General features: G+C 50.0%; 63 protein-coding genes and 1 other RNA gene (2 of these 64 only partly in view). 49 read left to right on the forward strand and 15 right to left on the reverse strand.

All coding sequences use genetic code 11. The features are described from left to right. The 10 genes from glyS to IEX98_RS03360 all read left to right on the forward strand — a co-directional run. Nucleotides 1–1326 carry the 3' portion of a glycine--tRNA ligase subunit beta gene (gene glyS / locus IEX98_RS03315; protein ID WP_188887495.1) on the forward strand. 756 nt of this gene lie to the left of the window's left edge, so 1326 of the gene's 2082 nt are visible here — the last part of the coding sequence; its start codon lies off the left edge, out of view; its stop codon occupies nt 1324–1326. Between the two features lie 90 nt (nt 1327–1416). Then, nucleotides 1417–2232: a pyruvate, water dikinase regulatory protein gene (locus IEX98_RS03320; RefSeq protein WP_188887496.1), complete on the forward strand. Its 816-nt coding sequence runs from the start codon at nt 1417–1419 to the stop codon at nt 2230–2232. Between the two features lie 76 nt (nt 2233–2308). Continuing rightward, complete coding sequence (locus tag IEX98_RS03325; RefSeq protein WP_188887497.1) at nt 2309–2779, forward strand: YaiI/YqxD family protein; 471 nt, start codon at nt 2309–2311, stop codon at nt 2777–2779. Nucleotides 2780–2815: 36 nt separating this feature from the next. Continuing rightward, the gene (dnaG, locus tag IEX98_RS03330) at nt 2816–4669 is read left to right on the forward strand and encodes a DNA primase (RefSeq protein ID WP_188887498.1); all 1854 of its coding nucleotides are present in this window, start codon (nt 2816–2818) and stop codon (nt 4667–4669) included. Between the two features lie 18 nt (nt 4670–4687). Continuing rightward, nucleotides 4688–5821, forward strand: coding sequence for an RNA polymerase sigma factor RpoD (gene rpoD, locus IEX98_RS03335; protein ID WP_188887499.1), 1134 nt, complete (start codon nt 4688–4690; stop codon nt 5819–5821). A gap of 75 nt (nt 5822–5896) precedes the next feature. Beyond that, entirely contained in the window at nt 5897–6754 is an 858-nt protein-coding gene (locus tag IEX98_RS03340) for a hypothetical protein (RefSeq protein WP_188887500.1), read from the forward strand. Next, complete coding sequence (locus IEX98_RS03345) at nt 6754–7554, forward strand: tRNA (adenine(22)-N(1))-methyltransferase (protein WP_188887501.1); 801 nt, start codon at nt 6754–6756, stop codon at nt 7552–7554. Before IEX98_RS03340 ends, IEX98_RS03345 begins: the two co-directional genes overlap by 1 nt. Continuing rightward, entirely contained in the window at nt 7521–8642 is a 1122-nt protein-coding gene (locus tag IEX98_RS03350; RefSeq protein ID WP_188887502.1) for a Nif3-like dinuclear metal center hexameric protein, read from the forward strand. The genes IEX98_RS03345 and IEX98_RS03350 overlap by 34 nt, the downstream gene beginning before the upstream one ends. A gap of 73 nt (nt 8643–8715) precedes the next feature. Beyond that, nucleotides 8716–9121, forward strand: an RNA gene (gene rnpB / locus IEX98_RS03355) — RNase P RNA component class A. A gap of 140 nt (nt 9122–9261) precedes the next feature. Then, a complete protein-coding gene (locus IEX98_RS03360; RefSeq protein WP_188887503.1) occupies nt 9262–9816 on the forward strand; it encodes a hypothetical protein in 555 nt (184 codons plus the stop codon). Between the two features lie 537 nt (nt 9817–10353). On the opposite strand, the gene IEX98_RS03365 is transcribed toward IEX98_RS03360, so the two are convergent. Then, nucleotides 10354–12183, reverse strand: a complete 1830-nt coding sequence (locus IEX98_RS03365; RefSeq protein ID WP_188887504.1) for a S8 family peptidase — start codon at nt 12181–12183, stop codon at nt 10354–10356. Nucleotides 12184–12367: 184 nt separating this feature from the next. Here IEX98_RS03365 and IEX98_RS03370 point away from each other — a divergent pair, with 184 nt between their 5' ends. Genes IEX98_RS03370 through IEX98_RS03380 form a run of 3 tightly spaced genes read left to right on the forward strand, consistent with a single transcriptional unit; the run spans nt 12368 to nt 13580 of the window. Further along, the gene (locus tag IEX98_RS03370) at nt 12368–12868 is read left to right on the forward strand and encodes a YpuI family protein (protein WP_188887505.1); all 501 of its coding nucleotides are present in this window, start codon (nt 12368–12370) and stop codon (nt 12866–12868) included. Between the two features lie 55 nt (nt 12869–12923). Then, on the forward strand, nt 12924–13130 hold the full coding sequence (locus tag IEX98_RS03375; protein WP_188887506.1) for a DUF1540 domain-containing protein: 207 nt from the start codon (nt 12924–12926) through the stop codon (nt 13128–13130). A gap of 6 nt (nt 13131–13136) precedes the next feature. Next, entirely contained in the window at nt 13137–13580 is a 444-nt protein-coding gene (locus tag IEX98_RS03380) for a hypothetical protein (protein ID WP_188887507.1), read from the forward strand. A 7-nt stretch (nt 13581–13587) separates the two neighbouring features. Here the strand turns inward: IEX98_RS03380 and IEX98_RS03385 are convergent, their stop codons facing one another. Together IEX98_RS03385 and IEX98_RS03390 are read right to left on the reverse strand one after the other, a co-directional pair. Next, nucleotides 13588–13959, reverse strand: a complete 372-nt coding sequence (locus IEX98_RS03385) for a hypothetical protein (protein ID WP_188887508.1) — start codon at nt 13957–13959, stop codon at nt 13588–13590. 297 nt (nt 13960–14256) lie between these two features. After that, entirely contained in the window at nt 14257–14886 is a 630-nt protein-coding gene (locus IEX98_RS03390; protein ID WP_188887509.1) for a GTP pyrophosphokinase, read from the reverse strand. 174 nt (nt 14887–15060) lie between these two features. Here IEX98_RS03390 and IEX98_RS03395 point away from each other — a divergent pair, with 174 nt between their 5' ends. Both IEX98_RS03395 and IEX98_RS03400 read left to right on the forward strand, forming a co-directional pair. Further along, entirely contained in the window at nt 15061–15861 is an 801-nt protein-coding gene (locus IEX98_RS03395) for an ABC transporter ATP-binding protein (RefSeq protein WP_188887510.1), read from the forward strand. After that, the gene (locus IEX98_RS03400; protein WP_188887511.1) at nt 15846–18161 is read left to right on the forward strand and encodes a poly(ethylene terephthalate) hydrolase family protein; all 2316 of its coding nucleotides are present in this window, start codon (nt 15846–15848) and stop codon (nt 18159–18161) included. Before IEX98_RS03395 ends, IEX98_RS03400 begins: the two co-directional genes overlap by 16 nt. A gap of 60 nt (nt 18162–18221) precedes the next feature. Here IEX98_RS03400 and IEX98_RS03405 read toward each other — a convergent pair whose 3' ends face one another. Next, a complete protein-coding gene (locus IEX98_RS03405) occupies nt 18222–18917 on the reverse strand; it encodes a queuosine precursor transporter (RefSeq protein ID WP_188887512.1) in 696 nt (231 codons plus the stop codon). 206 nt (nt 18918–19123) lie between these two features. On the opposite strand from IEX98_RS03405, the gene helD reads away from it, so the two are divergent. Next, the gene (helD, locus tag IEX98_RS03410) at nt 19124–21487 is read left to right on the forward strand and encodes an RNA polymerase recycling motor HelD (protein WP_188887513.1); all 2364 of its coding nucleotides are present in this window, start codon (nt 19124–19126) and stop codon (nt 21485–21487) included. A 37-nt stretch (nt 21488–21524) separates the two neighbouring features. On the opposite strand, the gene IEX98_RS03415 is transcribed toward helD, so the two are convergent. After that, a complete protein-coding gene (locus tag IEX98_RS03415; protein ID WP_188887514.1) occupies nt 21525–22421 on the reverse strand; it encodes a helix-turn-helix domain-containing protein in 897 nt (298 codons plus the stop codon). A 666-nt stretch (nt 22422–23087) separates the two neighbouring features. Here IEX98_RS03415 and glgB point away from each other — a divergent pair. Genes glgB through IEX98_RS03440 form a run of 5 tightly spaced genes read left to right on the forward strand, consistent with a single transcriptional unit; the run spans nt 23088 to nt 30766 of the window. Further along, the gene (glgB, locus tag IEX98_RS03420) at nt 23088–24995 is read left to right on the forward strand and encodes a 1,4-alpha-glucan branching protein GlgB (RefSeq protein ID WP_229691948.1); all 1908 of its coding nucleotides are present in this window, start codon (nt 23088–23090) and stop codon (nt 24993–24995) included. 16 nt (nt 24996–25011) lie between these two features. Continuing rightward, nucleotides 25012–26178, forward strand: coding sequence for a glucose-1-phosphate adenylyltransferase (locus tag IEX98_RS03425; protein WP_188887515.1), 1167 nt, complete (start codon nt 25012–25014; stop codon nt 26176–26178). Next, the gene (gene glgD / locus IEX98_RS03430) at nt 26175–27287 is read left to right on the forward strand and encodes a glucose-1-phosphate adenylyltransferase subunit GlgD (RefSeq protein ID WP_188887516.1); all 1113 of its coding nucleotides are present in this window, start codon (nt 26175–26177) and stop codon (nt 27285–27287) included. Before IEX98_RS03425 ends, glgD begins: the two co-directional genes overlap by 4 nt. Before the next feature lie 57 nt (nt 27288–27344). Beyond that, entirely contained in the window at nt 27345–28808 is a 1464-nt protein-coding gene (glgA, locus tag IEX98_RS03435; protein ID WP_188887517.1) for a glycogen synthase GlgA, read from the forward strand. After that, nucleotides 28790–30766 carry a glycoside hydrolase family 15 protein gene (locus tag IEX98_RS03440; RefSeq protein WP_188887518.1) on the forward strand — a complete coding sequence of 659 codons (1977 nt, stop codon included), beginning with the start codon at nt 28790–28792 and terminating at the stop codon, nt 30764–30766. Before glgA ends, IEX98_RS03440 begins: the two co-directional genes overlap by 19 nt. Before the next feature lie 91 nt (nt 30767–30857). Here the strand turns inward: IEX98_RS03440 and IEX98_RS03445 are convergent, their stop codons facing one another. The 6 genes from IEX98_RS03445 to IEX98_RS03470 form a co-directional block, all read right to left on the reverse strand. Further along, nucleotides 30858–30947 (reverse strand): YjcZ family sporulation protein, encoded by a 90-nt coding sequence (locus IEX98_RS03445; protein WP_374705318.1) that lies wholly within the window; start codon nt 30945–30947, stop codon nt 30858–30860. 167 nt (nt 30948–31114) lie between these two features. After that, nucleotides 31115–31495 carry a spore germination protein GerPE gene (locus IEX98_RS03450; protein WP_188887520.1) on the reverse strand — a complete coding sequence of 127 codons (381 nt, stop codon included), beginning with the start codon at nt 31493–31495 and terminating at the stop codon, nt 31115–31117. Nucleotides 31496–31530: 35 nt separating this feature from the next. After that, on the reverse strand, nt 31531–31767 hold the full coding sequence (locus tag IEX98_RS03455) for a hypothetical protein (protein WP_308421734.1): 237 nt from the start codon (nt 31765–31767) through the stop codon (nt 31531–31533). Nucleotides 31768–31781: 14 nt separating this feature from the next. Then, nucleotides 31782–32459 carry a spore germination protein GerPC gene (gene gerPC / locus IEX98_RS03460; RefSeq protein WP_188887521.1) on the reverse strand — a complete coding sequence of 226 codons (678 nt, stop codon included), beginning with the start codon at nt 32457–32459 and terminating at the stop codon, nt 31782–31784. A gap of 17 nt (nt 32460–32476) precedes the next feature. Further along, entirely contained in the window at nt 32477–32680 is a 204-nt protein-coding gene (locus IEX98_RS03465) for a spore germination protein GerPB (RefSeq protein WP_188887522.1), read from the reverse strand. Continuing rightward, nucleotides 32677–32916: a spore germination protein gene (locus IEX98_RS03470; RefSeq protein WP_042162723.1), complete on the reverse strand. Its 240-nt coding sequence runs from the start codon at nt 32914–32916 to the stop codon at nt 32677–32679. Before IEX98_RS03470 ends, IEX98_RS03465 begins: the two co-directional genes overlap by 4 nt. 136 nt (nt 32917–33052) lie before the next feature. On the opposite strand from IEX98_RS03470, the gene IEX98_RS03475 reads away from it, so the two are divergent. The 10 genes from IEX98_RS03475 (at nt 33053) to IEX98_RS03520 (ending at nt 40937) form a co-directional block, all read left to right on the forward strand. After that, entirely contained in the window at nt 33053–33481 is a 429-nt protein-coding gene (locus tag IEX98_RS03475; RefSeq protein ID WP_188887523.1) for an Hsp20/alpha crystallin family protein, read from the forward strand. A gap of 148 nt (nt 33482–33629) precedes the next feature. Then, nucleotides 33630–33830, forward strand: a complete 201-nt coding sequence (locus IEX98_RS03480) for a hypothetical protein (protein ID WP_188887524.1) — start codon at nt 33630–33632, stop codon at nt 33828–33830. Nucleotides 33831–33862: 32 nt separating this feature from the next. Next, nucleotides 33863–34087 (forward strand): hypothetical protein, encoded by a 225-nt coding sequence (locus IEX98_RS03485; RefSeq protein ID WP_188887525.1) that lies wholly within the window; start codon nt 33863–33865, stop codon nt 34085–34087. Between the two features lie 116 nt (nt 34088–34203). After that, nucleotides 34204–34641, forward strand: coding sequence for a Fur family transcriptional regulator (locus IEX98_RS03490; protein WP_188887526.1), 438 nt, complete (start codon nt 34204–34206; stop codon nt 34639–34641). After that, nucleotides 34641–34910 (forward strand): membrane protein insertion efficiency factor YidD, encoded by a 270-nt coding sequence (gene yidD, locus IEX98_RS03495; RefSeq protein WP_188887527.1) that lies wholly within the window; start codon nt 34641–34643, stop codon nt 34908–34910. Before IEX98_RS03490 ends, yidD begins: the two co-directional genes overlap by 1 nt. 395 nt (nt 34911–35305) lie before the next feature. Next, nucleotides 35306–37309, forward strand: coding sequence for a methionine--tRNA ligase (gene metG / locus IEX98_RS03500; protein WP_188887528.1), 2004 nt, complete (start codon nt 35306–35308; stop codon nt 37307–37309). A gap of 229 nt (nt 37310–37538) precedes the next feature. Beyond that, nucleotides 37539–38522 carry a metal ABC transporter substrate-binding protein gene (locus IEX98_RS03505; protein ID WP_188887529.1) on the forward strand — a complete coding sequence of 328 codons (984 nt, stop codon included), beginning with the start codon at nt 37539–37541 and terminating at the stop codon, nt 38520–38522. Nucleotides 38523–38589: 67 nt separating this feature from the next. Further along, nucleotides 38590–39405 (forward strand): metal ABC transporter ATP-binding protein, encoded by an 816-nt coding sequence (locus IEX98_RS03510; RefSeq protein WP_188887530.1) that lies wholly within the window; start codon nt 38590–38592, stop codon nt 39403–39405. Further along, nucleotides 39389–40198, forward strand: coding sequence for a metal ABC transporter permease (locus IEX98_RS03515; protein WP_188887953.1), 810 nt, complete (start codon nt 39389–39391; stop codon nt 40196–40198). The genes IEX98_RS03510 and IEX98_RS03515 overlap by 17 nt, the downstream gene beginning before the upstream one ends. Before the next feature lie 22 nt (nt 40199–40220). Next, nucleotides 40221–40937 (forward strand): cytochrome c biogenesis CcdA family protein, encoded by a 717-nt coding sequence (locus tag IEX98_RS03520; protein WP_188887531.1) that lies wholly within the window; start codon nt 40221–40223, stop codon nt 40935–40937. Between the two features lie 10 nt (nt 40938–40947). Here the strand turns inward: IEX98_RS03520 and splB are convergent, their stop codons facing one another. After that, complete coding sequence (gene splB / locus IEX98_RS03525) at nt 40948–42018, reverse strand: spore photoproduct lyase (protein ID WP_188887532.1); 1071 nt, start codon at nt 42016–42018, stop codon at nt 40948–40950. A 211-nt stretch (nt 42019–42229) separates the two neighbouring features. Between splB and mntR the strand changes: the two genes are divergently transcribed. Continuing rightward, nucleotides 42230–42655 (forward strand): transcriptional regulator MntR, encoded by a 426-nt coding sequence (gene mntR, locus IEX98_RS03530; protein WP_042162713.1) that lies wholly within the window; start codon nt 42230–42232, stop codon nt 42653–42655. Between the two features lie 72 nt (nt 42656–42727). Here mntR and IEX98_RS03535 read toward each other — a convergent pair whose 3' ends face one another. Both IEX98_RS03535 and IEX98_RS03540 read right to left on the reverse strand, forming a co-directional pair. After that, the gene (locus tag IEX98_RS03535; protein WP_188887533.1) at nt 42728–43030 is read right to left on the reverse strand and encodes a hypothetical protein; all 303 of its coding nucleotides are present in this window, start codon (nt 43028–43030) and stop codon (nt 42728–42730) included. 20 nt (nt 43031–43050) lie between these two features. Further along, nucleotides 43051–44022: a DUF1385 domain-containing protein gene (locus IEX98_RS03540; protein WP_188887534.1), complete on the reverse strand. Its 972-nt coding sequence runs from the start codon at nt 44020–44022 to the stop codon at nt 43051–43053. Nucleotides 44023–44241: 219 nt separating this feature from the next. On the opposite strand from IEX98_RS03540, the gene IEX98_RS03545 reads away from it, so the two are divergent. From IEX98_RS03545 to IEX98_RS03565, 5 genes are all read left to right on the forward strand, one after another. Beyond that, on the forward strand, nt 44242–44763 hold the full coding sequence (locus IEX98_RS03545) for a YqhR family membrane protein (protein WP_229691949.1): 522 nt from the start codon (nt 44242–44244) through the stop codon (nt 44761–44763). A 92-nt stretch (nt 44764–44855) separates the two neighbouring features. After that, complete coding sequence (gene aroQ, locus IEX98_RS03550; RefSeq protein WP_188887535.1) at nt 44856–45308, forward strand: type II 3-dehydroquinate dehydratase; 453 nt, start codon at nt 44856–44858, stop codon at nt 45306–45308. An 18-nt stretch (nt 45309–45326) separates the two neighbouring features. Beyond that, complete coding sequence (locus IEX98_RS03555) at nt 45327–46400, forward strand: M24 family metallopeptidase (RefSeq protein ID WP_188887536.1); 1074 nt, start codon at nt 45327–45329, stop codon at nt 46398–46400. A gap of 36 nt (nt 46401–46436) precedes the next feature. Beyond that, the gene (efp, locus tag IEX98_RS03560; protein ID WP_188887537.1) at nt 46437–46994 is read left to right on the forward strand and encodes an elongation factor P; all 558 of its coding nucleotides are present in this window, start codon (nt 46437–46439) and stop codon (nt 46992–46994) included. A 130-nt stretch (nt 46995–47124) separates the two neighbouring features. After that, entirely contained in the window at nt 47125–48378 is a 1254-nt protein-coding gene (locus IEX98_RS03565) for an aspartate kinase (protein WP_188887538.1), read from the forward strand. 97 nt (nt 48379–48475) lie between these two features. Here IEX98_RS03565 and IEX98_RS03570 read toward each other — a convergent pair whose 3' ends face one another. After that, nucleotides 48476–49222, reverse strand: coding sequence for a 2-phosphosulfolactate phosphatase (locus IEX98_RS03570; protein WP_229691950.1), 747 nt, complete (start codon nt 49220–49222; stop codon nt 48476–48478). Between the two features lie 136 nt (nt 49223–49358). Here IEX98_RS03570 and IEX98_RS03575 point away from each other — a divergent pair, with 136 nt between their 5' ends. The 12 genes from IEX98_RS03575 to accC form a co-directional block, all read left to right on the forward strand. Next, entirely contained in the window at nt 49359–49625 is a 267-nt protein-coding gene (locus tag IEX98_RS03575; protein ID WP_188887539.1) for a YqhV family protein, read from the forward strand. A 93-nt stretch (nt 49626–49718) separates the two neighbouring features. Further along, nucleotides 49719–50795, forward strand: a complete 1077-nt coding sequence (gene spoIIIAA / locus IEX98_RS03580; protein ID WP_188887540.1) for a stage III sporulation protein AA — start codon at nt 49719–49721, stop codon at nt 50793–50795. Next, nucleotides 50792–51310 (forward strand): stage III sporulation protein SpoIIIAB, encoded by a 519-nt coding sequence (spoIIIAB, locus tag IEX98_RS03585; RefSeq protein ID WP_188887541.1) that lies wholly within the window; start codon nt 50792–50794, stop codon nt 51308–51310. The genes spoIIIAA and spoIIIAB overlap by 4 nt, the downstream gene beginning before the upstream one ends. A gap of 15 nt (nt 51311–51325) precedes the next feature. Further along, nucleotides 51326–51529 (forward strand): stage III sporulation protein AC, encoded by a 204-nt coding sequence (spoIIIAC, locus tag IEX98_RS03590; protein WP_188527867.1) that lies wholly within the window; start codon nt 51326–51328, stop codon nt 51527–51529. 32 nt (nt 51530–51561) lie between these two features. After that, on the forward strand, nt 51562–51957 hold the full coding sequence (gene spoIIIAD / locus IEX98_RS03595; protein WP_042162728.1) for a stage III sporulation protein AD: 396 nt from the start codon (nt 51562–51564) through the stop codon (nt 51955–51957). A gap of 7 nt (nt 51958–51964) precedes the next feature. Continuing rightward, entirely contained in the window at nt 51965–53236 is a 1272-nt protein-coding gene (gene spoIIIAE, locus IEX98_RS03600; RefSeq protein ID WP_374705319.1) for a stage III sporulation protein AE, read from the forward strand. 52 nt (nt 53237–53288) lie between these two features. Further along, nucleotides 53289–54041: a stage III sporulation protein AF gene (gene spoIIIAF / locus IEX98_RS03605; protein ID WP_188887542.1), complete on the forward strand. Its 753-nt coding sequence runs from the start codon at nt 53289–53291 to the stop codon at nt 54039–54041. 27 nt (nt 54042–54068) lie between these two features. Beyond that, entirely contained in the window at nt 54069–54701 is a 633-nt protein-coding gene (spoIIIAG, locus tag IEX98_RS03610) for a stage III sporulation protein AG (protein WP_188887543.1), read from the forward strand. A 54-nt stretch (nt 54702–54755) separates the two neighbouring features. Continuing rightward, on the forward strand, nt 54756–55361 hold the full coding sequence (locus IEX98_RS03615; RefSeq protein ID WP_188887544.1) for a SpoIIIAH-like family protein: 606 nt from the start codon (nt 54756–54758) through the stop codon (nt 55359–55361). Nucleotides 55362–55607: 246 nt separating this feature from the next. Beyond that, entirely contained in the window at nt 55608–55865 is a 258-nt protein-coding gene (locus tag IEX98_RS03620) for a hypothetical protein (protein ID WP_188887545.1), read from the forward strand. A gap of 516 nt (nt 55866–56381) precedes the next feature. Further along, a complete protein-coding gene (gene accB / locus IEX98_RS03625) occupies nt 56382–56882 on the forward strand; it encodes an acetyl-CoA carboxylase biotin carboxyl carrier protein (RefSeq protein ID WP_188887546.1) in 501 nt (166 codons plus the stop codon). A gap of 48 nt (nt 56883–56930) precedes the next feature. Beyond that, nucleotides 56931–57009 carry the 5' end (the start) of an acetyl-CoA carboxylase biotin carboxylase subunit gene (gene accC, locus IEX98_RS03630; RefSeq protein WP_188887547.1) on the forward strand. 1265 nt of this gene lie beyond the right edge of the window, so 79 of the gene's 1344 nt are visible here — the first part of the coding sequence; its start codon is at nt 56931–56933; its stop codon lies off the right edge, out of view.

Consider the following 57009-nt stretch of genomic DNA (forward strand, 5'->3'; position numbering starts at 1 on the left):
GAATACCCGAGCGTATTGTTCGGCAAATTCGATCCTTCCTTCCTGAACATTCCGCAGGAAGTGCTGATCACTTCCATGCGTGAGCATCAGCGTTATTTCCCGGTGCTTAATGCAGAAGGCCAGTTGCAGCCGTTCTTCGTCACTGTACGCAACGGTGACCGGACATCGATCGAGCAAGTGGCAAAAGGCAACGAGAAGGTGCTCCGCGCCCGTCTGTCCGATGCGAAGTTCTTCTATCAAGAGGATCAGAAGCTGGCGATTGCAGATGCGCTTGCCAAGCTGGAAAATATCGTATACCACGAGGAGCTTGGAACAGTTGCGGATAAAGTGCGGCGCATTCGCGACACGGCTGACCGTATCGCTAGCAAGCTGAGTGTAGATGCCGACACGGCAGCATTCGTCAGCCGCGCCGCCGATATTTGCAAATTCGATCTCGTGACACAGATGGTCTATGAGTTTCCAGAATTGCAAGGCATCATGGGTGAAGATTATGCGCTTAAAGCTGGTGAAAGCCAAACGGTTGCTCAGGCGATTAATGAGCACTATCAGCCCCGCTTTGCAGGGGATCAAGCGCCAGGCAGCTTGACCGGAGCGATCGTCAGCTTGGCTGACAAGATCGATACGATCGTTGGCTGTTTCTCGATCGGCATTATTCCGACGGGTTCCCAGGATCCGTATGCGCTGCGCCGTCAGGCTGCAGGTATCGTTCAAATCATTCTTGCGCAAGGCTTGAATCTGAAGCTGGAAGAGCTGTTTGAAGCCGCGCTTGCCGTTCATCAAGCCCGCGGTATGAAACGAAGCGAGGAAGAGGTACGTAAAGAATTGGGAGAGTTTTTTGCACTGCGTGTGAAAAACGTGTTGTCCGAGCAAAATGTACGTTATGACGTTGTAGATGCGGTTATGGCGTCGGGCTATGACGATCTTCGTCTGACTGTAGAAAGAGCAACGTTAATCCAAGCTTTGGCTGCTGGTCAAGAGCGTGCTGAATTCAAGCTGACGGTTGATGCTTTCAACCGTGTAAGCAACTTGGCTTCGAAAGCGACGACTCGTTCCGTCAATCCGGCCTTGTTCGCGGAAAATGCGGAAGGCGTTCTCCATGAAGCATGGAAGACGGCTCATCCAGCAGTTGTACAATCGTTTGCAGACGGCGATGTAGCCGCTGCACTTGCACAATTGTCGGCATTGAAAGAGCCGATTACCGGCTATTTCGATGGCGTTATGGTTATGGCGAAGGAAGACGATGTCCGGGAAAACCGGCTGGCAACACTGGCTTTAATTGCCGACGATATCGCAGGCATTGCCGATTTTGCCAAGCTGGTCTGGTAGCTTGATGCCTTTGTATGACGGGCGCTCAGGCGCTAATGAACCAATCAACGATGTCAGTCTCTCCGATTCGAAATTGAGGAGGTTGATGGAATGACGGCCAAGATGAATGAAGTAATTATTTATGTCATATCCGATGCAGCGGGCGATACGGGCGAACTCGTCGTCCGCGCAGCGGTTGCCCAATTCCATCCTCTGCATGCGGAGATCCGGCGCGCTCCATTCGTAACGGACATTCCGACGATCGAACGTTTCGTTCGGCTGGCGAAGGAAGCGGATGCGATTGTGCTGTACACGCTTGTCATCCCGCATTTGCGGGAAGGGCTTCGCAAGCTGGCTGAGCGGTATGGGGTTGTCTCCATCGATTTGCTTGGTCCGTTGATTGAAAACCTGGAGAGGCAAACGGGAAGACAATCAAGGCATGAGCCGGGATTGAATCATGTGCTCGATGAGGATTATTTCCGGAAAGTCGATGCGGTGGAATTTGCCGTCCGTTATGATGATGCCAAAGATCCGTCAGGTGTTCTTAAGGCCGATATCGTGCTCGTTGGCGTATCGCGAACGTCGAAAACGCCATTGTCGATGTATTTGGCTCATCAGAAGTATAAGGTGGCCAACATCCCGCTGGTGCCGGAAATCAAGCCGCCGCAAGAACTGTTCCTCGTTCCGCACCGGAAAATCATTGGATTGACGATCGGCGTTCCATACTTGAACATCATCCGTAAAGAGCGGTTAAAGGCGTTAGGACTTCCGAACAGTGCCTCTTATGCCGCAGAAGATCGGATTGAAAGAGAGCTCTTGTACGCCGAATCGATTATGAACCAGCTCGGCTGTGTCGTCATTGATGTCTCCCACCGGGCGGTAGAGGAGACGGCAAGTCTGATAATGGAGCATATTCGGGCATTCTAATGCTGATATGGCAGGAGTTTTCGATTATTTGCCGTATATATATAATTCGAACGAAAAAGAATGAGCGGTGATCCGAATGCAAGTCAGTAAACCGACTATTGTTGTCGACGGCGACGCTTGTCCTGTCAAAACGGAAATCGCGCAAGTCGCTCGGGCGTATGAAACTCCAGTGCTCATGGTCTCGTCTTATGATCATCGGCTTGAAGCTCAGCCAGGCGTAAGGGTCATACAGGTAGACAGCAGCGATCAATCTGTCGATCTGTATATCGTCAATCACATCGTGAAGGGTGATATTGTCATTACCCAGGACTTTGGGCTTGCTTGTATCGCGATTGGCAAAGGGGCTGTCGTATTGTCGAACCGCGGCGAGACTTACTCGGACGCCAACATCGATTATTTGATGGAACGCCGGCATGAGTCGGCAAAGAAACGGCGAGGCGGAGGCAAAACGAAGGGTCCTAAGGCTATGACTCAGGATGATCGGGACCGGTTTCAACAAAAGTTGACAAAAGTTTTACGCAACTTGCAGGAGAAAGAGGACATTTAGCGAATATTACTTACGTATTACTAGAGGTGATGAACGATGGCGACATACGGTAAAATACCGGAGGATGTCATTGAAGCGGTTCGCCGCCACCATGATATCGTAGATACGGTTGGAAAATACGTTCATCTCTCGAAGCAAGGCAAATATATGAAAGGGCTCTGTCCCTTCCATTCGGAGAAGACGCCTTCCTTTACCGTAACCCCGGAGCTGCAAATATTTCATTGCTACGGATGCGGTAAATCGGGGAATGTCATCCGATTTGTGGAAGAGCTCGAAGGTTATTCTTTTCCTGAAGCGGTTCGTGTGCTCGCAGAGGATGCGGGAATTCCCGTTACTTGGGCCGGATCGGACGGCAGTAAGCCGTCGGCGGAAGACACAGAGCGGACTGTCTTGATCGAGGCGCATGAATTGGCGGCCAAGTTTTACCATTATCTGCTGAACAATACGCAGCATGGCAAAGCAGCCAAAGATTACTTGCGCGAGCGAGGTTTGGGTGATAAACTAATCGATCATTATATGATTGGTTACGCCCCGGAGCAATGGGATACATTGAGCCGATTTTTGGACAATCGCAAATTTGATCCGGCATTGATGGAGAAGGGCGGCTTATTGTCGGCCAAGCATGACGGAAGCGGCTATGTCGACCGTTTTCGAAGCCGCATTATCTTTCCAATTTGGGATCGGGACGGTAAAGTAACAGCTTTCGCAGGACGCATCATCGGCGATGGGCAGCCGAAGTATTTGAACTCTCCGGAGACGATGCTGTTTACGAAAAGCCGTACCTTGTACAATTTGCATCATGCGCGGCCGGCCATTCGGAAGCGCAAGCAGGTCGTTATTTTTGAAGGGTATATGGATGTTATAAGATCTTGGAGCGCAGGCGTGAAAAATGGCGTTGCGACGATGGGAACGGCATTGACGGCTGAGCATTGCCAAATGCTCGGAAGGCAGGCGGATGAAGTCCTCATTTGTTATGATGGCGATGACGCTGGACAAGCCGCCGCAATGAAGTCGATTCCGATGCTGGAAGCGGCCGGAATGAGAGTCATGGTGTCCATGCTGCCGAAAGGCAAGGATCCAGACGAATACATTGCCGAATATGGCCCGGAAGCTTTTATGCGGGAAGCGATTGACGAGCCTGTCTCCGTAACAAAATTTAAGCTTATATATTCGAGAAAAAACCATATACTGCTAAAAGAAGAAGGACGGAAAAACTATCTGCTTGAAGCTGCTGGAATTGTGGCGGAGCTTGATTCAGCTATTGAACGCGAAATTTATTTGCAGGAATTGTCCCGCGAATTTGAAGTTCCTCTTGAGGTTTTGAAACAGGATTGTCTGATTAAGCATCAGGAACTGCAAAAAAAGAAGCCGCAAAGGGATAATAACGACAATTCGTGGAATAATGGTAGGAATGAAAATCGCCGTAAATCGGGTCCCCCTGCGGTATTGCCTGCTTACGTCAAGGCGGAGCGGCGTTTGCTGCACGTCATGATGCGTGACAGTGAAGTTGCCCAGACGGTACACGAACGATTAGGCGACGCGTTCAACATAGAGGATCATGCAGCGCTTGCTGCTTATTTATATGCATTTTATGCGCAGGGCTATGATCCGGATGCCGGCAGATTCATCGCTACCCTTCAAGACGAGCGTCTGGAGAGAGCGGCTGCCACTATTTTAATGATGGACGGCGATTTTCCCTTCAATGAAGACATACTGGCTGCCGATATACAAGATATCGTTAAAGTGCCGCAGTTGAGGGAAGTCGATCGGAAAAAAGAAGAAATGGTGCAGGCAGAGCGTGCCGGAGATCATCTGCTTGCTGCGCAAATGTCAATTGAGATTATAACCCTAGAAAGACAGCTTAAAGGACGACAGGACGATCGGTTCTAGGGAGGAGGGAGTCGGAAGATGGCGAATGATCAGCATACTGAACTAGAAGCCGAGCAAAGATTAGATCATGTAAAGGATCAGTTAATCGAACAAGGCAAGAAGAGAGCCTCTTTAACTTATAAAGAAATTATAGAGAAGCTTTCGCCTTTCGATCAGGATCCGGAACAGATTGATGAATTTTTCGAACAACTCGATGATTTGGGGATCGAGGTACTGAACGAAAATGATGAGGAGCGCGATAATCCGCTCCGCAGCAATGACGAACAAGAGAGAGAACAGGACGAATTTAATTTCGATGACGATCTGGCTCTTCCTCCGGGGATTAAAATCAACGACCCGGTACGGATGTACTTGAAAGAAATCGGACGTGTTCCGCTTCTTTCGGCAGATGATGAAATTGAATTGGCAAGAAGAATTGAGAATGGGGACGAGGAAGCGAAACGCAGACTTGCGGAAGCCAATCTCCGTCTCGTCGTCAGCATTGCGAAGCGTTATGTCGGTCGCGGCATGCTGTTCCTGGATTTGATTCAAGAGGGCAATATGGGCTTGATCAAAGCGGTTGAGAAATTCGATCACCAAAAAGGCTTCAAATTCAGTACGTATGCGACATGGTGGATTCGTCAAGCTATTACACGGGCTATTGCTGACCAAGCTCGGACGATCCGGATTCCGGTTCATATGGTGGAAACGATCAATAAACTGATTCGCGTTTCCCGTCAACTGCTGCAAGAACTTGGACGCGAACCGACGCCGGAAGAAATTGCGGCTGAGATGGAATTAAGCACGGACAAGGTTCGGGAAATTATGAAAATCGCACAAGAGCCAGTATCGCTCGAGACGCCTATCGGCGAAGAGGACGACTCCCATCTGGGCGACTTTATTGAGGACCAAGAAGCGCTTGCTCCTGCGGATGCGGCAGCTTATGAACTGCTTAAGGAACAGCTGGAGGATGTGCTCGACACGCTTACTGAGCGTGAAGAGAATGTGCTCAGGCTTCGTTTCGGTCTGGATGACGGACGTACGAGAACGCTTGAAGAAGTCGGTAAAGTGTTCGGTGTTACGCGCGAGAGGATTCGTCAGATTGAAGCGAAGGCGCTTCGCAAGCTTCGTCACCCTAGCCGCAGCAAACGGCTTAAAGATTTTCTCGAATAATGTATCGATACGACCTTCTGCTCATGCAGCAAGGTCTTTTTTTCCACAAAACCGAGAAGAGGAACTTATTCGGCCATGAATGAAGAGCGCAGGCAAATCATTGTGAAAGAAATCGAGCATTGGAGCAGAAGCAAACTATTGCCCGATCAATATTGTGATTTTTTATTAAATCTATATGCCGATCAGGAACAAAGGGAGCAGGATGGGAAAAAACCGAGAGCAAGACGCGAATCGTCTTATGCGGTTGCCAAAGCCTTAATGGCGGCACAACGTGCATCCGGTAAGTACTGGCTCCTTACATTTGGTTTTTTTACCTTAATTTCCTTTGTTGTGCTTTATTTTAACGCTTTTCATCCGCTATTGCAAATTGCCGTTTCACTCTTGGGCGTTTCCGGTTTGATGTGGGCTGGCAGCCGGATACGGCGGCGCAATGAAGCGGGCGGATTGGCTTTATCCGGCGCTGCTATGCTGCTTTTGCTAGGCTCAGGACTCTATATGCTGGAGCTGCATGAATTGACGGAATGGGGCTGGAAAACAGCTCTGCTAGCCTTTTGCGCCATATTTTGGATCATATACGGCATCGCAGCGAGAATTCAGACCTTCCATTTTTGCGGCTGGATTGCAGCTGTCTTAGTCTATGCCTGGCTGCTTTCCTCTTTCTTAGGAACGCCGTCCTGGTACGAGCCTCAGCTATACTGGCTGCCGATCGCCGGGATCTTCGGATGGGCTAGCTGGTTTATTCACCGGTTGTCCAAGCCGGTATCGGCTGTATTATTTGCGATGTGTGCAGTGCTCTGGTTCATGCCGGAGCTGTATGCGATGTTATTTATTGATGAACCGATTTTGCTGCAGATTCAACTGCTGTTAAAAATCGCGATTGGCGGAGGACTTCTGTTCTCCTTGCGAAAACAATGGATAGTGTGGGTTGCCTAATGTTAAAAATATCAAAACGTCTGCAGACGATTGCAGACTGCGTTACACCAGGCTCGCGTACGGCTGATATTGGCTCGGATCATGCGATGCTTCCGGTCTATTTGCTTCAGACGAATAAGGCTCCTTCGGCTATTGCCGGAGAGCTGAATCAAGGACCTTACGAGGCGGCGCGCAAGCAGGCTATGGATGCGGGACTGCTGAAGCGGCTTGATGTACGGCGCGGAGACGGTTTATCCGTCCTGCAGCCGGGAGAGGCCGATACGGTCACCATTGCCGGCATGGGCGGCGCTCTAATGAGCGACATCCTGGAAGCGGGATATGGACAAGGTAAGCTGGAAGGCGTTCGGGAGCTTGTGCTCCAGCCTAATGTAGGCGAGGATATCGTGCGCGGCTGGCTGATAAAGCGCGGCTGGTATTTGCAAGCCGAGTTTATTTTAGAGGAAGACGGTAAAATCTATGAAGTGCTTCATGCAGTGAAGCTGCAAGACGACCCCACGGGGGATGCTCTAACGGCTCTAGACGCGCGTCTCTATGACAGCTCCTTTTTACCTATAGAGATGAATGCTGAGCAAGGCAAAGCGCTGCTGCTGCAAATGGGGCCGCATCTGCTCCGCCAGCCTACTGATGTATTGGTAGACAAATGGCGTCTAGAGCTGGAGAAGCTGGAGAGAATTTGCGCGCAGCTGTCGCTTTCCGATCTGCAGCAAGCGAGTGAAAAAAGAGAGCAGTTTCGTGCGCAAATGAAAGCTATCGAGGAGGTGCTGCATTGTTTGCCAACGGTCAAACGGTCGTTCAGCTAATGGAGCAGCTTGCTCCTAAGCATTATGCAGTTGAAAATGATAAAATCGGCTTGCAATTAGGTTCGTTGAACAAAGAAGTGAAAAAAGTATTCGTGGCGCTGGACGTGACGGAAGAGGTGGTGGATGAGGCGATTGCTGCTGGTGCGGAGCTCATTATTGCTCATCATGCGATCATCTACCGCCCGCTGGCTAAATTGGATACTTCAACAGCTGCAGGCAAGCTTTACGAGAAGCTGATTAAGAACGATATCGCGGTGTACATCTCCCATACGAATTTGGATGTAGCCGACGGCGGTATCAATGATTGGATGGCAGACATGGTAGGCATCGTTCCGGAAGCTCGTCAATGCTTGGAAGAAGTACATACAGACAAGCTGTACAAGCTGGTTGTATTTGTACCGGAGAGCCATCACGAGACGGTGTTGAATGCAATGTTTCAAGCCGGTGCGGGAGCTATCGGCAATTACAGCAAGTGCAGCTTCAATATCGAAGGAACGGGCACATTTCTTCCGGGCGAAGGGACCACGCCGTTTATTGGAACGGCTGGCAAACTGGAGCGAACGGCAGAAATCCGTATCGAGACGATCGTTCCGCACAGCGTCCACCGCAAGGTGGTTCAAGCGATGTTGAAGGTACATCCTTACGAAGAGGTTGCCTATGACCTGTATGCCGTCGATTTAAAGGGGCGCTCCTTCGGTTTGGGACGAGCAGGCAAGCTAGAGGATGCCTTTACGCTTGGAGAGCTGGCTGACCGCGTCAAAGCGGTATTTGACGTGCCTATGCTGCGTCTGGTTGGTGATCCGGACCGGATTATTCGTAAAGCAGCTGTGCTGGGAGGCTCCGGGTCGAGGTACATTCGCCATGCGATGTTTGCCGGTGCCGATGTTCTCATTACCGGAGACATCGATTACCACACTGCACATGATGCGTTAGCTGCAGGGCTGGCGATTATTGATCCCGGACATAATGTGGAGAAAATAATGAAGCAGCGTGTTGCAGACTGGCTCAATGGCGAATTGGCGCAGCGTAAATATAAGACGACAGCAACGGCATCTGCCTTGAATACGGAGCCATTCCGCTTCGTTTAGCGTGAGTTTACGTTGAAAATATATTTGTAGTTGAGCTTTTGCTCAATACCTTGTATACTTATTCGTGCATCGGAAAGTTTGACAGACAATCGCTGGCGGCCTTGTTGCCGCGAGAGGAAAGTCCGGGCTCCAAAAGGCAGGATGCTGGATAACGTCCAGTCAGCGCGAGCTGAAGGATTAGTGCCACAGAAATGGACCGCCGATGGCCGGCTTTGCCGGCACAGGCAAGGGTGGAACCGTGGTGTAAGAGACCACGAGGAATGCAGGTGACTGCATACCTGGTAAACCCCATCTGGAGCAAGACCGAGAGAGCGCAGCAGCCTTGAGCTGCAGCCTTAGCCTGAGGCGCGTTCGGGTTGGTTGCTGGAGCCGTTCAGTAATGACCGGCCTAGATAGATGATTGTCGCTTCGTTCGTGGGAGGGTCGTTCCCGATTGAACCACTGGAAGTACAGAACCCGGCTTAAGGCAAACTTTCCGCACGGAACACAATCAAGCACCTCTTGGCGATTACGCCTGGAGGCTTTTTTGTGTTTTGCCTGCGGGAGTGGGGGATGAGGAGATTTTTTCGCTATCCAACCATGTGCAACAGATATATTGAAATAGGAGATGACATCATTTATGACCTTGTTCTATTATATAGCTTCGGCATATGAGCTGCCGACGGGCTCATTCGGGCAGAACAAAACTGTGATGACGCTTATGGATTATGTAACCCATGTGAATCCTGCGGCGAAGGAAGAACATTTTACAAAATTGATGCTGGAAAGAAACCCTCATAAACATATGGAGGTTTATGAGACGGAGGAGGATGCTGCCGGTTTATACATAACAGGGCCAATGACCGGACAAAACTATTCACATCTGTTCCAGCATCCTTATGTTTACCAAGTAAACGCTGAGATGGGTGACTTTAAGATAAATGATGAAATGAAGCAAACCCACTCTCTTTACTATCAAACAAGCAAAAAGTGCTTAACTGAATTGTTCGATTATTTGCGTGCGAATGTGAGAAGTGGAGAATATGTAGAACTGTTTTCTTGCTGGACAGATGGGCTGGACCGATTCAAGGACTCAGCTAAGAAAGAGCCGGATCTCGTTCTTGAGCTTTCAACCTTCCAGTTGGGAAGTGAATTTGAGTGGAAGGAACGTCAATACATCAAAGTAGTGCGATGAACAAACTCAATACATAAACCCCAGCGGAGCGAAACGAGTTCAGGCTGGCATTTCGATGATTCGTTTAATGTCACGAAGCGGGAGCGGAAGGGACAAGGAATCAAGAACGGCAGCATGAACCGATTCGCGCAGCGACGGGACCTCTTACGCATGTCAGTAAAATAGCAGGAACCAATTCATGGAGCGACAAAATGTAAAAGTGCAGGTTGTGAGCCGTATAATTGACGATTTATCGCATCAAAATGCAAAAGTGCAGTTTGATTGGCCTAAAATACCTCTAAAGAGTGAATTTGAGTGATTTCAAATGCACTTTTGCATTTTGAGCGCTGTTTTGGCCGATTTGGGACTCATCAAAATGTACTTTTACATTTTGTTTATCAGGCGTAGGAGTGGAGAGGAATTTAAACGTACGCAAGCCCGCTCTAATAAGTCGAAAAGGACCTCAAACTCCGCTTTTCAGCGGAATTGAGGTCCTCTCATTTTATACAGTAATATTCAGCTGACGTGCGAATACGTTCAAGACAGTCCGTTCAAGATTTACTTGCTGTATTTTTGCGTAATCGCGTTAAGCCGTTTCTTCACCTGCAGCGGATAAGTTTGCAGCGCCGTCCCATATTGGGAAGCGGACTTCAGCGCTGTATCAATATCGATAAGCCCATAGCCAAAGTAATTATCCTTGCCGGCATCGCCCAAATCTTCAGCCGATTTGCGCATAATGTCCATAACCTCCACATTGGTCAAATCGGGATTTACCGACCGAATCAGACCAGCTAGCGCGGCAACATGGGGAGTGGCCATCGATGTGCCGGATAATGCGGCATATTGACTGCCAGGATAGGTGCTGGCAATGCTGTCTCCAGGTGCGGCAACGTCTATATAGTCACCGTAGTTTGAGAAGGAAGCTCTTTGCTTCTTCGCATCGGTGGCCGCTACTGCGAATACTTCCGGATAGGCGGCAGGGTAGCCTGGACGCTCCGTATTGTCGTTGCCGCTGGCAGCAACAAGGACGACATCATGATCGTAAGCGTATTTGACCGCATCATGAAGGAAATCAGCTTGGGCATAGTTGCCTAGACTCATATTGATAACCTTGGCGCCATGATCGGTTGCCCATATAATGCCTTGAGCAACAGAATAAGCTGAGCCGGCACCGCTGCTGTCCAGCACTTTAACCGGCATGACTTTGTTGTACCAGGAAAGTCCCGCCACGCCTTCACCGTTGTTGACGGTGGCGCCGATAATGCCAGATACGTGAGTGCCATGTCCGACGTCGTCATTAGGAGCAGCTGAGCTGTCTACGATGTTCGTTCCGTTGCTCAGCTTGCCTTTCAGATCGGGGTGATCAGCCTGAACGCCCGTATCCAGCACAGCAACGAGTACATGGTCATTACCCTTTGATATGTCCCAGCCGAGCTCCGTTTTGATGGAGGGCAAGTTCCATTGATATTCGGAATAAAGCGCATCATTTGGTGCGGCCTCATTCGTCATATACAAATAATGCGGCTCAACATATTCCGTTTTCCAGGATTTGCGGAAGTATTTCATCATCTTCTCCGCATCCATGCTTTTTGAACGGAACACATACGTATCACCAATTTGCTGAACCGCGTGGGCATTAATTTTGGATTTAATTTGATTTAATTGTTTGTCTGACGGTTTATCGACAAAATGAACAACAACATCGCGTACATGGTAGTGGCTCGCATTGCCGTTGTCTTCGCCAGTTCTTACCGTAGTATCGGTCGTTGAATTCGGCTTGACCGACTCGATCCGATAGTTGCCTTCCGCCGGATAAGGAACAAGCCGTAAATTACGTTTCTGATGCCTTTCCACCTGAGTGACGATATCCTGCTTGATGACACCGATCACTGCAATGCCTTGATGTTTCGAATCCGGTACGCCAAGCACGATAAAACGGCTGCCATTCTCCCCGACAAAAGCTTTAGACACATATTTATGTCCTTGTTTGACATGAGTTTTGGCTTCACTCACATAGCGCTCCGCTAATTTATCGGAGGTTTTCGGCAATGTGCCCCGATCGACACTGCGATCGCCGGAAAGCCAGCTGATGTAGGACATATGCTTGTGTGTATCCATCAACTGATCAATTTTTCCCGTCTTTCCTTTGCCGTCGCTTGCAGACATCAGCTTATAAAATTCTTTGGAACATTCGCTTGTACAAAGCAAAGATGTAGCTTCCATATCGTTGTTTAACGTTTTAAGCTTTTGCGCATGTTCATGCTTAACCGATAAAGTTGACGACTTAGGAGCTGTGGGCGTTCGATCAGGAATGAATAGGGGGGCTGCAGGTATAAGCAAAGTAGCTGCTGCCAATACCGAGAATACGCCGATCCACTTTTTTTGCATGTTTGTACGGCACCTCCAGTGCAGATAACGATTGATGATCGCTCTTCTTATAGAGTCCGATTGCACGGCGCAAAATATGCGGCCATAATGTCTGAAACGCCAGTACCATCTGGATGCAATTTGTGGTACTATGTTGATGCCTGAGTTTTTTTTGTTTTGGATGAAGAAAGGGGAACTACTTACGATGCCATCGACAAATACTAAAGCGCTTAGTGAAGCGACAAGAAGCAAGCTGAAGGATGCAATCAATGGGCTGGAACCGTTTCTAAACCAATACGCGCTCAATCAACTGGCCGGTGATGACAACGGCGACGAAGCGCAAACCTTTTACAAAGGATTGCTGTCCGATCTGAGACATTTGCTGGTGTTTTCTGAAGTTTCGGTTGAGAAACTTGGCGTATTGCTCAGAAGACCCAATTTCGATAATGAATTTGCAGAGCGCGCGTTGTACGAAGTGTACCATCAATGCGTCAATGCGTTTTTCTACCCGAAAAACGAATGCTACTCCGAAGACGGCCGCTATGCGTACACAGGTCAAGATGCGATTCGCTTCCGCTTCAAACCGGTACGCGAAGCGCGCAATATCGTGCTGAGCATGTCCAAAATATACGAAGAGCTGCGCGATGATTTGGCTTACTACGAGAATGACTACATGACGCAGCGCCGTATGCAAGGGCAAAAATAAGGCAGAATGAATCACCTCCGATCAGGGAAACTTGATACCGGAGGTGATTTTGATTATGCCAAAAGGCGTAAGCTGCAGCGTATCGAATTGCTCGTTCTGGAAGGAAGGAAATAATTGCAACGCTGAATCCATTTCCATTGATATTGATCAGCATGCTGGATTTGGGGAAGAGTTTGCTTCTGACGATCTGGGGCTGTTTCATCAGGATCAAGCGGCTCAATCGTCCGCGACTTGCTGCGACACATTCAAACCGAAGGGGTGACCGGGGATGGCTACGGACCGAAGGGATGAACGCGAGAAGGACTTGATTGATGACGACCGGCCCGAAAAAACAGATTTTCCGACTTATAACGTAGCAGCTCCAAACGGGCTGCCGGGAATTAGCAATAATTATTATAATGATCTCAATGAGGAGATGGCTTCCGACTTCGCAGTTGGCAGTACCGTCTCCTATGTACCAAGGAAAGAAAAAGAAGAAACGGTCGTCGAAAGAGAAGAGAGCGGCGGTGCCGCTCTGGGATGGGTAGCGCTGGTGTTCGCGGTAGCTTCCTGGTTCTTATGGCCGATTCTGATGGGCTTATCATCAGTTGCGCTTGGCTATATGGCTTATCGTCAAGGGGCGCGTGCGCTTGGCGGCTGGGCAATAGCAATCGGTCTGATTGCTGTACTGCTTTCTGCGGTCATCGTCCCGCTTTACTACGCGATAATCTAAGCGAAGGCTATAGCGGTTTTAGAATTGTAGAAACCCTGCGTTTTTCTAAACGCAGGGTTTCTTTTTGCTCGATGACCGGAACAACACTGAAAGGTAAAGAAAGCTGCCGACAATTTCTCGGCAGCCTGTAGTGCAAATATAAACTTTTATTGAGCCACCAAAGGCTCATATAACGATCAAAATGCAAAAGTGCATGTTGATGAACTCCAATGTGCTTTAAAATACTGATCAAAATGCAAAAGTACATTTGAAATCGCTCCATTATGCGGTTTCGATGTCCTTTAGGCTGATCAACCTGCACATTTACATTTTGAAGCGGCAAACCGTCGAATATTAGACGAACAAACTGTAGTTTTACATTTTGATTGTGCCATTTCACCCAAACTTTGCTCTTAACAGCTCCAGTATGGGGATTATGAGCCGAACGATGAGGACAAGTAAACATAAATTATACTTCGAACCCTACAAAAACTGTTCGGAGGTGTGCTACTTAAGGGAAAGCGGAGCGATTTGAGTTCAGGATGACTTTTTGCCGATTCTATTCATCATTCATCGTGTAAGCGATAGAAGATGGAATCAAGAATGGCAGCATGAACCAAAGCGCGCAGCGATCCCTGGGTTTGCTCGAACGAGCGCGCAGTGATCCCTAGGTTTGCTCGAACAAGCGCGCAGCAACTCATTCAATAGTGAGCGCGAAATGCTTAATCACTTTTTCATTCAATGCCAGCATTCGCTGGTCGAGCGTACTAATCATATCCGCCGATTCCTTCAACTGTTGTCTAATTTCCGGAGGGATGCCCTCATGGAATTTATAATAAATTTTATGCTCCAGACTGGCCCAGAAATCCATAGCACTTGTCCGGATTTGAATCTCGACTAATACGTTCTCCATACGATTCGTAAGAAAAACAGGAATCTCGACGATCAGATGAACGCTTTTATAACCATTGGGCTTTGGATCTTTAACATAGTCCTTCACTTCAATGACTTTGACGTCGGATTGCTTGCAAATCATATCGAGAATTTGATAAATATCGTTTGAAAAAGAGCAAATAACCCGTACACCGGCAATGTCCCGGATGTGGGATTTGGCATTTTCCAGCGAAATTTCGAGATTTTTGCGTCTAAGCTTTTCCATTACACTTTCCGGTGTCTTGATACGCGTCTTAACATGCTCGATGGGGTTGTAGTCATGAATAAATTGAAATTCTTCATTCAATATGTTGAGTTTCGTCTCCACTTCATCAAGTGCAAATTTATACGTAAGAAAAAAGTGCGCCCATTGCTTTAACTGATTTTGTTTCATCGTAAAGGTTCACTCCTAAATAATTTACTTCGAATCTATTCTGCATGTCCTATTGTACCATGTTCTCTGACAGATTTCCTTTCTACCGGAAAGGCATCCCCGCATTGTCATTAAATTTGGATTGAACGGGCGGCGAATTTTACCTATAATTCTTTATATGGGAGGGAACGGACTATGATTATTGATATTAATAAGGCACGTTGGGAACGCAATGACGAATTGATATTGAAGGATGTCAATTGGCAGGTTAAGGAAGGCGAGCATTGGTGTCTGCTTGGCCTAAACGGCTCAGGCAAAACAACGCTGCTCAATATGATAAATGGATACATCTGGCCAAGCAACGGAGAAATTACGGTACTAGGCAAGAAATTTGGAGAATATGATTTGCGCGAGCTTCGTAAGAGCATTGGATGGGTCAGTACATCGCTTCAGCAAAAACTGTATGGCAGTGAAACAGCGCTTCATATCGTGCTTAGCGGAAAGTTTGCAACGATAGGCCTCTACGACCAGACGGATGATGAAGACAAGGAGCAGGCGCTCTCATTAATGACAAGCCTTGGCTGCGCATCGCTCGTCAGCCGCACATACGATACGCTGTCCCAAGGACAGCGGCAGCGGGTTCTTATTGCCAGAGCGTTGATGGCGAAGCCTAAATTGCTCATTCTGGATGAGCCTTGTACAGGCTTGGATGTGTTTGCAAGAGAGCAGCTGCTTGGCATGATTAATAAAGTCGTTGCTCGTGACGATGCGCCAACTGTCATTTACGTTACCCATCATATCGAGGAAATATTGCCTTGTTTCAATAAGACCTTGCTGTTGAAGCAAGGAGAGGTATTTGATTCCGGTGCCACGGAGCAGGTTTTGACTTCAGATGTTATGAGCCGGTTTTTTGATGTACCAGTTGAAGTTGAGCGCAGGGACGGGCGCAATTGGCTGTTTGTCAAGCAAACGGAGCCATTATGGACCTCCAGCTAAATCCAATTCCATCTAGAAGAAAGAGATTTGCGTCTTGGCTGAGCATACGAATCGCCAACCGTCTGGAGCATGACAGCTATATTTGGCGATGCAGCTCGGCAGCACTGCTCATTTTTAGCTCTTTTCTATCAGGTCTCGCAGCGCTTGGCATGCCAACCGGTTTTGGCGCGCTAGCAGACATCGGTGCATTTGTATTGGCCAGCGGCACGGCACTTATTTTTGTATCTCAAGTTATTGCCATTTTGTTATCGTTGATGCTTTTGCCGGTGCCGCGTTTATTTATCGGATTTTTAGGTTATACGGCGACTTTGGCTTATTTCGTCTTCTTTCACTTATCATTTGGCTTATGGCCTTCAGTATGGATGGCCGGAGCTTATGCGATAGCAGGTGCGTTTATCGGCATCGCCGCGGGCTGGATTTGGCGCTATAAGCTCAGAGGTGTCAAATGGGTGGCGGCCGCAACTGTGATATCAGCTATTACGGCTGCTGCTATTTTATATCCGCTGGGGGAAGGCGGAGCGGAGCCTTCCACATTGTTTGATGCCGATACGGACGCTGCAGACGTAACTGCTGCTCCCGTTATTGGACCTGACCAACTTCAATTAGCGAATCCTTCAGAGCCAGGGAGCTTTCAGTATCGGGAATTTACTTACGGCAGCGGTGACGATCGCCAGCGCAAGTTATTCCGTAGCGGTGCTGAGCTTATTACGGACTCTGTTGATGCTTCTGGCTATATCTCGAATTGGCCATGGCTGAAACAGCTGTTTTGGGGATTTGATGAGGAAAAGCTGCCTGTAAACGGAACGGTCTGGATGCCAGAAGGTGAAGGACAGTTCCCGCTCGTTCTGATCGTCCATGGCAATCATCTAATGGAGGATTTCTCAGACGGCGGCTATCGCTATCTGGGCGAGCTTCTGGCAAGCCGGGGAATGATTGCTGTCTCGGTGGATGAAAACTTCTTGAATTATTCTGCTTGGTCGGGTATTCCAGATCAAGATTTCAAAGTTCGGGCGTGGATGCTGCTTAAGCATTTGCAGCAAATCCAATCGTTCAATGAACAGGCGGGCAACGCTTTTTACGGGAAAGTCGATTTGGAGCAGGTAGCGCTTGTTGGTCATTCCAGAGGAGGCCAAGCGGTCGCGATGGCTGCAGCTAAGGATCAATGGTTCGCGGAGGACAAATCCCTGCAAAGCTTGGATTCGATTCAGATCAAATCGATTGTTGCGATGGCGCCGACCGACAAGGAAATTGACGATAAGTTAGCCATGCTTCAGGATGTCAACTATTTGACGCTGCAAGGTGCACGCGATGCAGATGTGAACAGCTTTTACGGCGACCGGCAGTATAGCCGGACCAGTTTTTCACAGAATACGGGGGTGCAGAATCATTTCAAAGCCTCGTTATACATCGCAGAAGCCAATCACAGCCGATTCAATTCCGATTGGGGAACGATGGATGAAAGCTTGCCAGGAGGTTTGCTGCTGAATCAGAAGGGGATGCTGAAGGCCGAGGAGCAGAGGCGCATTGCTAAAGTGTATGTGTCAGCTTTTCTCGAAACGACGTTGAACGGTAAGGAGGGCTATGAGCCGCTATTTCAAGATTATCGCTCAGGGATGGATTGGCTGCCTGCATCAACCGGCTATGTGAGCCGTTACGAGGATTCCAGCTTTGCTGCGGCTGCAACATTCGAGGAACATTCAAACGAACCTACACTTCCCGCTGGCGGAAAGCTGGAGACGGACGGTATGCTTCAAATGTCGAACTCCAGCTCCGCGGATGACAACAGTACGGGAACAAAAGGCGTCGTCATCGAATGGGAAGACAGCGGATCTTTAACATTAAATCTTCCCGAATCGTACAGCACAGCCGTAGCGGAGGATGAACAGCATGTTCTTACGTTCTCGATCGCTAATCTAGCAATGGAACTGGAGCCGGAGCATGCGGGAGACGCGTCTGGCGGTAGTACAGCAGATACGATTTTACCGTCGCAGCCCAACATTGCTATCGAAATCGTAACAACGGATGGAAGCAGCGTGGAGCTGCCGCTTGAACAGTTTATGGAAGTGCCAAGTCCGTTCGACTCCACCTATCTGACAATTCCTTGGCTGGAGAAGCGCATAAAAGACGGCAAGTACAAAGATTCTGCAGAACCTGTATTTCAAACCTACCGGCTGCCGCTTGCTCATTTTGCGGAGGAAGCGGGACTTTCATTATCCGATTTGCAGGTTTCAGAAATTTCTTTCCGCGTAGGTGAAGGCCCGGGTAAAGTAATTTTGGACGATATCGGTTTCTCGCAATAAACAGCAAAAAGGCAATTCGTCGATGAGACGGTTGCCTTTTTTTGGATGCACTCTTTGCTCCTACTGTTCCTCTTTAAATTTGAAACTCCTTGCTGCATAGAGGAATGGAGTAGAACACACCGAGACGAGAAATTTAATGATATAGGTGGATAAAAATACGGATAGCCACACTTTCATCTCATACATGCCAGCGAATGCAATCGTGCAGAAAATAAGCGTATCGACAAGCTGGCTGACAACGGTGCTTCCGTTATTTCGAATCCAAAGCTGGTTAGGTGCGGGAAAGGCCCGCTTCAGCATGGAATAAATACGAACGTCAAGAAACTGGCTGACAAAATAAGCGCATAAGCTGCCAAGTGCGATTTGCGGCAGCAAGCCAAAGATCGTCTTCATCGCATCCTGCGACTGCTGTGCCATTTCATTGCCGGACGGCTCGAACAGCAAAGCCAACTGCATGATGGCCGTTGAAGCAATCAAAGTGAAGAAGCCAAACCATACCGCCTTCTTGGCCGCTTTCTCTCCATACTTTTCGTTGAGCAAGTCGGAGGCCAAATAGATCGTGCCGTACATCGTGTTGCCAAGTGTAATGACGATGCCAAAAGGCATATCAATCGTCTTAACGACCTGAATATTGGCAAGCACGGTGGCCATGCCGATCCATGCGTAGACCCCTATTCGTCCGAACAGCCGGTAAGAAAGAAGGAAAAGGGAGAAATGGACGAGCATAAAGAAGACGCCTAACGACAAATTAAACATAATGAAACGAACCTCCTAGTTTTGATAACGCGGGAGTTTGCGAACCGCGGGTTGCTGTGGCGCAGAGCAACGTGTATGATGGTTTTCTGCCCTAGTCATTATAATCGCTCGTTCGGTTATGGGCAATAGCAAAATCCTTTCCTTAGGACAAATCAGCAATGATACAATATTTTAATACTTACGCTATAAAGGAGCGATTAGGAACGATGGAGGACGAACAGATCAAGGCAGAGCAGAAGCGCGTCGACCGGGTCGTTGGCTGGATAAGCGAACAAATCGATACGCTGCGAGAGCAGACTGGTGAAGTGCGTACGGATATTGTCGGAATCAGACGTGATTTCTGGGATGATGTAACCGTCAACTTCGAGGATGCCGCAGAGGCAGCAGAGACGGCGGCCAGCTTGAAGCAGCAGGCAGAGGTGCTTATTGAGCGGGAGCACGCACATGGACGTGCAGAACGCCAATTGAAGCTGCTGTTGAAGCTGCAGCAATCGCCTTACTTTGGCCGCGTTGACTTCACTCAAGAGACGAATGGCGTAGGCGCGGGTCAGGATGAGCCCGAGTCGATTTATTTGGGTGTTGGATCCTTGCTAGATGAGAGCGGTACAAATTACTTAATTTATGATTGGCGGGCCCCTGTGTCCAGCCTTTATTACGATTACTCGCCGGGACCGGCGAAATATGATACCCCTACAGGGGAAATTGAAGGCGAGATGACGCTGAAACGGCAATATGTCATTCGCCGGGGCCACATTTCCGGCATGTTCGACACCGGTGTCACGATCGGCGACGAGCTGTTGCAGGAGGTGCTGGGCAAGCAATCAGATGCGCAAATGAAAAGCATCGTCGCTACGATTCAGCACGAGCAGAACCTGATTATTCGCAATGAACGGGCGAAGCTGTTAGTCGTGCAAGGAGCGGCGGGCAGCGGCAAAACTTCGGCTGCGCTGCAGCGGATCGCTTATTTGCTATATCGATACCGCGAGACACTGACGGCCGACCAAGTTGTATTGTTCTCGCCGAATCCGATGTTCAACAGTTACGTATCGACTGTATTGCCGGAGCTCGGCGAGCAAAACATGCAGCAGACGACGTATCAGCAATATCTCGAACACCGGCTGGGCCAATCCTTTGCGCTGGAGGATCCTTTTGCTCAAATGGAATATACGCTGGGTGCAATTGGCCAGCCCCAATATGAGACGCGGCTGGCGGCGATTCGTTACAAAAGCGGCGTATCGTTCATGTCACTGATCACCCGCTACGCTGCTGCGTTAAGCGAGTCTGGACTGAGGTTCAAAGCGATCAAATTTCGCGGCCGGATTCTGATCTCCGCAGAAGCCATGCAGGAGCGGTTTTATAGCTTAAACCGTTCGTTGTCATTGCCGAACCGGATTCGGATGCTTGCAGAATGGCTGCTCAAGGAACTAACGGATCTAAGCCGCAAAGAGCGTAAGAAGCAATGGGTCGAGGATGAGATGGAGCTTCTGGATAACGAAGCTTATATGCATGCATTTGACGAACTGCGCCGTAAGGAGCAGCTTACGTCCGACTCCTTCGGCGACCTGGACCGGGAGAAGGATTTGCTGGCTGCAACGATTGTTCAGGAACGCTTCAAGCGGCTGCGCAGCAGAGTGAAGAAGCTGAAGTTCATCGACATGCCTTCAAGTTATCGCGAACTGTTTGCAGATCAAACCAAAGCGAGCAGCCTGTTAGACGGAGAAGAATCTTCGATTCCTGAGGCTTGGGAGCAAATTTGCGGGCTAACGCTGGAACAGCTCGCTGCAGGCGTGTTGCATTACGAGGACGCAACGCCGTATTTATATTTAAAAGATTTGATCGAAGGTTTTCAGACCAATACTTCGGTGCACCATTTGTTCATCGATGAGGCGCAAGACTATTCACCGTTCCAATTCCATTACTTGAAACGCATCTTCCCTCGGGCAAAAATGACGGTTCTAGGCGACGTCAATCAATCCATCTTCGCCCATGCAACGGGCGGCAACGGTTTTCAGCCGCTTTCCGAACTGTTCACTGATGCAGAAACGGAAAAGATCGTCTTGAAACGCAGCTATCGTTCGACGAGAGAAATCATCGACTTTACGAGCCTTATGATTGAGGACGGAGAACAGATTATCCCATTCAATCGGCATGGCGAAAAACCGGCGATTACCGTTGTGCGCGACAAGAATGAGCATATCCGCTTGATTGGGGAGAAAATCTCCGCATTCCGGAAGGACGGCGCGCAGTCTATCGCAGTTATAGCGAAGACGGCGGAGGAAAGCGGGGAGGCTTACGAGGCGTTAAAGGCGTCGAACCCGGAAATCCGGCTTATTGCCAAAGAAACCGTCACCTTTGAACAAGGGACGGTTGTGATTCCTTCATATTTGGCTAAAGGCGTTGAGTTTGACGCCGTTATTATCTTTGATGCTGCGAATGATGTCTACAGCCAAGAGAGCGAAAGGAGACTGTTCTATACCGCTTGCACCCGGGCAATGCATGATCTGCATATTTTTAGTACCGGCGAGCCTACCCGGTTTTTAGACCGAGCACTGCCTAGCTTAACTCTGTAGTATAGGTTTCGCGGCATGACCGGAGGTGCGAAGCGGACTAACGACCGCGGCGCACCTCCGGCCATATTTCCGACACGTCGACTTTTAGCTCCGAAGCGATCAGCTCAGCTGTGAGCCGCTGGGGCTTTTCGATTTTTCCGTTTCTCAGCTTGGATATCGTCTGAAGTGAGATATGGGTGGCGGCTGACAATTGAATCGCGCTCATATCACGTTTTGCCATCCAGATTTTAAGACGCATAGAGGAATCTACGCCTTCACTAACGGGCTTAAGATCCCAAATGACGAATGCGTATTCCCTGACACTGCCGAAGCCGTCGTAGATAGGGGTGAATGTGATCGAGAGCTCCAGCTCGACCCCGCCTAGCTTGCTCGTTCTGACTTTAATGTCATTTACTTTTTTTAATTTCCCTGCGGAGTCAAGCGCTTCCTGAATCCGTTCAAATTCCTGCTCGGAAATAAATTGCAGATAGGTTTCATCTTCCAAGCTTTGTTCCGGCTTGAGCAGCAGCGGCGCATAGAAATCTCTCAAAATGCGTATGTGGTTGGTGGAATCGACAATACCGCTGATAAGCACTTTATAGTGTTCAAATTGCTCTTCGATCCATCTTTGTGCACTTAGATCTTCGATTAGAAGCAAGGAGAGCGCTCCCGTCTCTCCGCTAATGTATGGCAAGGGCGTATGATCCACGCGAATCGGCATACGGCGGCTGTCCGTGCAGAGAAAGGTTTCCCTTTGATAAGAGCGCGCAGCTGCTTTTGCGGAATAATGTTCAACAACGCTGGATGCGGAACGTCCGCTCAACTCTTCTATCGAACAACCCATTAACTTGCTGAAAGCATCGTTAGCATCAACTAGACTTGCGTTATCCTGCAGATTGCGGATGATGGCCATCGGCCGGTCCAGAATAAGAAAAATATGATGATATAAATCCAAAGATAGCCTTCCTCCTAGTCTTTCATAATACTAAACGAGTATAAGAGAAGTTATACCCCTGTACAAGTAATTTGAATTAATTAGTTAGTTTAACAGGAATTTCATTACCGCTTGTTTAATTAATTAAACTTAGGAGCCTCAGAGGCATGCTGCCGCCGGAAAAATAGCGGCATATGCGGTATAAGTGCGATTTTAACCTTTTTGAACACTTTATTTCCTCGTAACATCCTTATACTATTGTTAGAGACAGAGATGTTTTTGTACATAATTGGAGGGGTAGTCTTACAACATGGATATTTGCAGCATGGAAAATTGCAACAAACCGATCAAAGCAAAACAGTTATGTTCCATGCATCACCAAAGAATGCTTAGACATGGTGATCCGATGACCGTAAGACCAAGAAAGGAGAAAATCAAAGCGACCTGCAAATGGGTCAGCTGCACGAAGGATGCAGCGACAAAGGGTTACTGCGCCAAACATTATTACATACAGAGAGTAATGGCGAGCAACAAAGGTTAGATGTATGTGAGTTAATCTGACACGTTTTGAAAATGGGGTGTCATTTTTCAAGGGAAGATGTATAATGGTATTAAATCAGTCTTGTTTTATAGGTATTTCAACCTGATACTGCAGTACAAATCAAACTGCGGAGGTGAACGTCCAACTTGATCCAAACGGCACCTTACGGCTTGTCTATGAGCGATTTGTATTTGTTCAACGAGGGAAGCGCCTATCACAGCTATCGATTTATGGGCGCGCACCGGCTCCAGCTGAACGGCGTTTATGGCGTCAGATTTGCAGTGTGGGCGCCGAATGCAGCTGAAGTTCATATCGTGGGCAGCTTTAACGATTGGAACGGCGGCATTCACGCCATGGAGCGGATTGGCACCACGGGCATTTGGGCTTCTTTCATTGCCGATATCGGCGAAGGCGAGACTTATAAGTACGAGATTACAACCCGGAGCGGGGAGCGGCTGCTTAAAGCCGATCCCTATGCTTTTCTGGCGGAGCGGCGGCCTTTGACCGCTTCCGTCATTACCGATTTGAACGGTTTTCCTTGGCGCGACGAAGGATGGGTCAACAGCAAGGAAGGACGTTCGGCTTATACGAATCCGCTGCTCGTATACGAAGTGCACGCGGGATCCTGGAAGACGAAAGGCAAAGAGGTTTTTCTAACCTATGATGAACTCGCAGCCGAGCTGGTTCCTTATGCGGCCGAAATGGGATATACGCATATCGAATTAATGCCGCTCGCTGAGCATCCTTTCGATCAGTCCTGGGGTTATCAAATAACAGGCTTTTATGCTCCGTCCAGCCGCTTTGGAAGGCCAAAGCAGCTTATGCATTTCGTCGACTGCTGCCATGAGCGCGGTATTGGCGTCATTCTGGATTGGGTGCCCGGTCATTTCTGCCGCGACAATCACGGTTTGCGTCTATTCGACGGCATGCCGATTTTTGAGGGGCCTGACGAAAAGCTGGCAGATAAGCCATTATGGGGAACACTGGCTTTTGATTTTAGCAAAAACGAAGTCGTAAGCTTCCTAATTTCCAATGCGGTTTATTGGATGGAGATGTATCATATCGACGGCCTTCGGGTCGATGCGGTCGCCAGCATGATTAATTTGCATATGGACAAACCGCGGGAGCAGTACACCTGGAACAAGCTAGGCGGCACGGACAATTTGGACGCGCTGCGATTTTTGAAACGATTGAATGAAACCGTATTTCACTATTACCCCGACACATTGATGCTTGCAGAAGATTCTTCCGCATGGCCCGCAGTCACCTCTCCTACATACCTAGGCGGGCTAGGATTCAATTTCAAATGGAATATGGGCTGGATGAACGACATTCTCCGTTATATGTCGCATGATCCGGCTGACCGCCCGCAATACCACCACCTGATAACTTTCTCTCTGCTTTATGCATTCTCTGAAAACTACGTACTTCCGCTTTCACATGATGAAGTTGTACACGGCAAACGATCGCTTCTAAACAAAATGCCCGGCACCTACGAGGAAAAATTCGCTCAGCTTCGGCTATTTTACGGGTATTGGATGACGCATCCAGGCAAAAAACTGCTCTTTATGGGCGGCGAGTGGGGGCAATTCGATGAATGGAAAGATGCCGAATCACTAGATTGGATGCTGCTTGATTACGATCTGCACGGAAAGATGAAGGCCTACGTCCAGACGCTCAATACCCTCTATGTTTCAGAGCCTTCTCTCTGGGAAAGAGACAGCGACGCCACAGCCTTTCAATGGATTGATGTTCATAATGCCCGCCAATCTATCATATCCTTTATTCGTTATGGCAAAAAAAGCTTTTCCATCGTCGTCGCGAACTTCTCTCGCACCGGTTACGCCAGTTATCGGGTCGGAGTACCGGAGACAGGTATATACCGGACTATCATGAACAGCAATGAGGAACGCTTCGGAGGCTATGAAACCCAGCATTCGCTGAAATTCGTCAGCGAGAACGTTGCTTGGCACGGCTACAACCAAAGCATTTCACTACATCTCCCCCCTCTATCCTTCCAATTACTCAGCTATGATCTGGGGGACACACATTAAGAAGGAGTTGGTGTCCATGGGCCGTAAAGAAATGGTTGCAATGCTGTTGGCCGGAGGAGAGGGAAAAAGACTTGGCGTATTGACCAAGGATCTGGCCAAGCCAGCCGTCTACTTCGGAGGGAAATACCGAATCATAGATTTCACGCTTAGCAATTGTGCCCATTCCGGGATTGATACGGTAGGGGTGCTGACACAATACCAGCCGCTGGAGCTGAACCGCTATTTGGGCATCGGCACGCCTTGGGGACTTGACCGCAAGGATGGCGGGATGGCTATTCTGCCGCCCTATGTCAAGCAGAAAGGCGGTGTTTGGTATACAGGAACTGCGAATGCCATCTATCAAAATATGGCGTTTATCGAGCGGTACAATCCGGGGTATGTGCTCGTCATTTCGGGCGATCACATTTATAAAATGGACTATGATCTGATGCTGCAGCACCATAAGCGCAGCGGCGCGGATTTAACGATAGCGGGAATTGAAGTGGATTGGAAGGAAGCGAGCCGTTTTGGCGTTATGCATGTAGACGACGAGGACCGGATTACCGCTTTCGAAGAGAAGCCCAAAGCGCCAAAAAGCAATATCGCTTCAATGGGCGTCTATATATTTTCCTGGGCGCTGCTGCAAAAATATTTGGTGTACGACGAAGCGAACCGCAGCTCCAGCCATGACTTCGGCAAAGATATCATTCCGTCTATGCTTAAGGACGGCTTGCATCTTAGCGCATATTCCTTCAAGGGCTATTGGAAGGATGTCGGCACGATTGAAAGCCTATGGGAAGCTAACATGGATTTGTTGGCGGATGAGCCGTCGCTCGACCTCGCCGATCCCGAATGGCGCATTTATTCCGTCAGCCCTAACCGTCCGGCGCAGTTTGTCTCGCCTGAAGCGAAGCTTTCGGCTTCGATGGTCACAGAGGGCTGCATGATTGAAGGGAGCATCGAACGTTCGGTACTGTTCTACGGCGTGCATGCGGGAAGAAGCAGCGAGGTAAGCGAATCGGTTGTCATGCCGAACGTGCGGATTGGCGAGGGTGCGAAAATCTATCGGGCCATAATCGGAGAAGGAGCCATTATCGAGGACGGCGTCACAGTTGGCAACCCGGATGACGATTCCATTACGGTTGTGGCGGTAGGCGAATTTGTAGGGAATGACCATATGCTGCTGGAGGTGGAGCCGTCATGAAGCACCGGGTGATGGGCGTCATTAATTTGATTCATGAGACGGATGAGCTGGAGCGGCTTACGCAAAGCCGCTGCCTGGCAACGGTGCCCTTCGGCGCCAGATACAGACTGATTGACTTTGCACTGTCGAGCATGGTCAATTCCGGCATTCATAAAGTCGCAATATTCGCACATAAAAAGTATCGCTCGCTGATGGATCATGTGGGCTCGGGAAGCCATTGGGACTTGAACAACCGTCAAAGCGGCTTGTTCCTGCTGCCGCCGGCGACCGACGATATCCAGGAGATCAGCCGCGGCGATCTCTATCATTTCTATCAGCACCGCGATTACTTTAACCGCTCGACGCTGGAGTACGTCGTCATTACACGCAGCCATATGGTATGCAACGTCGACTTTGGCCCGATCATCGAATATCACCAGGAGCGGGAAGCTGATATCACGATCGTCTGCAAGGAACAGGCTGAACAGCTGCTGGGAAGAGCCCGTAAAGTGAAGATGGACGAAGATGGCCGGATTACAGCCATTCAGGATCATTACGGCCGGATGCTGAGCGATACAATCTCCATGGAAATGTACATTATGAAAAAGGAATTGCTCATGGAGCTTGTGGAAACGTCGCTGGCGCAGGGGCAGGACCATCTGGTCCGGCACGCGATTTTCTCCAGGATCGACCAGCTCCGTATTTACGGCTACAAGTACGAAGGTTATTTGGGTGTCGTCAATACGCTGGCCAGCTATTACGATCATAATATGAGCCTGCTTCGGCCGGATGTATGGCGGGAGCTGTTCTTCCAGCCGGGGACTGTATTCACGAAAGGGAAGGATGAGCCGCCGGCCCGTTATCTCGGTACCTCGAAGGTGGTCAACTCCCTAATTGCCAACGGCTGCCGGATTGAAGGAACGGTGGAGAACAGCATCATTTTCCGTGGTGTCCATATACGAAAAGGGGCAGTCGTCCGCAACAGCATCATTATGCAAAACGGCGATATCGGCGAAAACAGCATCGTGCAATACAGCATTCTGGATAAGGATGTTCGCGTGCAATGCGACCGCGATATCCGCGGCACGATGACGAGTCCGTTTCTGGCAGCCAAGCGAAAAATTATATAATTTCAGGCTCGGAATGGCTACCGGCCTAACGATTGCGGACATAACGGGGTGAAAGCAATGAATATATTATTTGCGGCTTCAGAGGCGGTGCCGCTGGCCAAGACGGGCGGCTTGGCTGACGTAGCCGGGGCGCTGCCGAAGGCGCTGCGGGACGGCGGAGCGGACACGAGAGTGATTTTGCCGAAATACGAGGAAATTCCAGCTGTCTACACGGATCAATTCGAGCGGATTGCGGAGTTTACCGTATCGTTTAGCTGGCGCAACCAATATTGTGGCCTGCTGAGGGCGGAGATTGACGGCATTATCTATTACTTAATCGATAATGAGCACTATTTCAAACGCAGAGGCTTGTACGGCTATGGCGACGATGCGGAGCGGTTCGTATTTTTCTGCTTTGCAGTGATGGAGGCTTCGCGCTATTTGGATTTCCGGCCGGATATCGTCCATTGTCATGACTGGCAGACAGGTCTTATTCCTTTCCTCTTGCAGACGAGATATGCGCATGATCCGGCATGGACAGGGGTGAAATCGGTGTTTACGATTCACAACCTGAAGTATCAGGGCTTGTTCGGAATCGATTTGCTGAAGGATTTGCTCGGCGCCGGCGATGAATTGTTTGGGCCGGACGGTCTTGAGTTTCATGGAGCTGCCAGCTGTATGAAAGGCGGGCTCGTGTATGCGGACAAGCTGACGACGGTTAGCGAGACGTATGCGAAGGAAATACAGGGCTGGGAGTACGGCGAGCTGCTGGATGAACTGTTGCGCTACCGTGCTGCCGATCTGAGCGGCATCCTTAACGGTATTGACGAGCAGCTGTTCGATCCCATGAATGATCCTGCCCTGCATACGCCGTACCGTAATTCATTGAGCCGCAAACGGAAAAATAAGCTGGACTTGCAGCGGGAGATGAATTTGCCGCAGTCGGAGGATGTGCCGCTTATTGGCGTCGTAACCCGTTTAGTTGAGCAAAAGGGTTTCGATCTTATTGCAGCTAAGCTGGAGCTGCTTATGCAAGAAGACGTGCAGCTCGTTGTGCTTGGTTCGGGAGAGCCGCAATATGAAGCGCTGATGAATGATATCGTCCGTCGTTATCCCGATAAAGCGGCGGTGTGGCTCGGCTATAACGACCGGCTTGCGAGAAGAATTTATGCCGGCTCTGACTTGTACCTGATGCCATCCCGCTTTGAGCCTTGCGGTTTAAGCCAGCTTCTGGCGCTGCGCTACCGCTCTGTGCCTATCGTTCGTGAAACCGGGGGGCTGAAGGATACGGTTCGCGCCTTCAATGAATATACTGGTGAGGGGAACGGTTTCAGCTTTACGTATTACAATGCAGATGATTATTGGCATACCGTGAAGAGAGCTTTGCAGTTCTACAGGGACGAAAAAGCTTGGAAGCAGATTGTCGCCAATGCGGCAAAAGAGGACTATAGTTGGAACCGTTCTGCAAAAGCCTATATAGCGCTGTATGAACTACTTCTTGTGGATCGAAAGGGGAAAGAGCTATGGCCCGTCATCTCGTAATCGGCAACGGCAAGCTGCTGCTAAATCTGGATCAACACTGTTATATCCGGGACATTTATTATCCCTATGTCGGCCAGTTGAATCATGTGGGCGGTCATTATTGCAGATTTGGCATTTGGATCGGGGGACAGTTCTCCTGGCTAGACGAGCCGGAATGGAAGTTTGAGCTCGACTACATTGAGGATTCGCTCGTTACCAACATTATTGCCAGGCATGATGGATTGGACGTCGAGCTTCATATGAACGATGGCATTCATCAACGGGAATGTATTTATATCAAACGTGTCGTCATCCGCAACCGGAGAAGCGAGCCCCGTGAAGCCCGGCTGTTTTTCCATCAGGATCTAATGATCGAAGGCTCTGAGGTAGGAGATACAGCTGCCTATTATCCGGAGAATAACACGTTATTCCATTACAAACGTTCAAATTATTTCATGTTCAGCGGCTCTACCGACGAAGGCGGAATGATGCAATATTCAACCGGCATCAAACGTTTCCACTCGGCTGAGGGGACATGGAGGGACGCAGAGGATGGCGTGCTGATGGGCAATACAATCGCTCAAGGATCTGTCGACAGTACGATCAGCTTCCGTACGATCGTTCCTCCTAACGGTGAGAAGACGATCTATTATTGGATGTCGATCGGCAAAAACCTGGAGGAAGTCAAAGCTCTCAATCAATATGTACAAGAGAATAATCCCGAGAAGCTGCTCAGCCGGATGGTCATCTATTGGAAGCACTGGCTGCGCCGCGCAGAGACGGAACTGGGCGATTTGCCGAAGCCGGTCGTACGCACTTTCAAGCAAAGTCTGCTGCTCGTCAGGACGCAGGTGGACGAACGGGGAGCGATACTTGCCGCTAATGATACGGACATTCTGCAATACAACCGGGATCATTACAGTTATATGTGGCCGCGTGACGGGGCGCTAATTGCGGAGGCGATGTCGCTCGCCGGTTATCAAAGTGTTATCGCACCATTTTTCCATTTTTGCGCGCAGGCACTATCGCCGGAAGGCTATTTGTACCACAAGTACAATCCGGACGGAACCGTTGGCTCAAGCTGGCATCCCTACATTGTGCAAGGCAGCCGCAGACTGCCCATTCAAGAGGATGAAACGGCGCTTGTCCTATTTGCGCTTTGGCAGGATTACTCGCGTAATCAGGTCATTGAATTACCGCAATCCTTGTACAGCAATCTCATACGGAAGGCAGCTTCCTTTCTGAGCGAGTACATCGACCCTTCGCTTTCGCTGCCTAAGCCAAGCTATGATTTATGGGAGGAGCGCTATGGGATATGGACGTATACAGCCTCCTCTGTCTATGCGGGGCTGATGGCGGCAGCCTTCTTCACCGAACTGTTCGGTGATTACGAGCGGAGCGACCATTACAAGAATACGGCAAGTACGATCAAACAGGGCATTCTGACTCATCTATGGGATGAAGAGTCCGGCAGGTTCGCCCGCGGACTTATTCAGAAGGATAATCGATGGGTGAAGGATATGACGCTGGAGAGCAGCATGTTCGGCATTTGGGAATTTGGAGTATTGCCCGTGCATGATGATAAAGTCTCCAGGACGATGAACGCGATCAAGGAAGGTCTGCAAATTCGGACCCATATCGGCGGAATCGCCCGCTACACTAATGACTATTACTTCCAGCAGTCAGGTGAGATCGACAAAGTCCCGGGCAACCCGTGGATCATTTGTACGTTATGGGTAGCCAATTATGAGATTGAATCGGCATTGACGCTGACCGATCTTGAGGGGCCAAAGCGGACGCTGCAATGGGTCGTTGATCATGCGCTGCAAAGCGGCTTGCTGCCGGAGCAGTTGAACCCGCATGACGGAACGCCGTTATCGGTTGCTCCGCTCACATGGTCGCATGCAACGTTCGTGCAAAGCGTAAGCAAATATGCGGAAAAGTATAAGGAGCTGCAAGGAAAGCAGCAGCAGGAGTAGCTGCCGCCCATTCTGCGGCGTTATATGTCAAAAAGCCGTCCCGGCAAGATGCGCCGGGACGGCTTTTTGCTATACGTGCATAATCATTGAATTAGAACAGCCAAGAGCGCGATATGATGACGAGCAAAATGAAAAGAACGAGAATGATGCCTGTACTCGTCCAGAGACCGCCCACCGGCACGCAACCAACATTAGCACCTGCTACAGGGTATCCCACCGTTCATAACCTCCCGAATGTGAGTTTTGCGATGTTATGGAATACATCACATGGTTAATGTATGAAGGCGGCGCCCGTAATTATTGGACGTTTGTACCGGTGCAAACGTAATTGTGACAAATGCCTAGTATTTACGGTTTTCTCCGATATTGGCGGATGTGCTTGATCCGGGATTCCGCTACCGTTTCCATCGCATTGCCAGCCTGCACGCTGGATGAGGCGCCGACCGCAGTTATGAAAATGCAGCCTACGTTGATGCGCGGCGAGCAGTTCGTCCGATGGATGACGACAGCTTCGTTTTCTTCGAATGCTGGATCGTTCAAGACCGGGAGCGGCCGTTCGAATATTTCGTAGGATTCGAAATAGACCGAGCCCGCCGTCTCATGTCCTTCTTCCCGCTGTACAGCAAGCGCCCTAAGCTTGGGGGTGTAGTATCCGCGATCACCTAACTGGATAATCGCGGATAAGGAGACATCGATGATGGCAAGACCGCAAATTTCTGCCGTCCGCACGGGATAGTCGCCCTCCCGTTGGCTGCCGGACCGCATTAGGCTTCGCTTTCCGTTTCCGGCTCCGCCGTTTCACCAATGGCCTGCGAGGCACCCTCCGGACTTGGGAACGGAGCGAGCGGTCCGATGATTACCGATTCCGGCGGCGTGTCGAACATGGAATATAGCGTCGTGTAATCGGTATCCCCAACTTGCAGGGAGGAGGAGCTGGAAATACCAAGTACTTCGATGGAGCCAACGACCAATGCATGGTTGTATACATTGAACTGAATCATAGTTAACGGCCTCCTTATGAATTATTCATCAAATTGCTGTTGTCAGAGCCTTGCAGCTGGCATAAATATTGCTGCAGGGCTGCGTCGGCGTCACGGGACGTTTTTGCAAAAATGTCTGCTTTGAATGCGGCCTCGCCGTCGGCATCAAGCGGAGTCCCTGCTTGATCTTTCGCCGCAGTCTGCATATAGTAATGAATCCGGGTAGGAAGCTGCTTGCGGATATCGTTAATAATTAAACGGCGGTGGTAAGGATCGAGAGTCAGTCCGATGTCGGATTCCATCTGCATTAGCTTTTGTGGAGCCATCGTGTCTAAATATTGATTCATTTGCGCTTGCACATCGCTATACGGGCCTCCCGCAGAAGGCGGCGATATGCCGGCCGCGGCTGAAGGAAATACATTCTGTTTCTTTGCAGAAAGCTGCTCTATATCTCCTGGGGGCGACTCCGAGCCCGGCGGCGTCATGCCGATATTGAGCGTGCCTTCCAGCTTCTCTACCTTTAACTGATCGAAATGGTACTGCAGGTTTTCGATATTGTAGGTTGGTTTAGTCTCCAGTTGCTGCAACTGGTCGCATACGGCGGACAGCTTCATTTCGAGGGAACGGATTTGCTCCTCTTGCCGGCTAAGTCTGGCTTGAACCTCATGCAGCCAAGCATGCCAAGGGGAGTAGCCGTTCGGTTGCTGCTGCATGTTGGATGGCCTCCTGTCTATGAGGGATTAGGCAGCGGAACGAAGGAAAGCGGGTTCTCCTGGCCGAGCTCCGCTGCCGGTCCGGTGAAGCCCCCCGTATTATAAAGCTGGGACAAAGAACGGATCGAACCTGCGCTCCCGATCTGAAGCACGGAGCTGTTCGAGACGCTGTCGACGCGCAGCTGCTTAATCGTAATGGTTTGATGAATGGTCCAGTTCATATGAGGTTAACTCCCGTGCCGATTTCGTTTTGCGTGCTGTCCTGTACGTCAGGATCAAGTGTATTCGTAGCGCTGACAGCGTTGTTCGCGTTGGCGAGGCTGCCCGTCAGGAAGGAGCCGGAGCCGGCATAGGTTTTGGAAGTGCTTGACGGCGATAGCTGCACGGAATCGCCGAATTGTACGATGGAGCTGGAGCCAGTGCTGACGATTTTGACAAAACCGACGATGGATGGCATGCGCGTTCACTCCTTTTACGGTAATACGGTATGCTACATCGTATGCGGCATTCGCCTAGAGGTTCCGTGAGTCATGTGCTGTAATGTGGCGCTAACGCCCAGATCGGCATATGTTGTAAGGGGGAGGTGAAAGCTGGTGGCATCTAAGTGGGATGATCTGGAGAGATGGATGGAGGGACAAAAGCTGCCTAAAGGGTTTGATGTGCTCAAAGAGCCTGATTGGGTGGAACAATTTGTTCGTAAAATGATGACAAAAGCACTGCCTGAAGCAGCTGGAGCGATGTCCAGTCAGGCGGATGATCCTTCTTTTTTTGAAACCCACCACTTCGTCATCGTTAAATTTCCCTTGCCGCCAGATGTGAAGCGGGATGAGCTGAAGCTTTATGTGCGGGAGGACCGGATTCGCATTGAAGGACTGCCCGGAAATCAGACCGAAACGGTCAAGCTTCCGAAGCCTGTGAAACCGAGAATATGCCGGGCACTCGTTAAAAACGGCATTTTACAAGTGAAGCTGCGCAAGCGTCCTGGCGCCCGTACCTATTATGAAGCGGATATTCGCTGGTAGCGCTGCAGCGGCTGCTGCCTATACTGTCACGAAATCTACCGGATTGCGGCTGGATAAAGATTGCATAATCCCTTATAATGCTATATAGCGAGCGGAACGGCAAAGGCTTACAAAGTCGTTTCTATCATTACATAGGGGAGTGTAGGGCGTGTCTTTAGTTGATGTCAGCAGCGTATCGGCGACTTTATTCATACTCGGAGTCGTCTTCTTATTGCTTATATTCGGATTGCTTAGCTTTGGAATATTGAGAATGTTCCAGCAGCGCTTCCGTGCGGGCTGGATCAGCTTCGCAGGCGCTATCGTCAGCTTTGTCGGGTTTATGCTTATATTAAACAAGTGGTTCCTGTGACGGACCCGTTTTGCTGATTGGAGGAGTCAACCATGCTATGGACGGCTATCTGGTTTTTCATTAATATACTGTTTGTCGTCTCCTTGATCATGTTCTTATTCGTGCAGCGCTCCGTGTCGGAAGCGGCAGCGAACACGAACGAACCGGACAAGCTGCGCCGCGCCAAGCAACGCCGTAATGTGACGGCTATCGTCTCTATCGCATTGCTTGTCGCGATGAGCGCCAGTTTTTTGATCAATATGCGGCTTAACGGGTAGGTTCAATGAGGGCCGCAGAGGTCTATGAAATGAGTTTTACGGGGGGCTCTCATTGACGAGAGTCTTTTTTTTCGTCATTATAGAGAGAGAATATCTATATGCGGAGGTTTTATTCATTGCATACGTATGAAGAAATCGTGCAGAAGATGGCAAGCCAAGGGCTGCGCATAACCGATCAACGAAAAACGCTGGCGAAATTATTTGCGGAGTCTCCGGGATATTTGGCGCCAAAAGCCGTTTACGAATATATGGGCAAGTCCTACACGGGACTCAGCTTCGATACCGTCTATCGCAATTTGCGCGTCATGGAGGAGCTTGGCGTACTAGAGCAGGTGGTGTTCGAGGAAGGCGTCAAGTTCAAGCTGCACTGCCGGGAGCATGACCATCATCATCATATGATCTGCCTGCAATGCGGCAGAACCTATCCGATCACGTACTGTCCGATGGAACAGACACTTGTGCCGGATGATTTCAAAGTCGTCAAGCATAAGTTCGAGGTGTTTGGTTACTGCAAGGATTGCGCGCAAGACGAGCCGGCCTTGGGAGAAGGCTAATGTCCGGGCAGCCGAAAGCGAGAAGGGTGCTGCAGGCGCCTATCGTCTTTTACCGCAAGGTGCTGTCGCCCTTGAAGCCCCCCACATGCCGCTTCTATCCCACTTGCTCCGCTTACGCGCTAGAAGCGCTCGAGAAGCATGGCGCCGTTCGCGGATCTTGGCTTGCGGCGAAACGGATTGCGCGCTGCCATCCCTTTCATCCGGGCGGATTTGACCCGGTCCCGCCAGCACCTGGCGAGGAACAGCCCATCGGGCATGAGGGATCTTGACAGGCTGATGGGTTGAGGTTATATTTTGAACTATAAAGGTTAATAATTGCAAAATAACAGTCCGATGAACGGATGAGTACGATGATGATTTTTGAGAGATCGTCCTAGGACAGAGAGCCGGGCAAGATGCTGCAAGCCGGTATAGGACAACATCGGAAAATGGTCCTGGAGGAATCGTTTTCGAGCCGCAATCATGCGGTAAGGGAGCGGCGCTAAGCCAGCGGTAAAGGCTATGCCGTCTTCATCGACGGCACACGAAGCAATGATGCGCGGTTTATCCAAGCGGATAATCACGCATGATTGGAATTTGGGTGGTACCGCGTGAGTTCGTAACTCTCGTCCCATGTTGGACGGGAGTTTTTTGTGTTTTGTTTTTATTATAAGGAGGAATAGAAATGACGGAATTGAACAAAAGCTTTTACATTACAACACCGATTTATTATCCAAGCGACAAGCTTCATATCGGTCACGCCTATACGACTGTGGCGGGGGATGCAATGGCCCGCTACAAGCGGCTGCGCGGTTACGATGTCTGGTATTTGACCGGTACGGATGAGCATGGCCAGAAGATTGAACGCAAAGCAGAAGAAAACGGGAAAACGCCGCAGCAATTCGTAGATGACATTGTAGTTGGGATCAAAGAGCTGTGGGCGAAGCTGGAAATTTCCAACGACGATTTCATTCGTACGACGGAGCCGCGCCATAAAGTTGTTGTGGAACGGATTTTCGAGCAGCTGCTCAAGCAGGATGACATTTATAAAGGCGAATATGAAGGCTGGTACTGTACACCTTGCGAATCCTTCTTCCTGGAACGCCAGCTTGTGAACGGCAACTGCCCAGACTGCGGACGTCCTGTTGAGCTTGTGAAGGAAGAGAGCTATTTCTTCCGGATGAGCAAATATGCCGATCGTCTTCTGAAGCTGTATGAGGACAACCCTCAGTTCATTCAACCGGAATCCCGGAAAAATGAAATGATCAACAACTTTATTAAGCCGGGTCTGGAAGACTTGGCTGTCTCGCGGACGACCTTTGACTGGGGCGTTAAAGTGCCGGGCGACGCGAAGCATGTCATCTACGTATGGATCGACGCGCTCTCCAACTATATTACGGCTTTGGGCTATGGACAGGATGGCGAGGAAGGCGCGAAATATGCGAAATATTGGCCGGCAGACGTACATCTCGTAGGCAAGGAAATCGTACGCTTCCATACGATTTATTGGCCGATCATGCTGATGGCGCTTGGACTGCCGGTGCCGAAAAAAGTGTTCGCGCATGGCTGGCTGCTTATGAAGGACGGTAAAATGTCCAAATCGAAGGGCAACGTCGTCGATCCGGTTACGCTGATCGACCGCTACGGCTTGGATGCAGTACGTTACTATCTGCTTCGCGAAGTGCCTTTTGGCGCCGACGGAACGTTTACGCCGGAAAACTTTGTCGATCGGATCAACTTCGATTTGGCTAACGACTTGGGCAATTTGCTTAACCGGACAGTAGCGATGATCGACAAATATTTCGATGGCGCTATTCCGGCGTTCGCGGGCAAGGTGACGGAATTCGACGAACAGCTGCAGCAGCTTTCTGTACAGACGGTAGAGCAGGTAGAAACGGCAATGGAGAACATGGAGTTTTCCGTAGCGCTTGCCGCGATCTGGCAGTTTGTCAGCCGCACGAATAAATATATTGACGAGACACAGCCATGGGCGCTTGCGAAGGATGAAGGCAAGCGGGAAGAGCTTGCTTCAGTTATGCATCATTTGGCTGAATCCCTTCGTATTGCCTCGATCCTGCTTCAACCGTTCCTGACCCATGCGCCGCGCGAGCTGTGGAAACAGCTTGGCCTGGAAGCGGGAGAACTGACGGAATGGGAGAGCGCGAAGCAATTCGGTCAGCTGCCTGGCGGGACTAAGGTAAGTAAAGGCGCACCAATATTCCCTCGTCTGGAAGCGGCTGAAGAAGTAGCCTATATCGCTGCGGCAATGGGTGGAGGCACTTCGGCTCAGGCGGAAGCTCCGGCTGCCGGTCAAGCACCCGCTGCTAATGCTGCTGCGGACGACGATGAAGAAATTGAGCATAAAGAAGAAATCGGCATTGACGAATTTGCCAAGGTGGAGCTTCGCGTGGGGCAAGTTATTTCTGCCGAGCCGGTGAAAAAAGCCGATAAATTGCTGAAGCTGCAATTGGATCTTGGCTATGAGCAGCGTCAAGTCGTATCAGGCATCGCCAAGTTCTATACACCGGAGCAATTGGTCGGCCGCAAGGTTATTGTCGTAACGAACCTGAAGCCGGTTAAGCTTCGCGGAGAGCTGTCGCAAGGGATGATTCTGGCGGCTTCCAAAGGCGAGCAGTTGACGCTCGCTACGGTGCCGGATGAGATGCCTAATGGCGCTATCGTGAAGTAAGTTGTAAATATCAATTAGCAGCCGTCAAAGGGGCATGAGCTCCTTTGACGGCTTTTTTCTGCGCAGGTCTAATTGTATAGGGACAAGTGTATAGGCTAAGATGGAGGCGAGTATAGTAAAAAATAGTTATTAGATTTAGGGTTGACAGTGTCTATTAGCCGCTTATATAATGTAAATCGTAATAGTAACGATTACTAACAAGACATATAGAAATGGGAGAAGCCTACTTATGAGAACTAAAACTGTGAGATCAATCAGAATTTCTGCAGCTGCTATGCTATTGGCCGCTTTTACACTTGTTATTGCCGCATGCGGAAGCGGCTCGGGCGGTAAAATAGTGGAAGGCAAGACAAACGTAGTGACGACTTTTTACCCGCTTTATTACTTAGCTTCGGAAATCGGGGGCGATAAGGTAAATGCCGTCAACTTGGTGCCTGCTGGCGTAGAGCCGCATGACTGGTCGCCAAAGAGTCAGGATTTGGATCTTGCGTCGAAGGCTCAGTTGTTTCTGTATAACGGTGCCGGACTGGAAGGCTGGACTGATAATTTTCTGAAAGGCTTGTCGAAGAAGAGCAAGCTTGTAACAGCCGAGATGAGCAAAGGTATTTCGCTTATTAAAGGCAATCCGGAGGAAGAACACGAAGGTGAAGAAGGCGAAGAGCATGACGATCATGGACATAGCCATGATCTCGACGTCGATCCGCATACATGGGTAAGTCCAAAGTCGATCATGCTGATGGCGGAAAATGTGAAAAACAGTCTCGTTGAGGTAGATCCGGCCAACAAAGCAAGCTATGAAGACAATTACGCGGCGCTGCATGCCAAACTTGAAGCACTGGATCAGAAATTTCAAGCAGAGCTTTCCAAAACAGTGAAGAAAGATATCGTAACCTCTCATCAAGCATTTGGTTATTTGGCTAGAGACTATGGCTTGAGACAAACTGCGGTTATGGGCTTGTCGCCAGATGCGGAGCCAAGAGCACAGGACTTGCTCCAGATTGCGAAATTCGTGAAGGAAAACGACATTCGCTACATTTTCTTCGAGGAGCTGGTGTCGCCGACGCTGGCGAATACGCTGGCAAGTGAGGCGAAAGTCGATACACTGGTCCTTAATCCGATTGAAGGTCTTACACCGGAGCAGGAGAAGCGCGGAGACGACTACATCACGCTCATGGAAGCCAATTTGCAAAATTTGATTAAGGCATTACAATAAGATAGATAGGACAAAACTCGGCCGGTGTGCCGGGTTTGTCTGCTTTGAATAGAGAAAGAGGTGTACTATGCTGCAAAATCGAACGGGCGATGCCTGTCATCAAGATATCATTTCACTCGAAGGCGTAACCTTCTCCTACCAGCAGCAGCGGGTCATAACGGGCCTCGACTTCTCGGTCAAGGAGCGGGATTTCGTCGGTCTAATCGGCTCTAACGGGGCTGGCAAAACGACGCTGCTGCGTATGATTGTGGGACTGCTGAAGCCGGAGAGCGGCGTTATCCGGCTGTTTGGCGAGCCGGTCTCGCGCTTCAGGGCTTGGGAACGAATCGGCTACGTGCCGCAAAAAAACTCCTTCAACCCGCTGTTCCCGGCTACGGTCCGTGAAGTTGTACTATCGGGCCTGTATGGACGCAATAAGATGTTCCGCTCCATCGGCAAAGCCGATCAAATCAAATGCGAGGATGCACTGCATGCGATGAATATCGAAGATCTGGCAGGCAAGCGGATCGGCCAGCTTTCCGGAGGTCAGCAGCAGCGCGTCTTTCTGGCTAGAGCACTGATCAACAATCCATCTCTTCTCATTCTGGATGAGCCTACAGTCGGCATCGACACTGAGACGCAGGAAGGCTTTTTCCATATGATCAAGCATATGCATCAGCATCATAATATTACGTTTCTGATGGTATCTCACGATATGGATATGATTCGTTCTTATTTAGGTGAAAGACCGGTTGCCGAAAGCGGCAAATTGAAATTTTACAAAAAGCATTCCCATGAGCTTCAGGATTGTGTGGAGAATGATTTAACGCATAGCTTGAGAGGGCTGCGTCAGCAAATGGAGAGCAGGAAAGAGGTAGTTGCGGTTGTTGGAGATATTGGGTAGTGAGTTTTTTCAGCGCGCGCTCATCGGAGGCGTACTGATCGGTATTACAGCGCCGTTGATCGGCATCTTTTTGGTACTTAGAAGGCTGTCGATGATCGGCGACACGTTGTCTCATGTATCGATAGCAGGGGTGGCGCTTGGTTTTCTCGTTGGCGTCTATCCGGTTGCAGTTGGCTTACTGTTCGCCATCGCCGCTTCCTTCGCCATCGAAAAGCTGCGCAAGGCTTACAAGACGTATGCGGAGCTGTCCATTGCCATCATTATGTCAGGCGGTGTAGCGCTCGCTTCGATTTTGTTTACGCTAGGCAAAGGGTTTAATGTCAATGTTAACGGTTATTTATTCGGCAGTATCTATACGCTCGGCAATATTGACCTTGTGACGATCGCTATCGTAACAGTCGTTGTACTCGTGGCGATGCGGACGCAAGTCAAAGAGCTGTTCCTGCTTACGTTCGACGAAGATGCAGCGGCTGTGAGCGGCTTGCCCGTCCGGTTCTATAATGTTATGATTAGCGTGCTTACTGCACTGGTCATCAGCGCATCCATTAAGATTGTTGGCGCTTTGCTCGTATCGGCTTTGCTGACGATTCCGGCAGCATGCAGCCTTATTATTGCCCGCAGCTTCCGGCAAACGATCTTTGCAGTTGTTATCATCGGAGAGTTGGCTGTCGTCTTTGGTCTCTTGATCGCTGGCGTGTGGAATCTGGCTCCTGGCGGTACGATTGTTTTGCTCTTAATCGCCATTTTACTCGTTCTCATCCTGTTCAAGCCAGGTTTGCGAACGGGCAGTTAACTTCGACAGAGGTGCTTATCTATTGAGTGACATCAACATATGGCTGGCGTTCGGCGCCGGCTTAGCTTCATTTATTTCACCGTGCTGCTTGCCCTTGTACCCGTCTTATTTATCTTACATAACCGGCATTTCCGTAAGTGATCTCAAGCAAAATCAGCATACGAAAAAAATGCGCATCCGCACGATGACGCATACGCTTTTTTTCATTCTCGGATTTTGCACTGTCTATTACACACTGGGCTACGGCTCCAATGTGTTCGCGGAATTTTTCAGCGAGTATGCAGAGGTTATTCGTAAACTGTCCGCGATACTAATTGTGCTAATGGGACTGTTTCTCGTCGGTATTTTCCAGCCGCAGGTTCTGATGAAAGAACGGAGATTTAAGATCGATCCCAACAAAAAATCGGGCTTTATCGGCTCGTTTATTTTCGGAATCGGCTTCTCCGCCGGATGGACGCCTTGTATCGGCCCCGCGCTTACCGCCATTCTGGCGCTAGCTGCATCGGAGCCGGGCACTTGGTTCAAACTGACGACGGCTTATGCTTTGGGCTTTGCCATTCCGTTTTTCGCATTGGCCTTTTTCCTCGGCTCTGCGCGCTGGCTGCTCAAGTATTCCTCGCTGGTCATGAAGATCGGCGGCGGCGTCATGATTCTGATGGGTATTTTGCTGTTCACGAATCAAATGACCAAAATTACAATCTGGCTTAATTTGGTTACTCCGGATTGGCTCAAGTTTTAAGATCAATAAGCTACGTGAAATACTCGATCTTCGCGTTCGGGAAATGTTCAAATATGCGCTCCGATATAAACATGCGGAGCGCATAGGCTTGTTCATCGGGGTAAACGTATTTACCCTGTCCCCAGCGTCCCCACTTATATTTTCGCTTCTCAATATTCATCTCCAGCTTCGTCTTCGGATAGCGCTTTTCAATAACATTTTTAGCGGTTTTCGTAAACCGGTGCTGAATAAGCTCGAAAGTGAGATCACCGTTTTTCGCTTCCTCAGGCAGCGCTTTGGCTAATGACTCCAGCAGCTCCGCATACCCTTCTTCCCAGCCGTCATGCCAAATGATCGGCGCGATAATGAAGCCCATTGGATAGCCGGCTTTAGCTACCTTTGCAGCCGCTTCGATACGCTGCTCGAACCGGGAGGTGGCAGGCTCAAAATGCTTGATGACATATTTGGCGTTCACGCTGAAGCGAATTCGGGTATGTCCGTTATGTTTGGCATCCAGCAGTGAATCGACATGATGAAATTTCGTGACGAAACGAAGCCGTCCCAGCGGCTGCTCGCCCATATATTCAATCAGTTCGCGCAAACTGCCTGTTATCGGCTCCAGACCAACGGGATCGGAGGTGCAGGCTGCTTCAAAGCGGGTAATTTCTGGTTCGCGTTCGTCGATGTACCCTTGAGCCGCTTTCAAAATTTCATCGATATTAACGTATACGCGAATATAGGGTTTAGAGCCCAAAGTAGTCTGCAAATAACAATAATGGCAGTGACCCATGCAGCCGGTCGCGATGGGAATCGCATATTCGGCAGAAGGCTTGGACTGATCGAATTTCAATGTTTTTCGCACACCGACGACGAGCGTTCGCTTTGCAATCCGATACTGCTCCAGCTCGCTGTCGCCCGGCAGATTTGTTATCCGGTTATGGGAGGTCGTCATCCGGAAGGGAATGCCTTCCTTCTCAACCCAAGCCATAATCCGTTTGCCCTTGGGATACTCCAGCGCGCCTGGCTCGAAGTAAACGAGATCGGGTATGAAGGAAAGCTCGCTGCGGTCGACTTTCGGCTTTTCAATTACGGTTGTTGCCATCGCAATGCCCTCCCGTTAAAAATGTTTTGAATCATTCCTTTAGTGTGGGACACCAGCGTCTTTGGCAAACAGGGAGTTACAAGAAATAACGGTTGTCAGCGAAAGGCCTGTCAAATGAGAATAAGTTGCAGAGCGGATAAAGAACGGTGTATGATACTAAGAGTAACGCCTGAGAGACAAGGTGTAAGAAGTTGGGTTAGGGGGTTCTTCATTGCCGACTCCGAGCATGGAAGACTACTTGGAACGAATTTATAAGCTTATTGACGAAAAGGGGTACGCACGCGTATCGGATATCGCGGAAGGACTTGAAGTTCATCCGTCATCGGTTACGAAGATGATCCAGAAGCTGGACAAAGACAACTATTTAATTTACGAGAAATATCGCGGGCTTGTTCTTACGAGCAAAGGGAAGAAGATGGGCAAGCGTCTAGTTGACCGCCATCAACTGCTTGAATCGTTTCTGACGCTGATCGGCGTGCAGGAGGAGAACATTTATCGCGACGTGGAAGGCATCGAGCATCATTTGAGCTGGGATTCGATAACCTGCATTGAGACGTTGGTTGAATATTTCCACCGCGATCCGGCCCGCATGGACGAGCTGAAAGGCATTCGCGAAGAGTTGGAAACCTCAGAATAGCGAATACAAAAGAAAGAGCCTGCCAACCCGGCAGGCTCTTTCTTTTGTATTCGCAAAGCTTCTTGCAAAGCCTTAATGGTATTTCGGTGTATCGTCATCGTCCTTGCCGCCGTTAATGACACGGAACGGAACGGTGCGGGATTTCGGCTTTTGCCGTGGCTGTGTCCGGGTCTGCTTCACATACGGCTGGTTAGGCTTCGTTCCCCGTCCCCAACTGGAGGGCGGGAATTTATAAAGCAGGAAAATACCGCCCAGTATGACGATCGGAATCAGATAAGCGGCCGGGTTTGACGTGAAGCTGTCTAACAGCCCGATTGCGAACAAGATGACGACGATGACAGTCGTAACACTCCACCCTCGCGGAAGATTAGCCATGGCGCTTCCCGTCCTTTGCCTTAATTTTTAGTCATTTGCTGATCAAGCTCCCGCATCCGGTTGAAGGAAGCGATAGAAACCGCAACTTGGTCATCTTTAGGCTCTTTAGTCGTAAGAAGCTGGAGCCAAAGTCCTGGATAGCCAAGATAGCGCAGCACAGGCGTTTCACGCAGTGCATTCGTCCATCTCAATACCTCGTAAGAAATGCCAAGCACGAGAGGGAGCAGCAGGATGCGGATATAAATCCGTTCCCAGATCGTATCCCAAGTGAAAATCGGAAGCGAATAAATAATAACGCCTACGATAACTGTGAAAATAATGAAGCTGCTGCCGCAGCGATAATGAAGCCGGCTGTACTTTTGTACATTTTTAACCGTTAAGTCCTCGCCTGCCTCGTAGGCAGTAATGACCTTATGCTCAGCTCCGTGATATTGGAATAGCCGTTTGATGATTGGCGTCATCGACATCAGGTAGAGATAGGAAAGAAGCAGTATGATCTTAATAAGGCCCTCTAACAGATTATGCCCGACTTTGTTTTCGAATACATTCTGGAACAGAAGACTTTCGAGCGCAGCCGGTACCGCAGTGAAGATCAGCTTGCCAAATACGAAGGACAATACGCCTGCGACGGCTACGCCGACCAGCATGCTTAGGCTCCAGCCTGAGCCTTCCTTCTTCTTCTCGGCTTGTTTCGCCGCAGCTTCCGGGTTTTTCGATGCTTCATCAGCGGCTTCATCCTCGGCATAGTTTTCCATCGAGAAATTCAAATGCTGCGAGCCTTTGGCGCTGGATTCGATGATGCCAACTACTCCGCGTACTAGCGGAATTTTTTTCAATTGCTGTACCCAAGTACGTGTCGTTCTCGGAACCTCAAGAAAGACGATTTCGTCATTTTTACGCCGTACCGCCGTTACATTCACATGTTTGCCTGCGAACATAACGCCTTCGATTACCGCTTGTCCGCCGTAAATGCTTTTGGAGTTTTGAGACAAGAGACAGGTCACCTTCCTTAAGTTGCTTGAATCCCGAACGGAACACAAGTTATCGTTGTCATGATTGCTTTTCTTCTATTGTACTTGATCTACTGGCCAATTGCCAACGGCATCGTCAAGCTTCCCAAGCCCTCCTAACTTTACCGTCAAACGGTTAGCCACCTAGCGTTTTTCACATAATAGGGTTACAACCTTCAGAGGGAAAGCAGGGATACATATATGGCTAACAAAACTGCTGCCCGGAAAATGGCGGGAAGCAAAGACGATCGGCTGCATCACCATACGAATCCTTTCTTGTTCGAGCTGACTATCGGTTTTTTTGCCGGCTTGATCTGGGGTGGATTGCGGTGGATGCTGTACGAATTCAAATTTACGAAGGAGCTGCCGGGTATAATGGCGGACCCGTTTTTCCGCAGCAGCTTCCTGAAAACGTATTGGGGGATGGCTGTAGGCATCGGCTGTTACATCGTATTCTCCATTATTGCAGCGCACCTTTATTACTTTCTGTTCCGCAAGCTGCGTGGTCCTTGGCCAGGGGTACTGTACGGCTTTCTATGGTGGATCATCATTTTCGTATTTGCAGGCCCATCGCTTCATATCTCTCAGCCGATTCGAACAGCGGGCTGGAATACGTTTATAACCGAGCTGTGTATTTTTCTGCTTTGGGGGTTATTTATCGGCTATTCTACTGCCTTTGAATTTACCGATGAAGCGTCGCGTGAACCTGTTGGGGCGCACTAAACAGTTTCAGCTTCTCAAGCGGCGGACATTTGTGGTAAAATGTCTTGTGATCTTTGGCGACAGGCCATAATCGGCAGGTTGGGGGTGCGAGTATGCTGAAAATTGTAGTATTGAACGGACCGAACTTGAACATGCTGGGCATTCGCGAGCCCGGCGTATACGGAACGGAGACGCTTGCCGAGATTGAAGCCGCTCTTTTAAACCAAGCTTCCGAGCTGGGCGTTGAGCTGGATTTTTTTCAATCCAACCACGAAGGCGCACTCATTGACCGGATACATAGTGCATTCGGCAATGCGGACGGCTTCCTGATTAATCCGGGAGCGCTGACGCATTATAGCTACGCGTTAAGGGATGCTTTCTCGACAGTGGCTCTGCCCGTCGTTGAAGTGCATCTGTCTAACATTCATAAACGGGAGGCGTTCCGGCATACGTCGGTCATTGCACCCGTTGCCGTAGGCCAGATAGCTGGCTTCGGCGGACAAAGCTACGAGCTGGGACTAACGGCGCTTGTACGCAAGCTCCAGCAGGACCAGAATACAGCTTAGGAAGGAAGGGGAACGCAAATGGCGAATGCGAGAGTCGAGCGGCTGCGTCAATCGATGGCAGAGCAGGGCTTAGAAGCAATCCTCATCGGCAGCAGCCACAATCGGAATTATTTGAGCGGCTTTACGGGATCTTCCGGTACGGTGGTCATTACGCATCAGGACAGCTTTTTGCTGACCGACTTCCGGTACATGACGCAAGCTCCGCAGCAGGCGGCCGGATTCAAAGTCGTCGAGCATGGACCCCGCGTTATGGATAGTGTTCGCGAGCTGCTCGCTGCAAGCGGATTACGCGAACTTGCATTTGAACAAGATCAGGTATCGTATGGCGAATATGTTGCCTGGAGCGAGCAGCTTGACGGCGTTGTGTTAAAGCCGGCGGCTGGCCTGGTAGAGCAGCTTCGGATGATTAAGGATGAAGACGAGCTGCGCATTATGATAGAGGCGGCGGAATTAGCCGATGCGGCGTTCAGTCATGTACAAAAGCTGCTTCAGCCTGGAGTCAGAGAGTCTGACATCGCTTTGGAGCTTGAAATGTACATGCGCAGTCACGGCGCTTCGTCAACCTCATTCGAGACGATCGTTGCATCCGGAGAAAGATCGGCGCTGCCTCATGGCGTTGCAAGCGACCGGCTGATCGGCAAGGATGAATTCGTAACGCTTGATTTTGGCGCTTATTACAAGGGATATTGCTCGGACTTGACCCGAACAGTCGTCGTAGGCGAACCAACGGCCAAGCACCGGGAAATATACGGCATCGTGCTTGAAGCCCAATTGCATGCGCTGGAGCATATCCGGCCGGGCATGACAGGCAAGCAAGCGGATGCGCTCGCAAGAGACGTCATAGCGAAGTACGGCTACGGCGATCAATTCGGGCACAGCACCGGACACGGCCTCGGCATGGAAGTGCATGAGCAGCCTAGATTGTCCAAGCTTAGCGACATGATTTTAACCCCCGGCATGACGGTGACGGTTGAGCCCGGCATCTATCTCCCCGGCTTCGGCGGAGTACGGATCGAGGACGATATCGTCATAACGGAATCCGGTATTAAAATATTAACCTCATCCCCGAAAGAACTTCTTACTCTGGGCTAAGGACTATTCCAAGCAAATATCAGGAGGGAAATACAAGTGATTTCAGTAAATGATTTTAAAACAGGCCTGACCGTCGAAGTAGACGGCGATATTTTCTCGGTAACCGAGTTCCAGCACGTTAAACCGGGCAAAGGCGCAGCATTCGTGCGCTCCAAGCTGAAAAACCTGCGCAACGGCAACGTTGTGGAGAAAACATTCCGTGCAGGCGAAAGCATTGGCCGTGCCATCATCGAGAACCGTGAAGTACAATACCTGTACAACTCCGGCGATGAGTACACGTTCATGGACAACGAAACGTACGATCAGTTCGCACTGAGCGACAAGCAGTTGGAGTGGGAGCTTAACTTCCTGAAAGAAAATATGAACGTGAACATCTCCAGCTACCAAGGTGAAATTATCGGTATCCAAATGCCGAACAGCGTTGAGCTGAAAGTAGTTGAAACAGAGCCAGGCGTTAAAGGCAACACGGCGCAAGGTGCTACGAAAAGCGCGAAGGTTGAAACGGGCTTGAGCGTTCAAGTGCCGTTGTTCATCAACGAAGGCGACGTTCTATTGGTAGATACTCGCGAAGGCAAATACATTTCCCGTGCTTAGTATCTTCATCAAGACCGTCCAATCCTGAGGATTGGGCGGTTTTTTTATAGTTGCATATACCCAGACAGGCGGGTAATGTGATATAATATCGTCTTGTATGTATATGTCAAGGTTGGGGAGTGAATCAGCTTTGTCGTTGATAGTGATGAAGTTTGGCGGAAGCTCGGTTGGAACACCGGAGCGGATGCAGCGGGTTGCAAAGCGGATAATTGAAAGCCAGCAGGCGGGCAACCGCGTCGTGGTTGTCGTATCCGCAATGGGAGATACAACGGATGATTTAATTGACCAGTCCAAGCTGATTAATCCGAATCCGCCGGCGCGTGAGATGGATATGCTTCTTACGACCGGAGAACAAATATCGGTTGCGCTTTTGTCGATGTCCATTCATCAGCTAGGTCATAAAGCGGTATCGCTGACTGGCTGGCAAGCGGGCATCCGTACGGAGGCGGTACACAGCAAGGCGAAGATTACGGACATTCGTCCGGACCGGCTGCACAAGGAGCTTGACCAAGGCAATATTGTCATCGTGGCAGGCTTCCAAGGCATGTCGGAGGATGGCGATATTACGACGCTCGGACGCGGCGGCTCCGATACAACTGCGGTTGCGCTTGCTGCTGCTGTCGAAGCGGATGTATGCGAAATTTTTACCGATGTCGACGGCGTTTATTCGACAGACCCGCGTGTTGTAAAATGCGCGCGCAAGCTGAATGAAATTTCGTATGACGAAATGCTGGAGCTGGCCCATCTCGGAGCCGCTGTATTGCACCCTCGCGCGGTGGAATACGCGAAGCATAACAATGTAAAGCTTGTCGTTCGTTCCAGCTTTACGCATAACGAAGGTACAAGTGTGAAGGAGGAAGCGGTCATGGAGCAGGGAGTTGTCGTTCGCGGCATCGCATTTGACAAAAACGTAGCAAGAATTAGCATTCTCGGCGTTCAGGATGTTCCGGGCGTGCTCGCGAATGTGTTTGGCGCACTCGCGAATAATGGAATTGATGTTGACATTATCGTGCAAAGCGGTGTGCAGGACGGCAAAGCCGACTTCTCCTTCACTTTGTCCCGTGATGACAAGGAAAAAGCGGTTGAAGTTATTTACAGCATCCGCGAGAAGGTAGCTTTCCGTGAGGTTACTTCTGAGGACGATCTGGTGAAAATCTCGATCGTAGGCGCTGGCATGGTCAGCAATCCGGGAGTAGCTGCGACGATGTTTGCTGCAATCTCCGAATTGGGCGTTAGCATTAAGCTCGTCAGCACGTCGGAAATTAAAGTTTCCTGCGTGATCGCATCTGAGCCGCTGGTTGATGTCGTGCGTGCACTGCACACAGCATACGGTCTGGATACGGCGGAGCAAGCTTTCGTCGGCGGACCGCAAGATCGCAGATAATTTAGAAATGATAGAAAAGAGGCCATCCGCGGCAAACGGATGGCCTTTTTTTTTGTTCACTATGCACAGCTTCCGGTTCGCCGGGTGGTTCTTCTCATTAGCCGCAATTGCTGATTAGCATATCGCCATAAAGTCTCGGCACCTCGTTATAGCGGTCGATGGCGGCGCAGCTCTCCAGATCTTTGCGCAAGCCGAGCTTCAACAGTTTTTTTCCGGTCATGCCCTGTTGAATGGTTTCCTTGATGGCATGGGACCGGTCGCCGTATAACGCAAGCATGGCATAGCCAAAATCGTCGAGCTCCAGCGTTCCTCCCGTCAGCCCCAGCAATCTCTCCAGCAGCAGCCCGGCGCAAAGACCGTCTTCCAGTGCAAACTCATCGTTGCTGCCCGCACATAAAATAACGATATCCCGGCGCAGCTCTACCGCTGCTTTAGCGCAAGCCGAAGCATTAAGCAGCGCACCGGCCAATACAAAATCCGCTTTAGCCGATTTCACAATGGCGCGGGTACCGTTTGTCGTCGTTAAAATAATTTTCCGGTCCCGGACCTCTGGACTCGTATATTCATCCGGAGAAGAGCCAAGGTCGAAGCCGGGTATTTTCCGGCAAAACCGCTCTCCTCCAAGCAAATCGCCCGCCTGCCGCGCTGCCCTCGCTTCCAAGACCGTCTCTACCGGAACGATGCCGACGGAGCCGGCTGCCAAAGCGGTAACGATAGTACTGGACGCACAAAGCACATCGACGATTAAAGCCGTTTTATGGTGAAATTGCGCCGAGCTCGCTTCATTGACGCTTGAAATGACCTGAACCCGCATTTCAATGATCCGCCTTTCTCTTAATGGCATTTGCTATGATCCACTCCATACATTACGAATCATGCAAGCAATATATGCAGGATTCGCTGGGCATGTGCCCGTTATTATCGGAATGAATAGGAGACAAGCCCGCATAGAGTAATAGAGAAGGAAGGAGGACAAGGCAATGCTGAATAAAATTGTACTCAGTATGGCGTCGCTTCGCATTACTTCGGGGATGATCGAAATATGTGCCGCGCTCCTTATGCTGCGGCTGAATCAGATTGACAAGGCGCTGCTCGTCAATTCCTCGCTTGCTCTGGTAGGCCCGTTGATATTGATTGCGACGACTACAATCGGCTTAGTAGGCCTGTCGGATAAGCTGTCATTCGGGAAGCTGGCTTGGATTGCAGCAGGGATCGCCTGTCTATTCATCGGTATTTTGAAAAAATAATAGAATCGATTCTAGCAAATAGGTGGACATATTATTGGTGTCCAAGCATACAAATGTAACTACGAAGGACAAACATCCGGGAGTGATGAAGGGATGCTGAACCGAGTGGTTCATTTGCTGCCATTGGAGTTGAAGGCGGTGCTGGAAAAGCTGCCTGAAACGGCTCTAGCGCAGCTGGAGGAAATCCGGATCCGGGAAGGCCGGCCGCTGGAGCTTGGGCTTCGGGGCCAGTCCCGGTTTGCCGGAACCGACGGAACGCTTCGCATGACGGCCGATGGGGCATACAAGCCAACGGGAGATATTTGCCGCAAGCTGCTTGAACGCATTACGAACTATTCGCTATATGCAATGGAAGAAGAGCTGAAACGAGGGTTTATAACCGTCGCCGGCGGACATCGCATTGGACTGGCCGGCAGAACGGTGCTGGACAGCGGAAGTGTCAGAGGCATCCGCGACATCGGCGCATTCAATATTCGCATCGCCCGGGAGGTAATCGGCTCAGCCAACCATTTGCTTCCTAAGCTGCTTGACCGAAGCCGGAAATCCATTTACTCGACGCTCATTCTCGCTCCTCCTCAGCAAGGGAAAACGACGCTCGTACGCGACCTTGCCCGATCGATCAGCTATGGTCTATGGGGACAAGGCGAGGGAGCCGGCTGGCAGGGGAGGAAGGTTGGCGTTGTGGACGAGCGCTCCGAAATTGCCGCTTGTGTGCGCGGCATACCGACCTTTGATATCGGCCCGCGAACCGATGTAATGGATGCATGTCCGAAGGCTGAGGGCATTATGATGCTGCTGCGCTCGATGTCCCCGGAAATTGTCGTCGCTGATGAGATCGGGCGAGACGAAGATGGGGAAGCAATCAGGGAAGCAAGTCATGCTGGTGTGAGCGTCGTCGCCACCGCTCATGCTTACGACGTACAGGACGCGCTTGGACGGCCTGTGCTGCGCCGGCTGCTAGAGGATGGCTCATTCCAGCAGATCGTTGAGCTGCGCCGGACGACTGCAGGCTTTATGCATCGCATCATCAGCGCAGAGTCGGCGATCCGCAGTCCGGCCGCCAGGGAGCCTACAGCAGTGTTGACGGCGGCTTCGACTTCCACATTTAGGCGGAGCGGAGCGGATCCCGCCCCGGTTGAGAGTGGCTTGCAAAGAGGCGGTGCGACTTGATCAAGCTGCTGGGCGCCGTGCTCATCCTGTTCGCTGGAACGCTGATCGGCTTCCAGCAAGCGGCGAGATTCGCTGCAAGGCCGCGACAGCTTCGTCAACTCGCACATGCGCTGCAGCGGCTGGAGACCGAGATTGGCTACGGACATACGCCATTGCCGGAGGCGCTCGGACGAATCGCAACAGTTGTACCTTCTCCGATAGCGGATTTGTTCTTGCTGGCTGCGGAAGGCGTTGCGCATGACGACGGCTTGTCTTTCCGCGAAAGCTGGGAGCAGGCGATGAAGCAAGGGTGGGAGGCGACCGCGATGCGGGCGGGTGAGCAGGCGGTCATGCTGCGGTTAGGCTCCGCGCTTGGCATAAGCGACAAGGACGATCAGCTGAAGCACTTAAAACTGGCGCTGCTTCAGTTGAAGGCGGAAGAGGATGCAGCCAAGGAGGACCAGGGACGCTACGAGAAGATGTGGAAAAGCCTTGGCGTACTGATCGCTGTGCTCGTCGTCATTTTGATGGTTTAGTGGGGTGCCGCGGAAATGAACATGGATGTGAGCGCCATCTTCCAGATTGCAGGCATTGGCATTATTATCGCCATGATTCATACGGTGCTGAAGCAGATGGGAAAAGAAGATATGGCGCATTGGGTTACCGTAATCGGGTTTGTGGTCGTATTGTTCATGGTCGTTCGTTTGTTGAACGAATTGTTTCAGGAAATTAAGACGATTTTCTTGTTTCAGTAAACTTTTAGGGAAGCCGCGAGTAGGTGAACGAAGTGGAAATCATTCAAATCGTCGGACTTGCGCTGATCGCCACCGTCCTCATTCTTGTCGTTCGAGAACAGAAGCCCATGTTCGCTTTCCTGCTTGCGGCGTTTACCGGCATTTTCATCTTTCTCTATTTGATCGGCAAGATCGACATTGTCATTACCGTATTGGAAGACTTAGCGAACCGCTCGGGAATTCCGTCCATCTATTTGAAGACGATATTGAAAATTATCGGAATCGCTTATATTGCCGAATTCGGCGCGCAGATTGTCAGGGATGCCGGTCAGGAAAGTATCGCTTCCAAGGTAGAGTTTGCCGGCAAGGTGCTCATTCTCGTTATGGCGGTGCCGATTATTAGCGTCATTGTGGAAACGGTAATCGGATTGCTGCCGGCGGGGGGGTAAAAGGATGATGATGCATGCGATGAACAAAGCGAATACGTCCCGTACGATCCGATTTGTCATTGCCGTGTTCGCCATCTGGCTCCTGACCGCAGCGCTCCCCTCTGGCACTCCTGAACAATCGGCTTTTGCCAGCGAGGAACCAGCGGCAAGCACCGCCGGGACGCCAACCCAGCAGCAGGACGTATTGCCGGAGGGACTGGTAGGCAATGGGATGGACGGGGTCAGTACCGATGCAGTGGAATCCTTTTGGAAGAAATTAAAGGATGAATATGGCGGTTATTTTCCCGATCAGCAGATGCCTAGCTTTATGGAAATGATTATGCCGGGCGGACAAGGCCTTAAGCTCGAAACGGTCATTAAGGGGCTGCTGAGTTACTTCTTGCACGAGATTCTTTATAACGGAAAGCTTCTCGTAACTATCGTAATGCTAACGGTATTCAGCATGGTGCTGGAAACGCTGCAGAACGCATTTGAGCGCAATGCCGTCAGCAAGGTCGCTTATTCGATCGCCTACATGGTGCTTGTCATATTGGCGGTGAACAGCTTTCACGTCGCTATCGGCTACGCCAAGGATGCGATCGGCGGCATGATCCAATTTATGCTTGCCATGATTCCGCTTCTGCTGACGCTGCTCGCTTCAATGGGCAACGTTGTAACGGTATCGGTGCTTCACCCCTTAATCATTTTCATGATTCATGCTGTCGGGACCTTGATCTACACCGTCGTTTTTCCGCTGCTGTTCTTCTCCGCAGTCCTTCACATCGTTAGCGCTTTGACGGAAAAGTTCAAGGTGACACAGCTTGCCAACCTTCTTCGCAACGTAGGCGTTGGCGTCATGGGCGTGCTTGTGACCGTATTTCTAGGTGTGATTTCAGTCCAAGGGGCGACCAGCGCGGTGACGGACGGCATTACGATGCGAACGGCAAAATTTGTAACCGGCAATTTCGTTCCGGTCGTTGGAAGGATGTTTTCCGATGCGGCGGACACGGTCATTTCCGCTTCCATGCTCGCGAAAAACGCAATCGGCATTGCAGGCGTTATTATCTTGCTGTTTTTATGTGCGTTCCCGGCGATTAAAATATTGACGCTTGCCCTCATCTACAATGTAGCTGCCGCGGTTATGCAGCCGCTTGGGGATTCCCCGATCGTCGAATGCCTGCAAACGATCGGCAAGACGATGATTTACGTATTTGCCGCGCTGGCCGCCGTCAGCTTGATGTTTTTTCTGGCTGTTACAATCGTGCTCACCGCCGGTAATGCGGCTATTATGGCGCGTTGACGATGCCTACAGGCAGTGACGCTGGAAGGACTTGCGGGAAGGAGCTGCTGCTTTGGTTACATGGCTGGGCGATTGGCTGAGAGATATTATTGCCGTTATTATGCTCGCTGTCTTCATGGAGCTGCTGCTGCCGAACAAAGCCATGCAGCGTTACGCTAGACTGGTCATCGGCTTGCTGATTCTGCTTACGATTTTGTCTCCGGTGCTTAGGCTGCTGCAAGGCGATTTCAGCTCCAGGCTGAGCGACAGTGTCCGGCAATGGGAAATGGGCTCCGGAACGCAGGACATCAAAATGCCGACGCTGCAGGATATCCAGAAGGATGCGGAAAACCTCAGCAAGCGGCGGGACAGCCAAGCTGCTGCACTTACGCAGCAGACGCTCGAGAAAGCGATGGCAAACGCGGTCTCGGAACGGACGAAAGCGAAGGTGGAGCAGGTGGATGTGGAGCTGAAATGGGTAGCTGAGGGCAGCAGGCGAACACCTTATTTGAGCAAAGTGACGGTTACGATGGCAGCAGTTGAAGCTTCGCAGCCTGGCAAGGGGGATGCAGCCCAAGATACAAAGCCGGATGTCCAGGTGGATGAGGTAAAGCCGGTCGACGTGTCAATCAAGGTAGATACTGGGTCTGTGGAGTCCGGTGCCACTGGGAAATCATCCGCCGGTGATGAGCTTGCGGAGGATGCTTGGATGAAGGTGAGTCCTGCTTTGGGCGATAAGGTGCGGAGTGTGCTGGCCGACGGCTGGGGAGTCAATCCGGAAATCGTACTTGTTCGTCAACCCGCTGCCAATGACCGGAGGCATTAATAGACATTGCAAAGGAGGGTTAGGCAGTTGGCCAAATGGTTGCAAAGACTGGAGTCGCTTATCGGCGGAGGTGGACCAGGCGGGAAGAAACGCATAAAGACATTGCATATTCTACTCGTGATCGGCTTGATCGGTGCGGCTTTAATGGTGATGAACTCCTTTCTCTCCTTTAATAAGGTCGAGCCTTCGGCGCATGATCCGAATCCAGCTCCATCCGAAGAAGCGGCGTGGAGCGCCGGCGCCAAAGAGGGCAGCTCATTTGATCAAATCGAGCAGCCGCTGGAGCAAAGACTGAAAGAAATCTTAGAGAAGATAGTCGGTGTCGGCACCGTCCACGTTCTTGTAACGGTCGATTCCACAGAGGAACTCGTCGTGAAGGAGAATGACAAGGAGTCGCAATCGGTTACGGACGAGAACGACAAGAATGGGGGCCGTCGTCATATTACTTCTATAACGAAGGAGGGACAGGTCGTCATAACTGAGGTGTCGGGCGACCAGAAGCCTATCGTTACGAAGACGATAAACCCGCGTATCCGCGGCGTGCTCGTCGTTGCCAAAGGCGCGGAGAATGCGACCGTAAGACGCTTAATTATAGACGCGGTGGAAAAGGGCGTGAACGTGCCGGCAAATCGGATTTCGGTTGCGCCTAGCAAACAGTAAGTTTTAGTAATGAAAGTAGTGAAAAATTTAAATTGAATTGGGGAGGGTGTTCACATGAACACGAAAAGACAAACGATTTGGCTCGTATCAATGCTTAGCTTGATGGTGGTACTTTCTGCTTACTATCTGTTCACTCAGGACGGTAAATCGCCGGATCTCGTAACGGACGGCTCGCAGACAGAGCAAAAAGGGGACGCAACTGAAGTGGCAAAAGGCGATAACGGCATCATCATCAATGAAGTCGAACACAAAGCCGGTGACCCGAAAACCGACAAGCAGGTTATCGACCAATTGGAGTCTGAAGGCGGTGCAGTAGCCAGCGTGTTTGCCGAGGTTCAGGAGAAACGCCAACAGCAATTTAATGAGCAAGAGGATAAAATACTTGCGGCGATTTCTAATGTGCAAACCAATCCGGAGGAATCAACTGAAGCGGCAAAAGCGCTTAATATGCTGGAGGAGAAACGAGAAAAGCTGAACGGTATCGAATCCGAACTGATGAAGCAATTCCACACTGCGATCGTCGACGATCAGAATGACCGCTACAAAGTGGTTGTCGAAAGCGAAAAGCTGGATAAGGCACAAGCGGTTGGCATCATTGATCTGGTTATGAAGACAATGGATGTGAAGGCTGATCAAGTGACCGTACAGTTCGTGCCTTAAGTTCACGCTTATAGCTTATGGAGACCGGGAGCGGCTGCTCCCGGTCTTTTGTGTGCAAGTAGGTAAGCGGGAGAGCGGACTGCTGCAGAAAATGTAGAAGTGGCTAGCCCCCCTTATCAGGAGTTTTACCCTACAAATATTACGTTGGAAATATCCAACGTAATAGTGGGAAAGCAGCAAGAATACGCCCTACGTTGGATATATCCAACGTAGGGACGGTAAATACAACGGAGAAGGAGCTTGACGTTGGAAATATCCAACGTAGGGGCAGAAAAGCAGCAAAAAATGCGCCCTACGTTGGAAATATCCAATGTAGAGACGGTAAATACAGCGGAGAAGGAGCTTGACGTTGGAAATATCCAACGTAGAAGTGGAAAAGCAGCAAAAAATGCGCCTTACGTTGGAAATATCCAATGTAGAGGAGTTAAACTAGCAGAGAATAAGCCCTATGTTGTAAAGAAAGTAAATGTTGATTGGCAGAAAAGGCTTGATGTTTCTTCATAATGTAAAAGTGCAATTTGTTGTGCAAAAAAATCCGAAAAATCGGTGTTTTGAGCCAATTCCAGTTGCAGATTTGCATTTTTATAGAGAAACTCTGGATATATTTACCGTATCGGTATAGTAGTACGATTGTATGCTGCTTGTTGCTGAGGGAGCAACAACGCAGTGCGGATCTATCTTAAACCCTTTATTTTACAAGAAAACACGGTGAAAACGGCTTGAAATCAGGATGTATAAAAAATTGGTTCGTGTTCGCTAAGGTTTATGATATAATGTTAAACGTTATGTAAAAGAAAATGGGTAAAATGGGCTTAAGAGCCGCAATGGCTGCCCGACTAAATGCCCGTACTTACGGAGCAATTTGCCCAAGCATCGAAAAGCTTGCCCATAAGGAGCTATTTGCTTCCGCAGTATTGCAGGCAAGGAATAGCTTACGGAGCAATTTTGCTACCGCAAAATTTAAGCTGATGCTTACGGAGCAATTTTGCTACCGCAAAATTTTAAGGAGTGAAAAAATTCATGTTCAAATTGAGCGAGATTAAAGAATTGATCAAATTGGTTGATCAAACTTCCGTTCATGAGCTGGAGATTGAAAATGAAGGGGCACGCCTGCTCATCCGCAAACCCGGCAAAACTGAAGTGGTGAATGTACAAGCAGCCCCAATCACCCATACATATTCGCCTGCGCCAATTCCGACTGCTGCGCCGCAAACTTCTGCAGCACCTGCTGCTCAGCCAGCCGTGCAGGAAGCGCCAGCCGCAAGCCCAAGCAAGGAAAACTTGCATTCGATCACTTCGCCGATGGTTGGCACATTCTACAGCTCCCCATCGCCTGACGCTTCCGAATTCGTAAAAGTAGGCGATCGCGTTAACGAGAAGAGCGTCGTGTGCATTCTTGAAGCGATGAAGCTCATGAACGAGCTGGAAGCGGAAGTCCGCGGAGAAATCGTTGAGATTCTCGTATCGAACGGCCAACTGGTCGAATACGGACAGCCGCTTTTCCTCGTTAAACCGGAATAGCATTTTTCTCCCTGATTGGAGAATCTGTCGCCTGAAAGGAGTAACTACGTGAAATTTCAAAAAGTATTAATCGCCAATCGCGGCGAGATTGCGGTTCGGATTATTCGGGCTTGTAAAGAGCTTGGAA

Origin of the sequence: Paenibacillus radicis (ex Gao et al. 2016), from assembly GCF_014641555.1 — a bacterium.
GTDB lineage: Bacteria > Bacillota > Bacilli > Paenibacillales > Paenibacillaceae > Pristimantibacillus > Pristimantibacillus radicis.

What these genes read in the sequence shown, in the direction of transcription:
- IEX98_RS03320 (WP_188887496.1), top strand. Translation starts at nt 1,417, where the DNA reads ATGACGGCCAAGATGAATGAAGTAATTATTTATGTCATATCCGATGCA.
- IEX98_RS03325 (WP_188887497.1), top strand. Translation starts at nt 2,309, where the DNA reads ATGCAAGTCAGTAAACCGACTATTGTTGTCGACGGCGACGCTTGTCCT.
- dnaG (WP_188887498.1), top strand. Translation starts at nt 2,816, where the DNA reads ATGGCGACATACGGTAAAATACCGGAGGATGTCATTGAAGCGGTTCGC.
- rpoD (WP_188887499.1), top strand. Translation starts at nt 4,688, where the DNA reads ATGGCGAATGATCAGCATACTGAACTAGAAGCCGAGCAAAGATTAGAT.
- IEX98_RS03340 (WP_188887500.1), top strand. Translation starts at nt 5,897, where the DNA reads ATGAATGAAGAGCGCAGGCAAATCATTGTGAAAGAAATCGAGCATTGG.
- IEX98_RS03345 (WP_188887501.1), top strand. Translation starts at nt 6,754, where the DNA reads ATGTTAAAAATATCAAAACGTCTGCAGACGATTGCAGACTGCGTTACA.
- IEX98_RS03360 (WP_188887503.1), top strand. Translation starts at nt 9,262, where the DNA reads ATGACCTTGTTCTATTATATAGCTTCGGCATATGAGCTGCCGACGGGC.
- IEX98_RS03365 (WP_188887504.1), bottom strand. Translation starts at nt 12,183, where the DNA reads ATGCAAAAAAAGTGGATCGGCGTATTCTCGGTATTGGCAGCAGCTACT.
- IEX98_RS03370 (WP_188887505.1), top strand. Translation starts at nt 12,368, where the DNA reads ATGCCATCGACAAATACTAAAGCGCTTAGTGAAGCGACAAGAAGCAAG.
- IEX98_RS03375 (WP_188887506.1), top strand. Translation starts at nt 12,924, where the DNA reads ATGCCAAAAGGCGTAAGCTGCAGCGTATCGAATTGCTCGTTCTGGAAG.
- IEX98_RS03380 (WP_188887507.1), top strand. Translation starts at nt 13,137, where the DNA reads ATGGCTACGGACCGAAGGGATGAACGCGAGAAGGACTTGATTGATGAC.
- IEX98_RS03390 (WP_188887509.1), bottom strand. Translation starts at nt 14,886, where the DNA reads ATGAAACAAAATCAGTTAAAGCAATGGGCGCACTTTTTTCTTACGTAT.
- IEX98_RS03395 (WP_188887510.1), top strand. Translation starts at nt 15,061, where the DNA reads ATGATTATTGATATTAATAAGGCACGTTGGGAACGCAATGACGAATTG.
- IEX98_RS03400 (WP_188887511.1), top strand. Translation starts at nt 15,846, where the DNA reads ATGGACCTCCAGCTAAATCCAATTCCATCTAGAAGAAAGAGATTTGCG.
- IEX98_RS03405 (WP_188887512.1), bottom strand. Translation starts at nt 18,917, where the DNA reads ATGTTTAATTTGTCGTTAGGCGTCTTCTTTATGCTCGTCCATTTCTCC.
- helD (WP_188887513.1), top strand. Translation starts at nt 19,124, where the DNA reads ATGGAGGACGAACAGATCAAGGCAGAGCAGAAGCGCGTCGACCGGGTC.
- IEX98_RS03425 (WP_188887515.1), top strand. Translation starts at nt 25,012, where the DNA reads ATGGGCCGTAAAGAAATGGTTGCAATGCTGTTGGCCGGAGGAGAGGGA.
- glgD (WP_188887516.1), top strand. Translation starts at nt 26,175, where the DNA reads ATGAAGCACCGGGTGATGGGCGTCATTAATTTGATTCATGAGACGGAT.
- glgA (WP_188887517.1), top strand. Translation starts at nt 27,345, where the DNA reads ATGAATATATTATTTGCGGCTTCAGAGGCGGTGCCGCTGGCCAAGACG.
- IEX98_RS03440 (WP_188887518.1), top strand. Translation starts at nt 28,790, where the DNA reads ATGGCCCGTCATCTCGTAATCGGCAACGGCAAGCTGCTGCTAAATCTG.
- IEX98_RS03455 (WP_308421734.1), bottom strand. Translation starts at nt 31,767, where the DNA reads ATGATTCAGTTCAATGTATACAACCATGCATTGGTCGTTGGCTCCATC.
- gerPC (WP_188887521.1), bottom strand. Translation starts at nt 32,459, where the DNA reads ATGCAGCAGCAACCGAACGGCTACTCCCCTTGGCATGCTTGGCTGCAT.
- IEX98_RS03465 (WP_188887522.1), bottom strand. Translation starts at nt 32,680, where the DNA reads ATGAACTGGACCATTCATCAAACCATTACGATTAAGCAGCTGCGCGTC.
- IEX98_RS03470 (WP_042162723.1), bottom strand. Translation starts at nt 32,916, where the DNA reads ATGCCATCCATCGTCGGTTTTGTCAAAATCGTCAGCACTGGCTCCAGC.
- IEX98_RS03485 (WP_188887525.1), top strand. Translation starts at nt 33,863, where the DNA reads ATGCTATGGACGGCTATCTGGTTTTTCATTAATATACTGTTTGTCGTC.
- yidD (WP_188887527.1), top strand. Translation starts at nt 34,641, where the DNA reads ATGTCCGGGCAGCCGAAAGCGAGAAGGGTGCTGCAGGCGCCTATCGTC.
- metG (WP_188887528.1), top strand. Translation starts at nt 35,306, where the DNA reads ATGACGGAATTGAACAAAAGCTTTTACATTACAACACCGATTTATTAT.
- IEX98_RS03505 (WP_188887529.1), top strand. Translation starts at nt 37,539, where the DNA reads ATGAGAACTAAAACTGTGAGATCAATCAGAATTTCTGCAGCTGCTATG.
- IEX98_RS03510 (WP_188887530.1), top strand. Translation starts at nt 38,590, where the DNA reads ATGCTGCAAAATCGAACGGGCGATGCCTGTCATCAAGATATCATTTCA.
- splB (WP_188887532.1), bottom strand. Translation starts at nt 42,018, where the DNA reads ATGGCAACAACCGTAATTGAAAAGCCGAAAGTCGACCGCAGCGAGCTT.
- IEX98_RS03535 (WP_188887533.1), bottom strand. Translation starts at nt 43,030, where the DNA reads ATGGCTAATCTTCCGCGAGGGTGGAGTGTTACGACTGTCATCGTCGTC.
- IEX98_RS03545 (WP_229691949.1), top strand. Translation starts at nt 44,242, where the DNA reads ATGGCTAACAAAACTGCTGCCCGGAAAATGGCGGGAAGCAAAGACGAT.
- aroQ (WP_188887535.1), top strand. Translation starts at nt 44,856, where the DNA reads ATGCTGAAAATTGTAGTATTGAACGGACCGAACTTGAACATGCTGGGC.
- IEX98_RS03555 (WP_188887536.1), top strand. Translation starts at nt 45,327, where the DNA reads ATGGCGAATGCGAGAGTCGAGCGGCTGCGTCAATCGATGGCAGAGCAG.
- IEX98_RS03570 (WP_229691950.1), bottom strand. Translation starts at nt 49,222, where the DNA reads ATGCCATTAAGAGAAAGGCGGATCATTGAAATGCGGGTTCAGGTCATT.
- IEX98_RS03575 (WP_188887539.1), top strand. Translation starts at nt 49,359, where the DNA reads ATGCTGAATAAAATTGTACTCAGTATGGCGTCGCTTCGCATTACTTCG.
- spoIIIAA (WP_188887540.1), top strand. Translation starts at nt 49,719, where the DNA reads ATGCTGAACCGAGTGGTTCATTTGCTGCCATTGGAGTTGAAGGCGGTG.
- spoIIIAC (WP_188527867.1), top strand. Translation starts at nt 51,326, where the DNA reads ATGAACATGGATGTGAGCGCCATCTTCCAGATTGCAGGCATTGGCATT.
- spoIIIAE (WP_374705319.1), top strand. Translation starts at nt 51,965, where the DNA reads ATGATGCATGCGATGAACAAAGCGAATACGTCCCGTACGATCCGATTT.
- IEX98_RS03615 (WP_188887544.1), top strand. Translation starts at nt 54,756, where the DNA reads ATGAACACGAAAAGACAAACGATTTGGCTCGTATCAATGCTTAGCTTG.
- accB (WP_188887546.1), top strand. Translation starts at nt 56,382, where the DNA reads ATGTTCAAATTGAGCGAGATTAAAGAATTGATCAAATTGGTTGATCAA.